This is a genomic window from Streptomyces sp. AA4, from assembly GCF_000158875.1.
Classification (GTDB): domain Bacteria; phylum Actinomycetota; class Actinomycetes; order Mycobacteriales; family Pseudonocardiaceae; genus Amycolatopsis.
The window spans coordinates 5,223,213-5,264,184 of the sequence record NZ_GG657746.1 but is presented as its reverse complement, the minus strand read 5'-3'; the positions used below and the strand labels follow the sequence as shown (position 1 = coordinate 5,264,184).

Here is a 40,972-nt window from a genome sequence, read left to right as displayed (position 1 = left end):
TCGGTCGATCGGTTCCAGGAGCAGGTCGGCCGCCGTTCCTACGCCGCCGCCCAGGACGATGAGTTCTGGGTCGATTACTGCGGCTACCGAGGCGACTGTGTAGGCGAGGCGGTCTGCTTCCGCGGATACTGCGCGCTGAGCCAACTCGTCACCCTCGCGGGCCAGGCGGAAGACTTCGCGGGCGGATCGGGCTGTGCCCAGGCCCAGTTCGCGGGCGCCGCGGACTACCGACTGGGCGGCGGTCGCCTCTTCCAGGTGGCCGCGTGCGGGGGGCTCGCTGGGCTCGTCGCCGACCCGGGTGCGGCCGTAGGGCAGGTAGCCGATTTCGCCTGCTGCGCCGGTGGCGCCGCGGAAGACTCGGCCGTCGACCATGAGTCCCATGCCGACGCCGGTGCCGATCGTGATGCAGCCGACTACCGACGCTCCGCGGGCGGCGCCGCTTTCCCATTCGCCGACCGCGGTGAGGTTCGCGTCGTTTTCCACGACCAGTTCCGGACCGAGGACCTGTTCCAGGTCGTCGAGCAGGCCGGGGCGGCCCCAGCCGGGCAGGTTCGGCGCGTGCCGGAAACAGCGTTTCACCGGATCCGCGACGCCGGGGGAGCCCAGCACGCGGACCACGATGTCGTCGTTTGTCAGGCCCGCCTCGGCGACGATGTCCGTCGCCAGCTTGCCCAGCGCGGAGATCAGCGCGCTGCCGGAGCGGGCTGTGTTGCGCACGTCTCGCCGGGCGACTGTGGTGCGGCCCAGATCGGCGACCGCGACCCGGATGTGTTCGCGGCCGATGTCCAGGCCCAGCACGTACCCGGCGGTGGGGTCCGCCTCGTAGAGCACCGCCGAACGGCCGGTTCCGGTGGACGTGTGCCCGGTCGCGCGGGCGAGCCCGGCGGCCTCCAGCGCCAGCAGCGCCTGGCTCACCGTCGGCTTCGACAGCCCGGTGTCCTTCGCCACCTGCGGCCGCGTCGCGGGCCCGCCGCGGCGCAGGAGATCGAGCACCGCCCGCTGGTTGATCATGCGCATCCCGGCCGGGGTGCCGACCGGAGGTGTACCCGACCCTGCCACCTGCTGAGTTTCCTTCCCGTTCGGACTTCCGTCCTGCCACGGTAACCGGATTCGCCCCGCTTTGGCAGGAAAGTTTCTTTTCTTCCGGCTCGCGCGGGCAGGCGGGAGGTCTTGGCCCGACGATACGGGCTCGGCGGGCGGAACCCGGGGAGGGCACGCAGAGTTTGCCGTCCGCTAGTCGACCCGATCAGGCGTCGGGCAGCCAGTTGCCGTGGAACCCGGCGGGCACGCGGCCGGGCAGATGGACAATCGCGACCGGATCCGCTTCGAGGTCCTGCGCGTCGAGCACCACCAGATCGCTGCGGTCGTTCGGTCCGTCGTAGACATACGCCAGCAGCCAGCCCGCGCCGTCCGGACGGTCGTCCGCCGGAACGAAAACCGCTTCGCCCGGGAGGTGTCCTTTCGGGAACAGGTGCTCGCGTGAGGTATCCGTGTGCAGGTCGTAGCGGCGCAGCAGGTGCGGGCCCTCCGGGCCGTGCCGTCCGGTGACGTGGCCGAAACGGGCGTCGAGCCCGGCGAGCCGGTCGTCGATGCGGGGGAACTCGCCGTCTCGGTCGTCGAGCAGATCCTCGGTGACCGTGCCCGTTCGCGGATCGATCGTCCACCGCCACAGCACGCCCTGCGGATCCGGGACGCCCGGCTTGGAGAGATGTTCGTACCGCACGACGTGCATCACGATCCGGCCGTCGGCGGTGTCGTGCGCGTTGAGGGTGTGGAAGACGTAACACGGGTCGATCTCGAACCAGCGCACGCCGTTTTCCGGCTGGTCGCGGCTGAGCAGCCCGAGGCGCGCGCCGTACGTGTCGCTCCAACGGTACGGGATTCCGCCGTCGGAACCGTGGTCGAACACCACCGGCAGGTCGAAGAACACCACCTGCTGCCGGGTGAGCGCGAAATCGTGCATCATCGTGAGCCCGGGCACGTCGATCGGCTGCTGCCGCACCAGGTTCCCGGCCGCGTCGGCGCGGTAGTAGCTCACGTGCGGGGCGGTGAGGCTGCCGTAGCCGAAGAAATGCAGTTCGCCGGTCTCCGGGCAGATTTTGGGATGCGCGGTCATCGCGTCGGCGAGCTTGCCGTCGAAATCGTAGACGCCGACGGTGTCGAGCTCTGTGGTGATTTCGTACGGCAGCGAGGATTCCACGAGTGCGAGCGTGCGGCCCGCGTGGTTGACGACGTGCGTATTGGCGACGCTCCACCGGAGATTGCGGGTTCCGTCGGCGTTGTAGAGCGGCGAATTCGGAAGATCGAAGCTCTCGGTGCGCACCCAGCGGTTGCGATACCAAGCGGCACGGCCGTTTTCGAGCCGTACGCCGTGCACCATTCCGTCGCCGGTGAACCAATGCGCGCTGTCCTGGCGCGGGTTCGGCCCGTTGCGCAGGTACCAGCCGTTGAGTTCCGGCGGCAGCGCGCCGGTGACCGGCAGGTCGAAAGCGGTGAGTTCGTCGTGGACCGGGGCGTAATGGCCTTGGAGGTGGAAATCGGTGGTGGCCATGGAATCACGCGGCCTTCTGGGCGCGGGCCCGGACGATGCGCGGATAGCGAATGGTGAACGCGATCGGGATCGCGAAACCGAGCACCTTGATGATGACCAAGCCGATGGTGTCGTGCGGCGCGTAATGCAGCAGCACGGCTTCGGCGATTCCGGCGATCGTGAAGCTGGCCGCCCACACCGCGGTGATGACGACGTTGACCCGGCGGAACACCGCTGTCGCCGCGATTTCCGCCGGGACCATGGTTTTCGCGATGCCCAGCGTGAACGGCCGTTTCGCGGCGATCGAACCCCAGGCCGTGACCGCCAGCCACAGATCGGTGAGCGCGCCGACGTAGTTCCGGAGCGGCGAGGCGGGGTCGCTGAAGGACCAGACCGAAAGCGCCGCGAAGAACACGACCGCGGAGACCTCGATGAACAACGTGTCCCAGCCCTTGCCGCGCCGGCGTTCGAGCAGGAGCAGCCCGCCCGCGAGCACCAGCCCGGTCAGCCCGGACCACCGCCAGTCGGCCTGCGTGGAGACGACCGCGAAGGCGATCCACGGAAGGAAACTCTTCAGGTAGTTCATCGGTACCCCCATGTTCCTGTTGTGACATGTCAAAGCTAGAACGTCCGGCGTGCACATGTCAATAGTGGAAGGTAGGCTGGGCGCATGACCTTGCGACACGCGGTGCTCGGGTTGCTCGCCGGCGCCCCCGGAAGCGGCTACGACCTGCTGAAACGCTTCGAAACGGCGATGGCGAGCGTCTGGACGGCCACGCAGAGCCAGCTGTACGGAGAGCTGGGCAAGCTGGAGGGCGCGGACTTGATCGAGGTCTCCGCGGCGGGCCCGCGGGGCCGCAAGGAGTACGCGATCACCGACGCCGGGCGCGCGGAACTGCGCAAGTGGCTGCTGGAGGAGCGGCCGCCGCAAGCCCGGCGCAACGAGATGCTGCTGCGGGTGTACTTCCTGGGTGAGGTCAGCCCGGAGGAGGCGCGGGGATTCCTGTCCCGGCACGGCGCTTTCGCCGAGGGGCTGGGCGAGGAACTGGCGGCCTTGGAGGCGTCGATCGACTGGGACGACAGCGATCCGTCGCTGTACGGCCGCCTCGCGCTGGAATGGGGCAAGCGGTACGCGGCGATGGAACGCGAATGGGCGGCGTGGGCGGCGGAGACGATCCGCGCGGCCCGCGGCTGATCATGACTGACCGTCAAGCCCGCCACTGCGGCGACGAAGCGGGGTTCGCGCGCGATCTCCGGGACGAGGGCGAGCCGGAGGCCGAGTTCAATCCCGGCATCGCGGCCCGGTTTCCGCGCAAGAACACGGCGGCGGGAGTGCTGGCCCGCGACGAATCCGGCCGGATCCTGTTCGTCTGCCCGACCTACAAGCCGTTCCTGGAAATCCCGGGCGGCTTGGTCGAAGACGACGAATCACCGCTGGCGGCGTGCCGTCGAGAGGTCCGCGAAGAACTCGGCATCGACGTCACGGTGGGACGCCTGCTCGTGGTCGATTGGCTGCCGACACACGGCGTTTGGCGGGACAGCGTGCAGTTCGTCTTCGACGGCGGGGTGCTGAGCCGCGACCAGATCGGGGCCATCCGCTTGGCCTCGGACGAGCTGAGCCGGTTCGAGTTCCTTGCCCTCGAGAGCGCGCAATCGCAATTGCGGCCGTCCAAAGCGCGGCGAATCGCCCTGGCGCACCAAGCGGTTTCGGCCGGCGAGACGGTCTACGGCGAGTTCGGCCGGAGGCTCGGGTAGTCCTCGCCTCCGGCCGTGCCGAGTCAGCCGTCCGAAGACCGCTTCCAGATGTTGATGCCTTCTTCGGTGGCGTGCTGGTCGATTTCGGCCAGCTCCTCCGCGGTGAACGACAGGTTGTCCAGCGCGGCCACGTTGTCTTCCAGCTGCTTCACGCTGCTGGCCCCGATCACCAGCGACGTCATCCGCGGATCCCGCAGCGCCCACGCCAGCGCCAGCTGCGCCAGTGTCTGCCCCCGTCGCGCCGCGATCTCGCCCAGCGCCCGGATCTTGCCGAGCTTCTCCTCGGTGATCGTGTCCGGGTTCAGCGATTTCCCTTGCGCCGCGCGCGAATCCGAGGGCACCCCGGCGAGGTACTTGTCCGTCAGCAATCCCTGCGCCAGCGGCGAGAACGCGATGCAGCCCGCGCCGACCTGCTCCAGTGTCCCGAGCAGGTCGTCGGCCTCGGTCCAGCGGTTGAACATCGAGTACGACGGCTGGTGGATCAGCAGCGGCGTGCCCAGTTCGCGCAGCAGCTGCGCGGCTTCCGCGGTCCGCGCGGAGTTGTAGGACGAGATCCCGACGTACAACGCCTTGCCGGACCGGACCGCGCGGTCGAGCGCGCCGACGGTCTCCTCCAGCGGCGTCTCCGGGTCGAACCGGTGCGAGTAGAAGATGTCGACGTAGTCGAGCCCCATCCGGCCGAGCGACTGGTCGAGGCTCGCCAGCAGGTACTTCCGCGAACCCCATTCGCCGTACGGCCCGGGCCACATGTCGTAGCCCGCCTTGGTCGAGACGACGAGCTCGTCGCGGTACGGCTTGAGGTCGCTCGCCAGCAGCCTGCCGAAGTTCTCCTCGGCGCTGCCGTAGGGCGGGCCGTAGTTGTTGGCCAGGTCGAAATGCGTGATGCCGAGGTCGAAGGCGCGCCGGACGATGTCGCGCTGGACGGTGAGCGGGCGGTCGTTCCCGAAGTTGTGCCAGAGCCCGAGCGAGATCGCGGGCAGCTTCAGGCCGCTGCGCCCGCAGCGGCGGTAGGGCATCGAATCGTAACGGGCGTCAGCGGCAGCGTAAGTCACGCCGCGATGCTAGCCCGCGCGGCGCGGCACGGGTGGCGACCTCCTGGCCGGCGGGGAAAAGCCGGTTTTGCGCGCGGCATCCCGCGGCGGTGCACATCTGGTACCTCGATCGATCAGCGGGCAACGAAGGGTCCTGCCCGGTCGCGAAACGATTGGTGGACCAGGCCATTCCGAGCCTGCCGTGACGACCTCTCCGGTGCTCGGCATACATCGGAGGAATCGGGGGTTTTCACCGGTGCGTCCGGGTTGTGAACCTGCTTAGATCCGATGTCTGGCCGTCGGGCCGCCTTTCGCGGCGACCGCCCAGTACAGTGCAGGTGAGCGATCGCTTAGGAGGCCACGTGGGCACCGGGTTTTTCTCGTCCGTCGACGACGTGTCGGCGCAGCTGGCCGAGGCCGGGTACCTCGCGTCGACCGCGGTCGCGACCACGGTGTTCCTCGCCGACCGGCTGGGGAAGCCGCTGCTCGTCGAGGGTCCGGCCGGGGTCGGCAAGACCGCGCTGGCCACGGCGGTCGCCGAGGTCACCGGCTCGCGGCTGGTGCGGCTGCAGTGCTACGAGGGCATCGACGAGGCCCGCGCGCTGTACGAGTGGAACCACGCGAAGCAGCTGCTGCGGATCACCGCGGGCCGCGACGAGACGTGGGACGAGGCGCGCACCGACATTTTCGGCGAGGAGTTCCTGCTGCGCCGCCCGCTGCTCACCGCGATTTCCGGCACCGAGCCGACCGTGCTGCTGATCGACGAGACGGACAAGGCCGACGTCGAGATCGAGGGCCTGCTGCTGGAGGTGCTCGGCGATTTCCAGGTGACCGTGCCCGAACTCGGCACGATCACCGCGACGCAGCAGCCGTTCGTGGTGCTGACGTCGAACGCGACGCGCGAGCTGTCCGAGGCGCTGCGGCGGCGGTGCCTGTTCCTGCACATCGATTTCCCGGACGAGGACCTGGAACGCGAGATCGTCCGGCTGAAGGTGCCCGGCATCGAGGCCGCGCTGGCGGATTCGGTGGTGCGGGTGATCGCCGCGCTGCGGGCGATGGACCTGCGGAAACTGCCGTCGGTGGCGGAGACCGTCGACTGGGCGCGCACGCTGCTGGAGCTGGGCGCGGGCGCGCTCGACGAGCGGGTGGTGCGCGAAAGCCTCGGCGTCGTGCTGAAGCACCAGGACGACATCGCGAAGGCCGGGGCCGGACTGCGTCTCGACCAGGTGCTGGACGCGTCGTGACCGCCGCGCCGGGCCTGACCGGACGGCTCGCCGAGTTCGTGCGGGCCTTGCGGGCGCAAGGCATCCCGGCCGGTCCGGGCGAGACGGCCGACGCGGCGGCCGCGCTGGAAGTGCTCGGCCTGGACGACCGCGAGCTGGTCCGCGAAGGGCTCGCCGCCGCGCTGGTCCGCCGGGGCGGGCAGCGGACGGTGTTCGACGCCGCGTTCGACCTGTACTTCCCGGCCGGCGTCGGCGCGCCGGAACTGGCGCGCGAGAACCCGCCGCGGGACCGCGAGGAACTGCGCGAAGCCCTCGCCGCCGCCTTGGCCGAAGGCGACGACCAGGCGCTCGACCAGCTCGCCGGACTCGCCGTGGACCTGCTGGGCCAGTACGGCGTCGGAACCGGCCCCGGCGGCGGATACTCCGCGCACCAAACGCTGGACCGGCTGCAGCCGCAGACGCTCATCGCGCAGGTGCTCGCCGCGGTGCGCGGCTCCGGCGCCTCCGACGAGTTCACCGACCGGCTCACCCGCGACGAAATCCGCCGCCGCGTCGAAGGTTTCCGCGGCCGGGTGCGGACCGAAGCGCGCCGCCGAGCCGCCGAACTGCGCGGCCGCGAACGGATCGCCAAACACGCCATCGCCCCCGCCGCCGACCGCGTCGACTTCCTTCTGGCCAGCCGCACGCAATTGGCCGAGCTTCGGCGCACGATCCAGCCGCTGTCGCGGAAACTCGCCACCAGACTCGCCGCGCGCCGCAAACGCACCACACGCGGCCAGATCGACTTGCGCCGAACGCTGCGTCGTTCACTTTCCACTGGCGGCGTGCCCTTGCGGCCAGCCTACCGGCACCGGCGCCCCGGCCGCCCGGAAATCATCCTCCTGTGCGATCTTTCCGGTTCGGTGGCGGGTTTCGCGAACTTCACCATGCTGCTGGTGCAAGCTTTGCGGGACCAGTTCAGCAAAATCCGCGTTTTCGGTTTCGTCGACAGCACCGACGAGGTGACGCACCTCGTGGACACTGGCGCCGCCGATCCCGAACAGCTGGGCGCACGGATGCTCAGCGAAGCCGCGGTCGTCCGCTGGGACGGACACAGCGATTACGGCCGCGCGCTAGGACAATTCACTTCGCACTGGCTGGACGCCGTCGGCCCGCGCACGTCCGTCCTCATCCTCGGCGACGCCCGCACGAACGGCGGCGACCCGAACCTCGACGCCGTCCGCGCGATCCGGTCCCGCGCCCGGCACGTCCACTGGCTGAACCCCGAACGCCGGGCGCTGTGGGGGACCGGCGATTCGGCCGCGCCCGACTACGCGGAGCTGGTGGAGATGCACGAATGCCGGAACGCGCAGCAGCTGGGCGTGCTCGTCACGCGCCTGCTGCCGACGTGAGCCAGCTGTCGATCTCCTTGCGCAGCACCGCTTTGGTCTCCTCCGGAGCGAACGATGCCTCCACCGCGTTGCCGGCCAGCTGGGCTAGTTGCGCGTCGGCGTAACCGAAAACTTCCCTCGCCCGAGTGAATTCGTCGGTGATCGTGGTGCCGGTGACGTCCGGGACATCAGTGTTGAGCGTGACCTTGAGCCCCGCCTCGACCAGCCGGGGGAGCGGGTGCTCCGGGAGCGTCGGAACCAGCCCGAGCGCGACGTTCGACGCCGGGCACACCTCAAGCGCGAGCCCGCTTTCCGCCACCTGTTCGGTCAACGCCGGGTCCTGCAGGATGCGGATCCCGTGGCCGATCCGCTCCGCGCCCCCGATTTCGATCGCCTCACGGACGCTGTCCGGCCCGGCGTCCTCGCCCGCGTGGTGCACGAGATGCAGCCCCGCCTCGCGCGCCCGGACGAGCACCTCCCGGAACGGAGCCAGCGAGTGCCTTTCCTCGCCGGCCATCCCGATCGCGATGACCTCTTCGTGCCGCTGAGCCAGTTCCAAGGTCTTCATCGCTCGCTCGACCGACCTCCGCCGTGAGTGGTCAAGGATGAGCTTCCAGTGCAGCCCGTGCGCTTTCCCGCCCTCCGACAGTCCTTTGAGGACCGCGTGGAGCGGAAGTTCGAGGTCACCGACCCGTTCCCCGTGCGAGGCAGCGGTGAAGGTGACCTCGACGTACCTCGTCCCTTGAGCGGCTTCGTCCGCGCAGAACTCGCGCGCGATCCGCTCGAAATCCCCGGCTTCGCGCAAACACGACCGCGTGAGACTGTTGCGATCGGCGAACGCCCGAAACCCGTCGAACGCCGCGGGCTTGTCCGGCACATGGACCCCGTGGACGTCCGCGAGCTCCTTGAGCGTGCCAGGACGGATGGTGCTCTCGAGGTGGACGTGGAGATGCACCTTGGGAAGGGCCGAAAGATCGCGCACGCGTCGGATGATGCCTGCCGCGGGCACCTCCTGTCACCCAAGTTTCGGCGGGAACCCGGGGCGGGCACCCGGCGTTGGGGTAGGTGACGGAGGTTTCCGCAGGGGAAGGGACTGTGTGCGATGGCTTTGATGAAGAAACTCACCATGCTGGCGGGCGCCGCGGGCGCGGTGTCGTATGTGCGGAAGAACCCGGAAAAGGTGAACGAGGCTGTGGGCAAGGCAGCGCGCTTCGTGGACGAGAAGACGAACGGTCGGTATCACTCGCAGATCGCGGGAGCTGTCCGGAAGGTCTCGGACACGACTCGCGCCCGGGCGGCTGAGTGAGCCTGCGCCTGGATCGCACGACCGAATTCGCGGTCCCAGGTCCCGGGCAGATCAGCTGACCCGGTACGCGGCGGCGCCGTTGTGCAGGAAGCGGGCGCGGCCGTGCCCGTCGGAGCCGATCAGCGACAGGACCTGATGGCCGGTGAACGTCGGTTCGACGGTGATGATCGCGCGGTCGTTCAGGCGGACGACCTCGACGCGTTTTCCGGCGGTCTCGCCGCGTGGGTGGTAGGTGAGGAACGCTCGGTTGTTTTCGACGGTCAGTGCGATGTCGTGCAAGGTGGTGCGGTAAGTGCCGCACATCCGGTCCGCGTCGAGGGGAGCGGGGTTCGCCGGCGGCACCGGAAGCGGTGCCGTCTCGACGCCGGCGAGGTCCCGGAGCACTGTGCTGAAGAGTTCGTGGGCCAGCGGTTCGGCGTTCGCGCTGTTGGTCAGCACGGCCATCGCCACGCCGGCTGAGGGGACGACACGCAGAAAAGCCTTCTGGCCTTTGGAGACGCCGGTGTGTCCTGCGACGCCGTCCTGGTACAGCATCCAGCCGAGCCCCCAGCCGAGGACTCCGCCGCCGAAGTCCGGGACGGATTCGAGCTGGGGTTCGCGCAGTTCCGCGAGCGTGTGGTCGGTGAGGTGCAGCCGGACGAATTCCAGAAGGTCGCGGGCGCTCATCGCGAGATGCGAGCCGCTGGGCGTGGAGAAATAGCGGACTGCCCAGCTCTTCGTCGGCGCGAGTCCTCCTTCGGCTTCGACATGGCCGACCGCGGCGCGGTGCAGGATCGCTTCGTAGGGGTCGACGGCGACGGTCGAAAGCCCCAGCGGGGTCGCCAGCCGTTCGCGGAGCGCGTCGTGGAAGGTCTTGCCGCGCAGGACTTCCACCAGTCTGCCGAGGACCGCATATCCGCTGTTGGAGTAGGAGAAAACCTTGCCCGGGGGAAAGAGATGACCCGCGTCGGCGAGGGTGGCGACGAACTTCTCGATCGCGTCGTCGTCGCGGCCGGTGTCGACGAAGTGATTGCTGTCGAGGCCGCCAGTGTGGGTGAGCAGGTGGCGGGCGGTCAGGGAGTCGGCGGCGGCCGGGTCGCCCAGCCGCGGAAACCGGGCAGGTAGTCGCGGACGGGACGGTCGAGATCCAGCAGGTCGTCGCAGACCAGCTGCTGGATCAGCGTGGCCGTCCAGATCTTGGTGATCGAACCGATCTTGAAGACCGAGTCGGTCGTGGTCTCGACTCGCGTGCGGAGGCTCAAGACGCCTGCGGCCTCGTCCAGGATCTCGTCGCCAGCCAGTACCGCGACCTGCGCGCCCGGTACGTCGTACTTCGCGATGAGCTCGCTCGGGCCCCACCCCATCCCCGCAACCTACTGCCTCAGCGAGTGCTGCGATGAGGCGGAGACGCGGTTGGTCGAGCCGGAGTTATGCCGGGCAGAAAGCACGACCAGTTGGGCTGGCAAGCCCTCGTAGCGGCCGGTTCTCCCGATGCCTCCGAGGGCACCAGGCAGCGTGATGAGGGCACGCGGCTATGCGACGTGTCCCTAGCCGATCGCTGGTGCGACGATTAGTTCAAGCGGCACCTGTCCTCACTCCTCGGCCAGTGTCGCGAGCACGCTCTCCCCGTATTTGGCCAGCTTGCTCTCGCCGACGCCGCTCACCGTGCCCAGCACGTCGAGCGTCGTCGGCCTCATCGCGGCGATCTGGCGCAGCGTGGCGTCGTGGAAGATCACGTACGCCGGGACACCCTGTTCCTTCGCCGTAGCCGCCCGCCAAGCGCGCAGGCGCTCGAACAACGGTTCCGCTTCCGCGGGCATGTCGATCGGAGCGGCCGGCGTGCGGCGGGACGTTCGCGGGGCACGCGCCGGGCGCTCGGGTTCGCGGCGCAGCTGTACTTCCAGGGACCCGTTCAGCACCGCCGCCGAACCTTCGGTCAGCACCAGCGACCCGTAATCCCCTTCCACCGCAAGCAGGTTGCGCGCCAGCAGCTGCCGCACCACCGCGCGCCACTCTTGTTCGCGCAGTTCGGTGCCGATGCCGAAGACCTTCAGCGTGTCGTGCTGGAACTGGGTGACCTTCGGCGTCGTCTTGCCCAGCAGGATGTCGATGATCTGGCCGGCGCCGAATTTCTGCCGCCGTTCGTTGCGCAGACGGACCACTGTGGACAGCAGCTTCTGTGCGGCGATGGTGCCGTCCCAGCTCTCCGGCGGGTTCAGGCAGGTGTCGCAGTTCCCGCACGGCTGCCCGGATTGGCCGAAGTACGCGAGGATCTGCGTCCGCCGGCAGTCGACCGTCTCGCACAGCGCCAGCATCGCGTGCAGGTGCTGGGCCTGCAGGCGGCGATGCCGCTCGTCGCCTTCGGAGTTGTCGATCATTTTGCGTTGCTGCACCACGTCTTGCAGCCCGTACGCGAGCCAGGCGGTCGACGGCAGGCCATCGCGGCCCGCTCGGCCGGTTTCCTGGTAATAGCCTTCCACGGACTTCGGCAGGTCCAGGTGTGCGACAAACCGCACGTCGGGCTTGTCGATGCCCATGCCGAACGCGATCGTGGCGACCACGACGAGCCCCTCCTCGCGCAGGAACCTCGACTGGTTCGCCGCGCGGGTCCCCTTGTCGAGCCCGGCGTGATAGGGCAGCGCCGGAATTCCGTTCTGCACCAGGAAATCCGCCGTTTTCTCCACCGACGCGCGCGACAGGCAGTAGACGATTCCGGCGTCGCCCTGGTGCTCGGTGCGCAGGAGTTCGAGCAGCTGCTTCTGCGGCGAGTTCTTCGGCACGATCCGGTACTGGATGTTCGGCCGGTCGAAGCTCGCGACGAAATGCTTCGCCTCGTCCAGGCCGAGCCGCTGCGAGATTTCCTTGTGCGTGGCCTCGGTCGCGGTGGCCGTGAGCGCGATCCGGGGCACGTCCGGCCAGCGTTCGTGCAGCGAGGACAGCATCAGGTAGTCGGGCCGGAAATCGTGGCCCCACTGGGAGACGCAGTGCGCCTCGTCGATCGCGAACAGGGCGATCTTGCCGCGGTCGAGCAGCCGCACGGTGGATTCGACCGACAGCCGTTCGGGCGCGAGGTAGAGCAGGTCCAGTTCGCCCGCGACGAAGGCCGCCTCGACCTCCTGCCGCTGCGCGAAATCCTGCGTGGAGTTGAGGAATCCGGCGCGCACGCCGACGTTGCGCAGCGCGTCGACCTGGTCCTGCATCAGCGCGATGAGCGGCGAGATCACCACGCCGACGCCCGGCCGCACCAGCGCCGGGATCTGGTAGCACAGCGATTTCCCGCCGCCGGTGGGCATGAGCACCAGCGCGTCGCCGCCGGAGATCACGTGCTCGACGATCTCCGCCTGGTCGCCGCGGAACGCGTCGTAGCCGAAGACGCGCTGCAGGGTTTCGAGAGCGGGGGAGCGGGTGGCCTGCTCGGCCAGGTCGGGGTGCGCCACGCGGCCGATTCTAGGGCGGCGGACCGTCCGGGCGAGCCTGCCCCGCCGCGCACGGCGCGAAAGTCCCCATCGCACCGGCCGTTTTCGGCCGCTGCGGCGGCCCTGGTCGCAGAGGGTGAACGGCATGGCTCCTGGTGGTCTCGGGGATGACGGGACCCTTCATGCCACCCTCGTGACAGACGGTGTCGGTATGGCGGTCCCAGTGCCGTTCGCGTCGGGTCCGGAGGCGCACAATGGGATCCGTGGGTTTTCCGATCAATGACCTGACCGGGTACTTCTCCGGCGAATGGCAGCTCGCGCGCGAAATCGTCGACGTCGACGGGGCGGCGATGGGCGAGGCGAGCGGCCGCGCGACGTTCACCTCGGACGACGGCGTGCTCGTCTACCACGAATCGGGAGAACTGCAGCTCGGAGCGCATCGCGGACCGTTCGTCCGGACGCTGCATTACCGGCCCGCCGGCGGCTCGCGCGCCGCCGTGCACTTCGACCACGGCGGGTTCTTCCACGATCTCGACCTGGCGACCGGGGAGTGGACGGCCGATCATCCGTGCGCGGCCGACTGGTACCGAGGCGCGTACCGCGTGCTCGACCATCGCCGGTGGGAACAGGAATGGGTGGTGACCGGTCCGGCCAAGGATCACGTGATCACCAGCCGGTTCACCCGGGTCGACAAGCGGTCTTCCTGATTCCGCACTGCCGCGCGCGGAATCCGGCGGATACCGGCGTGACTACTTGCGCCGATTGCGCACGATCACCAGCAGGACCACTATCGCCGAAACCGCGCAGGCAGCGGTGATCACCATGCCCGCCCACGCGGGAATCGCGATGCCGGCGATGTTGTCGAAGCCGGGCAGGACGCGGGGCGCGGTGATCGCCACAAGGTCCTCCGTTCGCGCCGTCGGCGGGTAGATCGCTCTCGCGCCGGATTCTACCCGACGGCCGTCAGCGCTGCTCGATCCGAAGTGGACAGTCGCAGTCACCCTTGGTAGTCAACGGATTTTCCCGTGCGGAGCCGGTTTGACCGGTGCGAATGGACCCCTCGCGCCGCTCGAGTCACAGTGCTGGGCAGAGCCGGATCTTCCAGGCATGATCGAGGCAAGCGCACGACGACGGAAGAGGAGCGCGAGATGAATGTGGCCGATCTGCTCGCAGACGGATTCGGCCGGGTGCGGGAAGTGGTGCACCAGGCAGTAGACGGGCTGACCGCGGAGCAACTGGCGGCGCGCCCCGGCCCGGACGCCAACTCGATCGGCTGGCTGGTCTGGCATTTGGCGAGGGTGCAAGACGACCATGTCGCGGACGTAGCGGGCACCGACCAGCTCTGGACGGCACAGGACTGGCGCGAGAAATTCGACCTGCCGTTCCCGGCCGGCGACATCGGCTACGGGCACAGCAGCGAGGACGTGGCCAAGGTGCAGCCGCAGTCGCCGGATCTGCTCACCGGCTACTACGACGCCGTGCACGAGCACACGGTGTCCTGGGTGGCCACCCTCGACGAGGCGGCGCTGGACCGCGTGGTCGACAAAGCCTGGAACCCGCCGGTGACGCTGGGAGTCCGGCTGGTCAGCGTGCTGTCCGACGACCTCCAGCACGCGGGACAGGCCGCCTACGTGAGGGGGTTGCTGCTGGACTGAACCTAGCCGGAACGACTGCCGCACCCTGGCGAGTGACCGATCCTGCCCGGAACGCGACAGTCAGCTGCGGACAGCGGCCGGATGGCGCCGTGGGTTGCCGTCGTTAGTCCATGTGCGGTGCCTATTGGCGGCGCGCGCGGTGGGTTGCGGGCGGAAACGCTGGCGTTCTGGTTGCTCGTTGCTGTGCCGGGGCGCGTGAAGAGCAGGCCGGGTGCGTTGGCTTGTCGGTGGTGCTGGCGCTCTGGCAGCTTGCCGCGCACTCAGCCGAGGCGAGACGGGGGAGTCAGGCTGAGTGCGGCTGACCGTCGACGCCCGGCAGCGCCCGGTCTCCGCGCGGCGAGAACCGGCCTGGAGGCGCGGGCAACGCGACCGGCCTCACTCGTAGCCCGTTCCCCGGTGGTCCGGCAGCCGTCGCGGGCCGGGGCCGTCTTGGCCCAGTTGGTCGTTCGGGTTGGCCAGGCGGCATTTGGCCAGGGACATGCAGCCGCAGCCGATGCAGTCGTTCAGCTGGTCCCGGAGCTGTTCCAGCTGGCGGATGCGCTGGTCCAGGTCGGAGCGCCAGCAGGACGAGATGCGGGTCCAGTCGGCGCGGGTCGGGGTGCGGTCGTCCGGCAGGAGGGCCAGCACCTCGCGGATCTGCGCCAGCGGCATGCCGACGCGCTGCGACATGCGGATGAACGTGACCCTCCGCAGGGTGTCGCGGCGGTAGCGGCGCTGGTTGCCCGCGGTGCGCCTGCTGCGGATCAGGTCCTCGTCCTCGTAGAACCGCAGGGCCGACGCCGGTACGCCGCTGCGGAGGGAGAGTTCGCCCACGGTCAGTTCGGGCAGCTCCGTTTTCGCCATGCGCTCAGCATAGCTTGACTTAAAGGGAGCTTGAAGTTCGAGACTCCTCTCCGGAGGCGGAAACCTGTTCCGCCCCGGGGAAAAGGAGAATAACGTGTCGAAAGCTCCCGTCCGGCTTGCTGTGCTCGTCGGCAGCGCCAGGGAAGGGCGGTTCGCCCCGACGGTCGTGCGCTGGTTCGCCCGCCAGGCCGACCGGCACGGCGGATTCGAGATCGACGTCCTCGACGTCGCCGAGATCTCGCTGCCCCTCACGATGAACGGCGAGGGGGCCGCACCCGTCGCCGCCCGGCTCGAGGCGGCCGACGCGTTCGTCGTGGTCACGCCGGAGTACAACCACAGCTACCCGGCCGCGCTCAAGAACGTCCTCGACTGGTTCCGCGGCGAATGGCACGCGAAGCCGGTCGCTTTCGTGTCCTACGGCGGGATTTCCGGCGGACTGCGCGCGGTCGAACACCTCCGGCCGGTCTTCGCGGAACTGCACGCGGTCACCATCCGCGAAACCGTCAGCTTCCACGGGGTGTACGGCCGCTTCGGGGAGGACGGCGAGCCGGTCGACCCGGAAGCGGAGACCGCGGCGAAGGCGTTGCTCGACCAGCTCGAATGGTGGGCCCGCGCTCTGCAGGAGGCCCGGTCGGTGCGGGCTTATCCGGCGTAACTGTCGCGGGGCCGAACCCGCCGCAGGGGGCCGGGCGTTCGAGGCACGGTTGGGCATGGCTGTCAGGCGGCGGGGAGGACCGGCCCAGCAGGAGAGCCCGGGCGTTGCAGGGGGCCGGTTGGTGCGGGCTTGTCCGTCAGGGCTGTGGTGGGGCGAGCAGGACCGACCCTGCGGGAGGCAGGGATTCGGGTGTTGCGGTGAAGGCAGGGCCCTGCCGATGAACCATGCCCGGCCCGGCGTTTCGTTGTGGGGCAGCATCGGCTCGGGCATCCGTCGAGCCGATGCTGCCGTCCACAGCCGGGCACCCGGGGCTGGTCTGGCCCCTGGCTAACGGTGCGGATGCCTACGCCAAGCCGGGCACCGGCAAGCGGAGGAGATCGCCAAACCGGGTGTTGGGTAGCTGCGGGGATCGCTAAGCCGGGCACTGTGGAGTGGTGCGGATTGCCGGGCTGCGGTGTTGTGGAGTGGTGCGGATCGAAGGGCTGCGGGCACTGTGAAGCGGTCTGGATCGCCGAGCAGCGGTGCTGTGGAGCGGTGCGTATAGCCAGGCCGCGGCACTGTGGCGCGGTGAAGATAGGCAGGCCGCGGCACCGTGGCGCGGTGAAGACAGGCAGGCCGCGGTGCCTTGGCGCGCGGTGAAGATAGGCAGGCCGCAGCACCGTGAAGCGGTGAAGATAAGCAGCCCGGCCACCGTGAAGCGGCGAAGATTCGCACCCCCGCGAGCCCGGGGTGGTGCCGCAGAACCCGTCCGGCGCCACCCCGGGCAAAGCGTCATCCGGCGTAACTGTCCACACTGGACCGCCGGGCGAACGCCGGTGCGTGCTCTGGCCGCAGACCAACGCCGCCCAAATAAGCAGTCACCCCGGAAAGCGCCGGGAATCGTCGCACCATCCGCATCGGGGCGGGCAATCTGTCCAGGGTTCCGGCGAGGGCGGGGCGCAGCAGCATCTCGTGCTCGCCTCGCTGGCTCGACTGCACCGCGACAGTCGGCAGCAGACGGCGGCGGCGCACCGCGGCCAGGCGGGACACCGGGACTTCCCCGCGTCGCAACGGTTCTGCGAGGAGGCGGGCGGTCGCGACGGCGTCCTGCACGGCGAGGTTCACCCCGACGCCGCCCACGGGGGACATCGGGTGGGCGGCATCGCCGATGCACAACGCGCCGGGGGCGTGCCAGCGCGGCAGCAGGCCCATGGTCACTTCCAGCAGCTTCACGTCGTCCCACGAACCGACGGCGGACACTTGCCCGGGCGTCCAGCCGAACAAGTCCGCCAGCCGCGTGCGGAAGTCTTCGATGGGGCCGGAGCGGAGTCGGGCGTCTTGGCCGCGCGGGATGAGGTACGAGGTCTGGTAGTAGTCGCCGCGGTCCATGGTCACGGAGGCGTAGCCGGGGCCGAACCGGGCGAACACCCCCCGTTCGCCCGGTCCGGCTTTCGGCACCCGCACCTGCCAGACGTCCATCGGGACCTCCGACTCCCGCAGGGCCAGGCCGAGTTCGCGGCGCACGGTCGACCAGCGTCCGTCGCAGCCGACGGTGAGCGGGGCTTCGATCGCGGAAACCGCGCCGGTCTCGTCGCGGTAGTTCACGCCGGTCACGCGTCCGCCCGCGCGGCGCAGGGAAACGACGGAAGCGCCCATCCGCAGGGAGAATTTCGGTTCGGCCGCACCGGCTTCAGCCAGCAGGCCCAGGAATTCGGCTTGCGGCACCATCGCGATGTGCTTGTGCGGGCCGCGCAGCCTGCTGAAGTCGGCGGCGATCACCGTTTCCGCGCCGATCTCCATTTTCATCCGTTCCAGCACCGACCGGGACAGGGCGGCGAACCGGGCGCCCAGGCCCAGTTCGTCCAGCAGGCGCAGCGTCGACGGGTGCACGGTGTCGCCGCGGAAATCCCGCAGGAAGTCGCGGTGCTTCTCCAGCACCACCACCTCGACCCCGGCCCGCGCCAGCAGCAGGCCCAGCATCACGCCGGCCGGACCGCCCCCGGCGACCACGCATCCGGTCCGTTCCATCGGGACCTCCAATCTTAGAGACACTCTAAGTTTAGAGTAACGCTAAGATTCACGCCATGACCGGGTTGCGGGAAGAGAAGAAGCGGCGGACCCGCCAGGCGCTGATCGAGGCCGCGCTCACGCTGTTCGACGAGCAGGGCTACGACGGCACGACCGTCGCCGAGATCGCCGCGCGGGCGAAGGTGTCCCCGGCGACGTACTTCAACTACTTCGCCACCAAAGAGGACGTCGTCTTCGCTGACCAGCATCTTTACGACGAGGTGGTGGACGAGGTCTTCGCCGCGGCGGAGCCGGGCGCGCCGGTGGCGGAGATGGTGACCCGGACCGTCCACGCGCTGGCGACGGCGGACGCGTGGAGTTTTCCGTTGGACCATCCGCTCACCGTGGTCCGGACCCGGCTGCTGGCTGGCGTGCCCGCGTTGCGCGCGGGCTATCTGCTGCGCAACGCCGCGGTCGGCGATCGGTGGGCGGAGAAGCTCTACGAGACGTGTGCGCCGCAGCTGGATCGGGTCGAGGCGGCGGCATTGACCGGGGCGGTGCTGGGCGCGTTGGAGGCGGCGTTGCGGCAGGTGCCGGAAGGACAGAGCGCGACGGAAGTGGTCCTGGGCATCGTCGAGCGGGTCGTGTACGGTTTTTGCCTGCCCAGCAAGGCTAATTGCAGTACAGCGCTTCGAGTTTGGTGTCCGACGCCACCACGGTGATCCCCTTGTCGGCCGACTGCCCGGACGAGACCAGCGACGCCGTCACCGTGCAGACCACCTGCTGCAGACCGATCGGATACAGCACTTTCATCGATTCGGCGACGGTCACGGTCACCGGCTGCGTCGAAGCGTCGACGGTGACGTGCTGGCCAGGGCGGAGCATCGAGTAGAACCCCTCTTGTTCTTCGGCGCGCGTCGGGCCGCCGAACAGTTCCGTCAGCACCGCCGTGGGGGTCGCGTCCCTTGCCCAGGCTCGTTGCACGGGGCTGAGCTGCCCCGCGTAAAGGAAGTACAGCGTGATCGCCGGACGCGGCGCGCCCTGCTGAAAGCCGCCGGGTGCGTCTCCGGCGGGGATCACTCCGGTCGGCTGGATGCCGCATCCGGCGAGGGCCGCAACCGAAAGCAGGGCAACGAAGAGCCGCGGGAGTTTCATCGCTCCTCCTGCGCGGTGCGGGGCAGCCGGAGCGTGAACCGCGCGCCGTCGCCGGTGTTCGCGGCTTCGATGTCGCCGCCGTGCAGCCGCGCGTTTTCCAGCGCGATCGACAACCCGAGGCCGCTGCCGTCGGACCGGGCGCGCGAGGTGTCGGCCTTCGCGAAGCGGTCGAACACCTTCGGCAGCACCTCCTCGGGGATTCCCGGGCCGTGGTCGGTGACGGTCAGGAAGGCGGTCGTGTCGTCGGTGCTCAGCCGGACTTCGACCGGTGGCGCGCCGTGGTGCAGGGCGTTGCCCACGAGATTCGCGATGACCAGGTCGAGCCGTCGCGGGTCGGCGGGCACGGGGACGCTCGGCAGGTCGGCCGCCACGGAGTCGGTCCAGCCGCGGGCGGCGAGGCTGTTCGTCACCGCCTCGGCGAGGTCGACCTCCTCGACGCGCAGCTCGGCCCGTCCGGCGTCGAACCGGGAGATCTCGACCAGGTCCTGCACGAGCCGGGTCAGCCGCCGCGTTTCGGCCGACACCAGCCGCGCCGCCACGGCGGTGTCCGAGGGCAGCTGGTCGGCGTCCTCGTCGAGCACGTCGGTGACCACGTTCATCGCGGCCAGCGGGGTGCGCAGCTCGTGCGAGACGTCGGCGACGAACCGGCGCGCGTCGGCCTCCATCTCGCGCAGCGAGCCGACAGTGCGTTCCAGCTCGGCGGCGGTGTGGTTGAACGTCGTGACCAGCTGGGCCAGTTCGTCGGAACCCTTGGCGGGCAACCGCACATCGAGCTGTCCGTCGCCGAGCTTGCGCGCCGCGGAGTTCAGCGCGCGCACCGGTTGCAGCACCTGTCGCGCGGCCAACAGCGCCAGCGCGACCGCGATCGGCAGGGCCAGCGCGGTCATCTGCCACGCGCGGGTCGCCAGCTGTTCGATCGCGGCCTGCTGCGTGGCGAGCGGGACCGTTTTGTAGACCTCGATGCCGGTGTGTTCCCCTCTCGACGCGCCGTACCGCAGCAGCGGCATCCCGATGTAAAGCACCGGACGCCCGCCCTCGATGACCCGCTGGAACTGGACACTGGTCCCGCCTGCGACCGCGGCGCGCAGCCCGGCGGGGATCTCGTCCGGATTCAGCCCGACGCGCGAACGCAGCGCCCCGAACACCACGGTCGTGGCGCCCTTGAGCGAACTCGCCATGTTGTCGAGCTGCCGCTGGTCGGGCGGCAGGGTCAGCTGCGGCAGGTACGCCTTGACCTCGTCGCGCAGCTGCACCATCGCCGGGTCCTGCACGCCGGCCAGGATCGTGTTGCGCGCGGTCACGTAGCTCGCGCCCGCCGCCGCGCCCGCGCCGACCAGCGTCATCGCCGCGAACGCCAGGACCAGCCGCAGGCGCAGCCCGGACGCCCACGACCGGAGCCGCTTCACGATCCGGCCCGCCTCACGAGCGGCCGAACCGGTAGCCGAAACCGCGGACCGTCTGCACGTGGTCCGGCCGGGCCGGGACGTCCTCGATCTTCGCCCGCAGCCGCTGCACGCAGGCGTCGACCAGGCGGGAATCGCCGAGATAGTCGTGTCCCCACACGGACGCGAGCAGCTGGCTGCGGCTGTGCACCTGGCCGGGCGTGCGCGAGATCTCCAGCAGCAGCTTCAGTTCGGTCGGCGTGAGCGGGACCTGCTCGCCGTGTTTGTGCACCAGCATCCCGGCCCGGTCGATCACCAGGTCGCCGTGCTGTTCGGGGCCGGCGGCGCCGGGTTCGGCGGCGGTGCGGCGCAGCACCGCGCGGATCCGGGCATCGAGCACGCGCGGTTCGATCGGCTTCACGACGTAGTCGTCCGCGCCCGCTTCGAGCCCGGCGACGACGTCGAAATCGTCGCTGCGCGCGGTGAGCATGATGATCGGCACCTGGCCGAGCGCGCGGATCCGGCGGCAGGTCTCGAAGCCGTCGATGCCGGGCAGCATGAGGTCGAGCACCACGAGGTCGGGCGCGCGTTCGCGCAGCTTCGCCACGCCGTCCTCGCCGGTCGCCGCGGTGTGCACCGTGTGTCCTTGCCGGCGCAGCGCCAGTTCCATGCCCTCGCGGACGGACGCGTCGTCCTCGATCACCAACACCACAGCCACAGGGGCCATTATTCGGACTGCCCGCGGATTCGCGCGAGCCGGGCGGATCTTGTAGCGAAACCATGACACTGCCCTGACGAGATCTCGAAATCCGGAGGCCAGGCTCGAAGGCATGGCAGTGCTGACTCCTGAAACGCCGACCGTGCCCCTGTCCTCGCCCCGGCACGCCCTCGTCCCTCCGCGGCGGTCGCGGACCGCCGTGCTGGTCGCGGCCGCGATCGGGTTCGCCGTCGCGTTCGTCGTCGCCTACCTGCTGTTCGTGCGGACCGAGGCCGGGCAGCGCGCGGAGGACGGGGTCGTCCGGTTCGCGCAGCACCTTCCGCGGTCCACTGTGGACTGGGCACGCCCGCTGGCCGGGATCGACGGGGTCGAGGTGTTCGGCGCGGCCGGGATCGTCATCGTGGCGCTCGCGGTGCTGCGCAAGCGGTTCGCGCTCGGGGTGACCGCGCTGGTGCTGTATTTGCTGCCGCTGGCCGCCGCGCAGCTGCTCAAGATCTACCTGCTCGACCGGCCGGACGTCGGTTCGAGCGGGGCGCCGCACCACAACAGCTTTCCGAGCGGGCACGTGAGCGCGGCCACCGCCGTGCTGCTGGCACTGGCCGTGGTGCTGCCCGCGCGGTTCCGGACCTGGGTGCTCGCCGTGGGTGCGCCCGGGGTCGCCTGGGTGGCCGCGGCGACCGTCGCGCTCAGCTGGCACCGCCTTTCGGACACCGTGGGCGCCTGCCTGCTGGTGGCCGCGGTCGTGACGGCGGGCGCGGCGGTCGTCTCGGCGCGGCGTCCGGACGGCGGCCGGATTCCGCCGGTGCTGACCGCGGTCGCGCTGCTCGGGCCGGTCGCGGTGGTGCTGGGCGGGTACGCGGTGCTGGCGTCGGCGACGTCGGTGCCCGCCCGGTCCGTGGCGGCGCTGGTGCTGGCGGCGTTGAGCGCGGTGGCGGTGGTGCTGCTGGCGGCCGGACCGCTCCGCCGGGTGAATTTCGACCCGTCCGGGGCACGGAACCGGTTGCACGACGCGGAGTCCCGCTGAGGGGTCGCCGGCGCCGGTTCTCCCCGGCGTTGCCGCTTACGAGGGATTCCGGCGCGGTTTGATCCGCACGGCGGGCAGCGGGGGAGCGGGCAGCCGCGCCGGGCCGCCGGGGTACGGCTCGATCTCGCCGAACTGGTCGGAGTGCGCCTCCCACGCCGCGCGGTATTCGGCGATCTCGTCGTGGCTGCGGCCGACGAAGTTCCACCACATCAGGATTTCCTCGCCGAACGGCGGCCCGCCGAGCACGATCGCCCGCGCCGCCTCTGGGCCGGGGTTGTGCAGGTCGAGCTTGGCCGCGCCGATGCCGAGGTAGCCGAGCTGGGCCCGCTGCAGCGGGGTGCCGCCGAAGGTGAGTTCTCCGGTGTCGAGCAGGACGCCGTGCTCGAAGGACGGGTCCGCGTCGAGGCTGAGACGCGCACCGGGGTCGAGGACGATTTCCGCGCCCAGCAAGGGAGTGAAGGTCTGCACCGGCGAGGTTTGCCCGGCCAGCGTGCCGAGGAAGACGCGCGCGGTGGCACCGTCGAGGTCGACGGCCGGCGGGGCGTAATGCTGGAAGTCGCGAGCGGTGTGCCGGTGCTCGTCCGGCAGCGCGACCCACAGCTGGACTCCGTGCAGCGTCGTGGTTTCCGGCGTCGACACCTCTTCGTGGCAGATGCCGTGCCCGCCGGTCATCAGGTTCAGCTCGCCGGGCCGGACCATCGCGTGCGAACCGAGGCTGTCGCGGTGCTCGATCTCGCCGGTGAACAGCCAGCTCACCGTCTGCAGCCCGGTGTGCGGATGCGGGCCGACGGACATGCCGCCGCTGACGGAGGTGTCGTCCGGGCCGTAGTGGTCGGCGAAGCACCACGCGCCGATCAGCGACCGCTGCCGCTGCGGCAGGGTGCGGCGGACCGGCATCGCCCGCGGGCCGCCGAGCGGGACGGAACGGGAGTCGAGGATCTCGACCTTGCCGGGGTCGACGGGGTCTCCGCCGCAGGCCAGTTCGGCGGGGTCGGTCTCGACGTTGCTCATGCCTGACACGATAACCGGCCGCGCGCGAGATCCTGCTCGGCTGTCCGTGCGGGGAGCCCCGAGTCCGTGAAGGGGCCCTTGAGGGAATCAGATTCCCTCAAGGAGCCCTTCACGGACAGTCGGCGCGGGTCAGCGGCCGAGGCGGTTGCGCAGCCAGTCGAGCGCGGTCGGGAGCGCGTTCAGCACCGAGATGTGCCCGTCGCGCGGACGGAGCCACAGCTCGGCGTCCGGGAGGTTCCGCAGGAGCCATTCGCTGTGGCTGACCGGGACGACCCGATCGGCCTGGCCGTGCACCAGCAGCACCGGAACCCGGACGTCGGCGGCGGAGAAACCCCACGGCGTCACGTACGCGAGGTCGTCGTCGGCTTCCGCGGCCACGTCACCGGAAGCACCGGCGTCCTGGCCCAGCGGGCCCCACTCGCCGCGCAATGCCGCCCAGTCCGCGTCGGTGAAGCTCGTCGGGTCGAATTCTTGCGTTTCTCCGTGCTGCAAGCGGGTTTCCCGACCCTTGCGGGCGGCGCGCAACGAGCTGTCGTCGACCATTCCGCCGTACCAGTCGTACTCCTCGGAGTACGGAGCCAACCCGGCGAGCGATACCGCCGCCGGCACCCGATCCGGCAGCAGCGCCGCGCAAGCCAACGCGTGCGGTCCGCCCCCGGACGCGCCCAGCACCGCGAACTGAGGCAAGGCCAGTGCGTCTGCCAGGTGCCGGACGTCCTCGGCCGCCGAACCCACCGTCCGCCCGACGTCCGAAGTGGACCCGCCGTACCCGGGCCGGCCGTAGGAAACGACCCGGAAACCCCGCGCGGCGGCAGCCTCCACCATGGGCGGAAGCAACCGGCCGGACTGCGGGGTTCCGTGGTGCCACACCAGCGGGAAACCGTCGCCGCCGGTGTCGTGCACCCGAAGATTCCGGCCGTCCGGCAGCGATAGATCAGTCGTCCCCATGCCGGGGGACTCTAGCCGCTCCGGCGCGCCCGGTCGGCGAAATTGTCCCAGGCCTGCCGGACCAGCGCGGGATGCGCGAGAAGGTCCGACGCCGTGCGGGCCAGCGCGGACGCCGTCGCGAGCAGCACCGTCCGGGCCCGCGGCGACGCCGTCGCCTCGGCGAACGCCCGGCTGCCGACCGCGCGCACCGGATCGTGGAGCGCGACCGACGGATGGATCGTCGGCATCCGCACGCTCAGGTCGCCCACCTCGGCCCGGCCGGGGATCGCCGCGGCGCCCGACGGGGCCGCGTGGATCCCGCACGCCGCGAGATGCCGGGCGAAATGCCCGGACAGCACCGGATTGTCCTGGAACCGCGCGTGAATCGGGCCGAATCGTTCGACGTTCGCCTTCGTTCCGGTCGCCATCGCGGCGCCTTCGGCGGCGGTGGTCACCTCGGTGACGACTCGGCCGAGCGTTTCGGAATCCGGCGCGCGCAATCCGAAGCGGGCCTCGGCGAAATCGGGCACCACGTCGGTGGATTCCCCGCCGTGCGTCACGATTCCTTGCACGGCCGCACCAGCGGGCAGCCGGGCGCGCAGCGCGGCGATCGCGGTGAAAACCTGCACCAGCCCGGCGACCGCGTCGGTGCTGTCTTCGGGCGCCGGTCCGGAATTCCCGTGCACGGTCACCCGCAGTTCGGTCCGCGCGGCCAGCGGCGCGGCGGCCCAGGTGTGCACGCCGGGCTGGAACGTCAGCACCGCGTCGATCCCGTCGGCGGGGCGGTCGGTGACGACGACGGAACCGGATTCCAGCGTCCGGACGGTGGCGAGCGCGGCGCCGAGCACCGCCGCCGCGACGAGGTTGTGGCCGAATTCCCGGAGCCGGTCCGACGGAAGCAGCAGGGCGACGCACGGACGTCCGGCGCCGTACCGGGCAGTGCGCCCGGTGATTTCGAAACCGGCCTGCGCGAGCGGGGAGAGATCCGGCGCCTCGTCGCCCGCCGGTTCGCGGGACCAGGCCCAGAGCCGCTCGGCGAGCAGCTCGATCTCGTGGTCGGTCCGGTCGTGCCGGTCCTCGTCGGGCTCCATGCCGCCCAGGTACCCATCCGGCGGGCATTCGATCCCTGCCGAAAGTGGGTAATTCGGCCGTGGGCGCGGCCGCGCCGGTGCGCGAGGGTCACCGGTATGACAGCGGGAAGCTACCGGGTGCTGCCGGCCGAGGTGTCGGCGATCGTGAAGAACGTGGAAGGCCTCGGCGCCGCGGCGTTCTCGGCCGTCCGCGACCTCGAGACGCTCGTGATCGACGCCTTGTCGTTCGCGGGCATCGGCAGCGGGGTCGCCGCGGCGAACACCTTGCTGCAGTCCAAGCTCGTGTCCTCGCTCGGCGATTTCGTGAAGCTGATCGAGCAGGTCAACGGCAAGGTGGCGCACGCGGCGCAGAACTACGCCGACGCCGACGCCGCGGTCGCCGAAGGCTACGGCGGCGGGCGAGCCGGGTCCGGCGGGGGCGGTGCGGCTGCTGGGGGTGCCGCACCGCAGCAGCTGGACGACCGGGTCGTCGATTCGATCATGCGGTCCGAGGGCGCGACCGGCGAGCAGGGCGGCGTGCGCGAGGCGTACGGGTTCCGCCAGAGCATGCACAACGGCTACGACCAGATCATGGCCGCCCGTCAGCAGTACGGCCTCGGCAGCCCCGAGGAACGCGCGGTGGTCGCGCAGCTGATGACCGCCAACGCGCGCCGCGCCGGGGCGCTGGAGTTTTCCGACCCGGGCACGCAGGCGGCGATCATGTCCGGCGCGCACATGCGCGGCGCGGGCGGCGTCCGGGCGATCCTGAACCACATGGGCGGCGCGGACATCGTGCAGAGCGCGCGCACCCTCGACCCGGCCGCCGTGCAGCATCTGCAGGGCCTGTCGCCGGAGGAATTCCAGCAGCAGTTCCGCGACGCGCGGATCGAATACGACCGCGAGGTCTACGGCGACACGACCACCCGCCAGAACGGGCACACGCAGAACTGGTGGGACCGCTACGGAAACGGCCTGACCCAGCGCTACGACCGCGAGCAGCGGGAGTTCCTGCGGCTGTCGCGGTGATCCCGTTCAGTCCATTTCGGACAGCCGGGCCGTCAGGTCCTCGACCAGCCGGGTCAGCAGCCGGTCGAGGACCTGGCGGTCTTCCGCTGTCCAGTCGCTGAGCGCGTCCGCGAACCAGCCTTCGATCACCTCGACGTAGCGTTCGCTCGCGGCTTTTCCTTCCGGCGTCAGCTCGATCAGCCGGGCCCGCTGGTCGTCCGGATCGGCCACGCGCCGCACCAGCCCCCGGCTCTCCAGCCCCTGCACCTGCCGGGTCACGTGCGGGCCGACGACGTTCATCCGGTTCGCGATCTCGCCGACCCGCAGCGGCCCGCCCTCGACGTGCAGGATGCCGAGCACGCTCATCGCCGGCCGCTCCAGCGGCAGCCCGGTGGCCGCGACCGCGCGCTCGAAGAGCTTGCCCCGGCGCAGCGTCCCGCTCAGCTCGTTCAGCCGGGGGAGCAGGTCCCGGAGCAGGGAAGGGACGGCGGACATCGCGGGCTCCTTGAATAGATACCTAACTTAGGTATACGGTTGGCCGGTCGGGAAAATGATACCTAAGGTAGGCATCTATCGCCTGCCGGGGGACAAGGGGAGAACCATGAGCAGGAGTGTGCTGATCTCGGGGGCGAGCATCGCGGGCCCGGCGCTGGCGTACTGGCTGAACCGGTATGGCTTCGCGGTCACTGTCGTGGAGAAGGCGGCGGCGGTGCGCGGCGGCGGGTACCCGATCGACATGCGCGGCCCGGCGGTCGAGGTGCTGCGGCGGATGGGGCTGGAGGAGAAGGCGCGCGAGCGGCACGTCGGCACCCGGCGGCTTTCGTTTCTCGACGCGGAGGGGGTCGTGTTGAACAGCGTTGCCCCAACGGCGATCACCGGGGACGAGACCGGGTACGACATCGAACTGGCCCGCGGCGACCTGACCGGCCTGCTGTACGACGCGGTTCGCGACGACGTCGAGTTCCGCTTCTCGGAGTCGATCGCCGCGCTGGACGACCGCGGCGACCGGGTCGACGTGACCTTCGCCAGCGGCCGGAGCCAGACGTTCGACCTGGTCATCGGTGCGGACGGACTGCACTCGAAGACCCGTTCGCTGGCCCTCGGGCCGGAGGAGCGCTTCCACCGCTACCTCGGCTGCTGCTTCGCCGGATTCACCCTGCCGAACCATCTCGGCCTCTCGCACGAGGGAATGGCGTGGGCGGCCGCGGGCCGGTCGGCGGCGCTCTACGCGGCGGGCGACCGCGACGCCGGCCAGGTGCACGGGTTCCTGATTTTCACCCATCCCGAGCCGCCGTTCTCCGCGTTCGCCGACCCGGCCGCGCAGCGTGCTCTCGTCGCGAGCCGTTTCGAGGGCTTCGGGTGGGAGGTGCCGCGGATGGTCGAGGCGATGCGTTCGGCGGACGACCTGTTCTTCGACGTGGTCAGCCAGATCCATCTGCCGGTCTGGTCGAAGGGCCGCGTCGCGCTGGCCGGGGACGCCGCGCACGCGACGTCGTTCCTGTCCGGGCAGGGTTCGAGTCTCGCGATGATCGGCGCGTACCTGCTGGCGTACGAGCTGGCCGACGCTCCGCACGACGTTGCCTTCGCGGCGTATGAGCAGCGGTCGCGGGAGTTCGTGGAGGCCAACCAGGCGCTCGCGACCGGCGGGTCGGCGGTGATGTCGCCGCGCACCGAGGCGGAGGTGGCGGCGCGGAACGCGGCGTTGCGGGAGTTGGACGGGTTGCCGGGGGAGTCGAGTTCTGAGGTGCACAACCTGCTGGTGTTGCCGCCGGAGCGGGCGACCGTCTGAGTTTCGGTTGGCGAGTCGCGGCCGGGCTTGCGAGTAGCGGTTGCGGGTGTACAACGTGCTGACGCTGCCGCCGGTGCGCGCGATCGGCTGAACCGCGGCTGGCGAGTCGGGGCCCGGTCCGTCGCGGCGGCGTGCGAGGCTACCCGGCGGCATTGCGCGGTGACGGAACGGGGCGGGATGAACGCGATTGCGCGCGGCGGCGGGATGCTCGCGGCGATTCTGGTGGTCGTCGGCGGCACGGCCGGGCTCGGGGTGGCGCTCGGGCTCGGCGCGACGGCGATGCTGGCCGGGCTGACCGCGTTGTTCTGCTTCATCGCCGCGACCGGCGGGCCGTTGCGGCCGGATCTGCGGCTGCTCGCCGCGTTCGCTCCGGCGGTGGTGCTGGGCGGGGCCGGGCCGCGGCTGCTGGGCGAGGTGTCGCCGGCCGCGTCGATCGCGCTGCTCGTGCTGGTGGTGTTCGCGGCGGCGCTGGTGCCCGCGCTCGGGTCGCGGTACGTGACGGTCGGGCTCGGGCTCGGCATGGCTTCGGTGTTCGGCTACGGCTTCCAGTTGAGCGGGACGGCGAGCCCGGTGCAGATCATCTGCGCACCGGCGCTGGCCGTCGGGGTCGTGTTCGTGCTGCGGCTGCTGATGGGGCTGAGCGATCCGGGCAAGCCGACCCGTACCGCCCTTGCCGACGCACTCGCCGGGCCGGATCGCGCGAGTGCGGAGCGGGCGGTGCGGCTGTGGGTGACTGACCGGCCGCGGGCGTGGCAGGCGCGAGTACTCGCCGGTGGCGCGCGGTACCACGGCACGGCCGCGTTGCTGCGGGATCGCCTGCGCGCGTTCGACGAGGAGCAGGCGGCGGAGGTTTCCCGCGTGCTCGACGCCGCGGACGAACAGGTCGCGGCGCTGGCCGAAGCAGTGCGGGCCAAGACCGTTTCGGAGCCGCCGGAGATCGAACGCGTAGACCCGGACGTCGCGTTGCCTGGCGACACCGCGGCGCTGCTCGAGGAAGCCTGGGCCGGGTTGTTCGCGATCCGGGAAGCCGTGCTGAATCGCGACGAGTCCATTGTGGACTTCCCGAAGCATCTCGTCCGGGAAGCCTTGCGGCGTGAGGCGACCGGGGTGTTCTCGTGGCGGTCCGCGCAGTTGCGGCACGCGGTCCGGGCCGCGCTCGGGATGCTGGTCGCCGCGGTGATCGCGACGTTCCGTCCGGGCGACCCGCTCACGGTGTCGTTCCTGATGACGACGTTCGCCCTGATGCAGCCGGAATGGCGGGACACGCTGGCGAAGGCGTGGCAGCGCGCCGCCGGTGCGGTGGCCGGGGCCGTGGTGCTGGCGGTCGCGTTGTGGCTGCTGCCGCCGGGCGCGTTGCTGCCGCTGGGGATTGTCGCGCTGCTCGTCGGATTCCCGTTCATGCAGGTGCAGCCCATGGTGTTCAACGGCTGCATGGTGCTGATGAGCGTCGGGATGAACGCGACGACGCGGCATCTCGACGCGGGTTCGGTGCTCGTGGAGTACCTGCTGCTGGTCGCGCTGGCAGTGGTGATCGGCCTGCTGTTCGGCTTCGCCGCGGTGCCCGGCGTGCCGAAACCTTCGGTGGCACAACGGTTTTCCGACGCCGTCTCCGAGACTGGCGAGCTGCTCGCGTCAGTGGCCGAGCGGTTGCGCGGCGGAGGCGGCCGGCGCGAGGTCGCGCTGCGGTTCCGCGCGGCGGCCCGGACGCACCAAGACCTGTTGAGCCCCGAGCCCGGCAGCCGGGAGCCTTCGCCGGAGCAGCGCGAAGCTTTGGAAGAGGCCGGACAGGGCTTGCGCGGCCTCGCGGCTTCGGCGGGCGCGCTGCTGCAGCGAGACGGTCAGTCGCCCGCGATGGCGTCCTTCGCCGAGGCTGCGGCGGGTGCGCTGGCGGGGAGCGGGGAACTGCCGCCGCGCCCGGCGGAGGCGGACGAGGAGGAGCGGCTGCTGGCCGACCTCGTCCGGGCTGACCTGCTGCGCGTGCACCGCGGCGCGGAGGTCCTCGCGGGCTGACCGGTCGCCCGCCTGCGACTACGCCGGCTCGGGGTGCCCCACGCAACACAATTCCCCCGGGCACCCCGCCGAAATCCGGGTAATAGTAAGCAGCATGGACTCCGCGCTCCCGCTGGACGGAATCACCGTCGTCTCGATCGAACAGGCGGTCGCCGCCCCGCTCGCCACCCGCACGCTGGCCGACCTCGGCGCTCGCGTCATCAAGGTGGAACGAGCGGACGGCGGCGACTTCGCCCGCGAATACGACCACGTCGTGCACGGCACCGGCGCCCATTTCGTCTGGCTCAACCGAGGCAAGGAGTCACTGGCCGTAGACCTCAAAACCGAGGAAGGCCGCGACGTCGTCCGGCGGCTCGTCGCCCGCGCGGATGTCTTCGTCCAGAACCTGGCCCCCGGTGCGGCCGCTCGCCTGGGGTTCAGCGCGGCCGAGCTGCGGGCCGAGCACCCGGAGCTGGTGGCGGTCGACCTCTCCGGCTACGGCACCGGCGGTCCGCGGGAACAGCGCAAGGCCTACGACATGCTGGTCCAGGCCGAAGCGGGCCTGATCGGCATCACCGGCACGCCGGACACGCCGGTCAAGACCGGCATCCCGACCTCCGACATCGCCTCCGGAATGTACTGCGCCCAAGCAGTGCTGGCCGCCCTCCTGCGCCGGTGGCGGACGGGGCAGGGCGCGACGGTTGAGGTCACGATGCTGGAGGCGACCGTCGAATGGATGGGCTACGCGATGTACAGCCAGATGTACTCCGGACGCCAGCCCGCGCGGATGGGGTTGAGCCACGCCTCGATCGCCCCCTACGACGCGTACCCGACGAAAGACGGGCAGATGCTGATCGGGGTCCAGAACGACAGCGGCTGGCGGACCCTGGTCACCTCGGTGCTCGAAGCCCCGCACCTGGCCGACGACCCGCGGTTCACCACGAATGTCCTGCGCGTGGAACACCGCGCGGAATGCGACGCCGCGGTCGCCGCCGAGACCGTCCGATGGTCCACAGTGGAATTGGACGACCGGCTCGCGAAAGCGGGAATCCCTGCGGCACAAGTGAAACAGGTCGCCGATGTGGTAGCCGACCCGCAGCTGCGCGCCCGGGACCGCTGGCGCAAGATCGGCACCGAACACGCGACGGTCGACGCGCTGCTGCCGCCGGTGACGTTCGCGGACGTCGAGGCGCGGATGGGCGACGTCCCGGCCTTCGGGGCGCATACCCGTGCGCTGCTTGAAGAAGCCGGGGCGGACGCGGACGACCTGCTGCGCCGGGGGATCGCCGCCGAGCCGCGTTGACAGTTGTATGGTGCATCTCTAGCATGCGGGGACATGCCGGGAGAAGACCGCGACGGCGATGCCCTGGACGCTATCCACCGCGCGATGATCCTGTTTTCCCGCGGCTCGCGGGTGCGTTCGAACGAGCTGTACGAGGGGCTCGGGTTCGTGCAGTACACGATGCTGTCCTCGATCGACCTCGCCGACTGCGCGCACGCGGCGGATCTCGCCCAGGAGTACGGGCTCGACCCCTCGACGGTGAGCAGGCAGCTGGCGGAACTGGAGAACGCGGGGCTGGTGGTGCGCGGCCCGGATCCGCGGCATTCGCGTCGGCAGCGGCTGGAGTTGACCGAGACTGGGCACCGCGCGCTGGCGGTCACGCGTGCGGCGCAGCGGAAACGGCTCGAGGACCGGTTGCGGGACTGGCCGCGGCGGGACGTGGCGGAGTTCGGGAGGTTGCTGTCCCGGTTCGTCGAGTCGTAGCTGTCCACTGTGGACTGAACTCCGGCGCTGGCGGTCAGCCTCGGCGGATCGGGCCCAGTTTCGCGGAAAGGTCTTCCGCGAGGTCGGCCGGACGGGGCGGCCCGGCGGCGCGGTCGGCGGCCCAGGCCAGCGCGAGGCGGCTCGGTTCCCAGCCGTCCTCGTCGATGCGGACCAGCTTGAACTCCGGCGGCGAGAACATCCGGCCGATGAACGACGCCGGCGCGTAGGACACGAGCGCGACCAGGCGCCGGTTGAACACCTGCGCGGCCATTTCGAGTTCGCCGCCGCGCCCGCTGACCGCGCGCACGATGTTCCGGACGCCGCGTTTCGCGAGCAGCCGGGTCAGCGCGGCGAGGATGACCGGGTTCGGCCGGGCGAAGTCGATGACCACCTCGCGGTCGCGCAGTTCCTCGATGTGCACGAGGTCGCGGCAGGCGAGCGGATCGTCCGCGCGGACCGCGATCGCGCCCTGGTACTCGGCGACGGTCCGGGCGCGCAGCCGCGGATCCTCGACGGCGAGGTGGATCAGCCCGAGTTCCAGATGCCCGGACACGAGTTTCGCGGTGACCTCGGCCGCCGACCCGGCCACCTCGAACGTCGCCGGGGAGGCCAGCCCGCCGACCGCGGTTTCCAGGTCTTCGAGCAGATCCGACGGCGCGTACGCGGTGGCCCCGACCCGGATCGGCGTGCCGTCTTCGAGGACTCCGGCCGCGATCTCCTTCAGACCGTCGACCTGGCGCAGGATCGCCCGCGCCGGACCGAGCAGCGCCTGGCCGAGCGGCGTGAGCCGGACCTCGTGGTAGTGCCGTTCGAACAGCGGCCCGCCGAGTTCGCGTTCGAGCTGCTTGATCTGCTTGCTGAGCGGCGGAGGGGTGATCCGCAGCCGGTCCGCCGCGCGCTTGAAGTGCAGTTCGTCGGCGACAACCCTGGATCTCCTAGTGCACTCTAAACAGCCCCCTGAACTGGTCAAATGTGCTGGCGGCCGACACGAACATTTGGAGGAGCCGACCGCGTTCGGCTGACCGACGGCCATCCACCCAACGGCGACACCGGCTATGGGCCACGACAGACTCATGCAGCGGCCACTTCTTACGGCGCGACGAGCAACCAGTCGACGACGAGAACGGCCGAATAGATCACCAGACCAGCAGCAAGGCAGGCCCATCGTGTCCAGGGGCGTCGGCCGAGTTTCGCTGCGCAGATCCATGTGACTGCTACCGAGGCAGCCCATCCGACGAGCGGCAGCCACCATGCGACGCTTTGCCCGGTGCCGGTGCACACGAACGCCGTCGCGCCGACCCTGCACGGGTCACTGCTCATTGTCCCGGCCGTGGCAAACACAAACGCAATCACGCCGGAGGTGCTAGCCGACGCCCAGCAGGCTGCCGCGAACAGCAGCCGAGAAAGGCGACCGCTCGCGCCCGTCGGACTCGAAAGAAAGCGACCATTTGGTTGATTGCGTTTCATCTGACAGGAAGGGATGTAATTGAAACTACTTTTTCATGAGGTGGCATCCCGTAATTAAGGAAATTACGGTGTTCTTGCCGGAGCCGACGGAGATCTGCGCGCCAAACTTGTCTGTAAGGGTGAGTTCGGCGTCGCCAGCCTGGTTCGTGTCGAGGGTGACCGTCGTGAACCCGTAGCCGCCCGCTACTTCGCGCGCTACCTGCTTTGCCTGCTCCCAGCGAGCCAGTAGAGATGTCGGTGAATACCACCGGGACAGGAACTTCTTGGCAGCCTCTTTCTCGGTCAATTCCGCAAATTGTGGAGCGCATCCGCTGTATTCGGCGGTTCCTGGCTCTTCGGTCCATTGTTCGACCTTGAAATCAGCGGTCATGCGTGCCCGGAGCGTGGCGAGAAGCTGTTCGTAGCGGGCGGCAGCTTCATCCAGGGTCGGACGGGTCGCCAGTTGCGCGTGCTGTTGCTGCTTAGACATCGAGGGTCCTGTGGGTTGTGGGTCAAGGTACTCGTGACCGTCGCTGCATCCGCCAAGCAGCAACGCGCAGGCCAGCGCTGTGCTGATGGGCCACACTCGTGCGGACAAGTGATCGACTTCCTACTGGGCGGGGACCGTCAACTGCGGCTTGTCGGCCACGATTGCGGCGATGTTGTGCTTGCTGGTGCTGTCCACGCCGTCCGGCGTGGTCATCGTGTACTGGCTGTGCCCGTGGGACGCGGCGAGGGGGCCATCGGGTCCCATGGCGGCGTCGGCAGAGAGCTGGTTCATGCCCTCCATCGCGTAGGGCGCAGCCCCGTAACGCCAGGTCTCTGGTGCCCACTTTGCGATGTCGTCACCGTCCGCTTTGATGTTGTAAGCATGCCCGTCGGGCACCTTTAGATCATGTGCCGTGTTGTCGATGCCGAAGTGATTGGCGACGCCGGGCGAGCCGAAGACCACCGCGTCGTCCACTCCGGTACCGGCATGAGTGAGGCTGATCCCAGTCACGATCGACCCTTGGGAGTGGCCGAGGGCGGTCATGTGAGGGTCGGTGGGCCGTGAGGCGTTAATGCCTTGATCAAACCGTGCAAGTTTGTCTCCGCCGAAATCGACGTTGTCGGCCGTCACCAGTCCGACAAGCGAGGATGGGTCGTCGAAGGACGATGGTTCGTAGCCGAGCCACGTGACTGTGGCGACGCTCGACATGTCACCTGCTCGGCGGAGCATGTCCTCTGCGCTCCTGCGGACACCCTGCATGTCGTTGACGTACCCGTTCATGTTGCCGTCGACTGTCGAGTTCATGCCGGGGGTGAATACCGCCACGTGCTGTGCGGTGTCGACGTCGCCGTTGGCGATGGCTGCCTTCGGGTGGTCGCCGGTCAGGTCAAGCGACATGAGCTGCCGACTGGCGTTAAGCGTGCCGTCTGGGTTGTGCATCATGCCGTCGATAGCGGTGATGGCTTTCAGTCGTTCTTCGATGCGGGCGATTTCGTCGGAGTCGCCGTCTTCTCGTTTGAGGCGGTCGAGGTCGGCGGTGAAACGCTGCCGTTCCTGGTCCATGAGTTTGAGGTTGGCTTTGCTGCGGTCGGCGGCTTTCACGCCGTCGCGGTTGCCGACCATGTCCGGGTGATCCCTGATCATCGCCTCGCGCTGGTTAGGCGAGAGCGCTGCCCACCAGGCGGCGTTCATCGAGGGGGAAGCGTCGACCGGGGGCGGAGCGAGGACCGAGAGCGCGCCCATCGCCGCGCCGGAGTTGCCTGCGGCAGCAAGGCTGGTGGTCTCGTTGTTGTTGCCGGTGGCGTCGATGGTGTGCCCCGACAGGACGCGGTCGAGCACGGCGCAGAAGTCGTTGTCGATGTCCTCGGCCTGCCGGATGACCTCTTCCACCCGGTCCCGGATCTCCGTCGAAATCCGCTGCCGTTCCTCGGCGACGGCGTCCTTCTGGTCTTCCGGGGTGTCCGGGGGCGGGCCGTTGTCGACGACCGAGCCATCGCCGCCGATGCTGAAATTGTTCGCCTTCGCGAGGCCGTCCGCTTCCTTGACGCCGTTCTGTACCCCGGTGATGGCGTCGCTGACATCTGCGGCGGCGCGCCGGACGGACGCGACCTCGGCGGCGTATTCCTCCAGGCCGTCAATGATGTCGTTGACGTTCTTCGCCGCTGCGGTGGCGGCAGCACCGTGCCAGCCGTTGGGCGTGTTGATGTCGCGCAGGTCGTCGGAACAGGCCACGACCTTGTTGTAGGCGGCGTTGAGCGCGCCGACCGCTTCTTGTAACGGCCCGGGGTTCCAGCGGGTGACGTCTGCCCAAGCGACCATCAGATCGGCCTTGCCATGCCCGTGGGCTTCGGCGCGCCGAGGTCCGCCACAGCGGCGGATTCCTGACGGCTGTAGCGATCGGCCGCGCTGGACATGTTCGCCGCGTGCTCGTCCAGCTTGCCCCCGTAGCCGCGTTCGCGATCCTGCCACGCCTGCTTCACCGACGCGAGCTTGCCGACCGCACGCGCACCAGGGACGCCCGCGTCACCGCCGGGAGCCGCCGCCGAGCACGCCGCGCCCCGCAGGCCGGCCGCGACCCGCCCCGCTGCCTGCCCGCTATGTCTGATCTTGTCGATCACGACCTGGTACCCCGTCACATGTCCTCCCTCGTAGCCTGCCGGTCACACACCGCGACACTACGGCAGCAGTAGAGCCCTGTTCAACAAGCCACACCCGTTGAACAGGGCTTAAAGGGCAGGTCAGGGGCAGCTACCTAGGTGCAGTGAGTAGAACTACTCAGGCTCGGGTCCGCTCCCCTCGGTGCCGGGTAGGGGCAGCCGTGCGATGAGCCCGTCCACACGCGCCGCGAGCGACGCCGCGCAGCCCGGTGGAACCTCACCCGCGTCCGCTGCCCGCCGCAGCTTCTCGGCTGCCGTCTTCAGCGTCTCCCGCAGGTCAGCCGCCTGTTCCTCCGGATTCTCCAGCGCCATATGCCGCCATCCTCATTTCGTTCATGCGTCCAGGGTTCTGGGCGATTCGCAGCGCGGTCGCCTGGCCGCACTTCGCCGCCCCGCCCTCGCCGCTGCGTTCGCGCCGGACGAGCAGCGCCAGCGCGGCCAGCGCGCCGATCCGGGCGCACACGTGGTCGGGATAGACCGTGACGGCGTCGCTGAACGTGCCCGGTTCGCCCGGGTAGATCCACTCGCTGGTGAGTCCGGTCGCGGCGCGCACGAGCGGGCCGTAGCCGAGCCGTTTCGCCCACGGGCCAGTCGGGCCGAACGCGGAGCTGTCCACGACGACGATGCCCGGGTTCACCTCGGCCAGCGCGGCCCGGTCGAGCCCGAGCGAGGCGATGACGCCGGGTTTGAAGTTGGTCAGCACGACGTCCGACTGCGCGACGAGCCGCCGCACCAGCGCCTGGCCTTCGGGATCGCGCAGGTTGACGCCGATGGCGCGTTTGTTGCGGTGCCCGGCGGCGAAACCGTGCGACATCAGGCCGGGCAGCGCGGCGCGGGAACCGTCCGGGAACGCCGAGTTCTCGATCTTGAGCACGTCCGCGCCGAGGTCGCCGAAGAGCCGTCCGGTGTCGCCGCCGACCACGATCACGCCGAGGTCCAGGACCCGGATTCCCTCCAGCGGACGTCCTTCGCCGCGTCGGGGGCGTGCGGCCAGGATCGGCGCGCCGGTGACTCGCGCGCCGGTGTCCGGACCGGCGACGGCGCGGTGTCCGTCGATCTCGGTGATTCCGGCCGGGACCGGCGCGACGAGACCGGGCGACAGTTCGGTGTCGCGGAAGAAGCCGCGCGCGGCGAGTTGGTCGGTGTGCAGGGCTTCGGCGAGGGTGAGCACCGCAGCGGTCGGCACGCCGTGGCGCTGGCCCTCGCATTCCAACGACGCACGGGTGCGGCCGGCGAAGAAGCGGCCGATCGCGGGCAGCAGGTCCGGCGACGCGTAACGCTCGCGCACCTGGTCGTACTTCGGGTCGGCGAATTCGGCCGGGCTGCCCATCCATTCGAACATCCCGCGCCACTGCCGCCGCGACAGCAGGCAGATCCGGATGTACCCGTCCTGGCAAGGGAAAATCGGGTACCGGTGGCGTTCTTCGGTGCGTCCGCGCGGCAGCTCGCTCAGCGGCACCCCGGCGGCGGCGCTGCCGACCATGCCGAACGCCGGGTCCAGCGCCTGCATCGCCCCGTCGAGGACGGAGAAGTCGATGCGGTCGCCGCGTCCGGTGCGCAGCCGGTCGAGGTACAGGCTCACCGCCTGGAACGCGGCTTGCGCGGCGGCGACGTGGTACGGCAGTTCGCCGGGCGGCAGCAGCGGCGCGCGGCCGGGGATGCCGGACCGGGAGAGTTCGCCGGTCAGCGCGTGGAACACCGGGGTGGTGGCCTGCCAGCGCCGCCGGGTGGTGACGCGGCCGAAGTCGCTGATCGACAGGACGACCAGCGCGGGATGCCGGGTGCGCAGGCCGGGGACGTCGAGCAGCTCTTCGGCGGGCGAACCCGGCGGAGTGGTCTCGATCAGCAGGTCCGCGTCGGCCAGCAGCTGTTCCCAGCCGTGCGAGCCGGGTTCGGCGGTGGCGTGGGCGAAGCCGTGCCGGTCGATCGCGGTGCCGATCGCGACGCCGTCGACGACCGGTCCGGTGGTGCGTTCGCCGGTGACGCCGGGCAGGACGACCCGGGTGACGCAGGCGCCGAGGTCGGCCAGCAGCCGTGCGGTCGCGGTCATCGGGCCGGAGGACAGATCGAGCACGCGGACCCCGGACAGCGGCGGGTCGTAGGTGTCGGACAAGGGAACCAGCCTCCTCGACGGCTCAGCTGCGGCGGACGGCGCGGAAGGGCAGGTCGCGGTCGATCTCGGGTTCCTTGGGCAGGCCGAGGACGCGTTCGGCGATGATCGTGCGCTGGATCTGGTCGGTGCCGCCGCCGATGGAGGTGAAGAACGCGTTGAGCGCCAGGAAGTTCACGTCGTCGGCGACCGGGTTCGCGTCCCCGGCGAGCAGGGTTTCCGGACCGGCGATGTCGGTGCGCAGGCGGGCTTCGGCGTGCAGGATGCCGGACATCGCGAGCTTTCCCAGCGACATCACCGAACTCGACGTGCCTTGTTCGGCGGCGGCTTTCGCCCGGGCGTTGTTCAGCGCGTTCAGTTCGCGCAGCGCGAGCACGGTGGCCAGGTTGTCGCGGATGACCGGGTCGGCGAGGCGGCCGCGTTCCCGGGCGAGCGCGACGAGGTCGTCGGCGATCGATCCGTGCCGCGACGCGCGTGCGCCGTCGCCCATGATCGAGCGTTCGTACGCCAGCGCGGTCTGCAGCACGCGCCAGCCCTTGCCCTCGTCGCCGACCAGGTAGTCAGCCAGGATTTCGACGTCGGTCAGGAAGACCTCGTTGAAGTGCGATTCGCCGGTGATCTGCACCAGCGGGCGGATGTCGACGCCGGGCTGGTGCATCGGCACGACGAAGTAGCTGAGGCCCTTGTGCTTCGGGACGTCCCAGTCGGTGCGCGCGATCAACAGCGCGTAGTCCGCGGTTTTCGCGCCGGACGTCCAGACTTTCTGGCCGTTGACGATCCAGCGGTCGCCGTCGCGGACCGCGGTCGTGCGCACGGCGGCGAGGTCCGAGCCCGCGCCGGGTTCGCTGTAGAACAGGCAGGTCCGGGACCGTTCGGTGAGGACGTCGCGCAGCAGGTCGTGCTTGAGTTTCTCGGTGCCGAACGCGAGGACCGTGTTGGCCGGGATGCTGTATTTGTCCTGACGGGCCCCGGGCGCGCCGGCCGACTCGAACTCGGCCGCGATCACGTCGGCGAGTTCGGCCGGCCAGGCGCGGCCGAACCACTCGACCGGCCAGGTCGGCACGGCGTACCCGGCGGCGACGACCTTTTCCAGCCAGGCAATGCGTTCCGGGGTGGTGCTCCAGCGGTCGGGAGCCGGCGCGAGCCCGGTCCATTCCGCGGCGAGCCACGCGCGGACTTCTTCGCGGAGCTGGTCGGCGCTGGTCATGTCAGGCTCCCTTCGAGACGAGGTAGCGCTCCCGGTGCAGGCGCGAGTTGCCGAACAGCTGCGCGCCGGAGCGGGCGCGGCGCAGGTACAGGTGCGCCGGGTGTTCCCAGGTGAAGCCGATTCCGCCGTGCATCTGGATCGCGGACAGGGCAACGGTTTCGTACGCTTCCGCGCAGGCGAATCCGGCGAGCGCGATCGCGCCCGGGCCGCCGTCGGCCGCGGCGTGGCGGGCGGCGGAGGTCGCGGATTCGACGTCCAGGAGGCGGTCCGCGGCGAGGTGCTTCATCGCCTGGAAACTGCCGATCGCGCGGCCGAACTGCACGCGGGTGTTGAGATATTCGACGGTTTTCTCAAAGATCTTACGGGCACCGCCCGCCTGTTCCCCGGCGAGCGCGACAGTGCTGAGGTCCAAGGCCTTTTGCACAGCCTCCCACCCCGCAGTGCCAACTCGCCGCGCTGGGGTATCAGCGAAGGTGAATTGGGATAGCCGTACGGTCGGGTCGAATACCTCCGCCGCGGTGCGGAGGAAACCGGGCGCCGCAGGGGCGACCTCGAAGACACCGAAACCGTCGTCAGTGCGCGCTACCACGAGAATGACGTCGGCGAGCTGGCCGAAGGTGACGTACGAAGCGGTCCCGGTGAGGGTTCCGTTCGCTTGCACAGCAACACCTTCGGGCGTCCAGCTTCCGGCAGGCCCGGTCACGGCGACGGTTCCGATGGAAGATCCGTCGGCTAGTCCGGGCAGCAGGCGGCGTTTGTCCTCTTCGGACCCAGCCGCGTCGATCAGGGTCGCGGTCAGCACCGAACTGGACAGGAACGGCGACGGCACCAGCGCCGCGCCGATTTCCTCCGAAACCGCTTCGAGTTCCTCCGCGCCCAGGCCGACTCCGCCGTGCTCCGTGGCGATCAGCAGACCGGGCAACCCCAGGTCGGCCAGTTGTTTCCACAGCTCCGGGTCGTAGCCGGAGTCCGTCGCCATCACGCGGCGCACGTCGGTCTCGGTGCAGCGGTCCGCGAGCAGGTCGCGCACCGCCTCCCGCAGCTGTTCGGTTTCCGCGGCGCTGATCGCCATCGCCGGACCGCCTTTCCCGTCGTCGGGTCCCGATTCCCATGCTGGGTGCGGAAAACCGCGATGTACATCACGGATTCCGACACCGGCAGGTTTCCGGAAGGGACATCAGGGCACGTGTCGCGGCCGCTCATCTGCCGGTGTCCCGACCGGTCGTTTACGCCGCGTCAGCGGGATGCGAACGTGGAGGGGCGACCACCGGTCGGGAACGGAGTGCGAAGATGACGAGCAGGCGGGAGACCCCGGCGCGGCGGAGGGCGGCGATCGCCGGTCTCGGGCTCACTGAGCTGGGGAAAGTCTACGGTCCGAGCGCGCGGCAGTTCGCCGCGCAGGCCGTCCGGCGGGCCGCCGCGGACGCCGGGATCGGGCTGTCGGACATCGACGGGCTGCTGGTGTCCGCCGGCACGACGCCCGGAGTCGACCTGAGCCTGCAAGTCGACTTGGGACTGCGAGACCTGCGGCTTTTCACCCAGATGCAGGCGTTCGGCTCGACGGCGGGCGCGATGGTGCAGTACGCCGCGATGGCCGTCGAAGCGGGCATGGCCGACACCGTGGCCTGCGTGTTCGCGGACGCGCCGCTGCAGCAGGGCAAGGCGACCGGCGCGGCCTACGGCGGCCGGCGCACGACCCCGACCGGCTGGGGAAGCCTGCTGGGCTCCAGCGGTTTCGCCGGACCGAACTCGTTCTACGCGCTCGCCGCGCGACGGCATATGAAGACTTACGGCACCACGAGCGAACAACTCGGCGCGATCGCGGTCGCGCAGCGCGCGTGGGCGGCGAAGAACCCGCTGGCACAGCTGCGCGACCCGATCACGCTGGCCGACCACCAAGCGTCGCGGTTCATCGCGGAACCGTTCCACCTGCTGGACTGCTGCCTGGTGTCGAACGGCGGCGCCGCGGTGATCGTGAC

At 70.1% G+C, this 40,972-nt stretch carries 41 protein-coding genes (1 of these 41 running past the window's edge); 16 read left to right on the top strand and 25 right to left on the bottom strand.

Annotated features, from left to right (window positions below; translation table 11 throughout):
* The 3 genes from SSMG_RS24120 to SSMG_RS24110 all read right to left on the bottom strand — a co-directional run.
* A partial coding sequence (locus SSMG_RS24120; RefSeq protein ID WP_009080315.1) for an ROK family protein occupies window positions 1–1,059 on the bottom strand: 1,059 nt, incomplete at its 3' end.
* Window positions 1,060–1,246: 187 nt separating this feature from the next.
* On the bottom strand, window positions 1,247–2,551 hold the full coding sequence (locus SSMG_RS24115) for a carotenoid oxygenase family protein (RefSeq protein WP_009080313.1): 1,305 nt from the start codon (window positions 2,549–2,551) through the stop codon (window positions 1,247–1,249).
* A 4-nt stretch (window positions 2,552–2,555) separates the two neighbouring features.
* Window positions 2,556–3,116 carry a hypothetical protein gene (locus SSMG_RS24110; RefSeq protein ID WP_009080311.1) on the bottom strand — a complete coding sequence of 187 codons (561 nt, stop codon included), beginning with the start codon at window positions 3,114–3,116 and terminating at the stop codon, window positions 2,556–2,558.
* Between the two features lie 84 nt (window positions 3,117–3,200).
* On the opposite strand from SSMG_RS24110, the gene SSMG_RS24105 reads away from it, so the two are divergent.
* Together SSMG_RS24105 and SSMG_RS24100 are read left to right on the top strand one after the other, a co-directional pair.
* Window positions 3,201–3,725, top strand: coding sequence for a PadR family transcriptional regulator (locus SSMG_RS24105; protein ID WP_009080309.1), 525 nt, complete (start codon window positions 3,201–3,203; stop codon window positions 3,723–3,725).
* Window positions 3,680–4,285, top strand: a complete 606-nt coding sequence (locus SSMG_RS24100; RefSeq protein WP_234392739.1) for an NUDIX hydrolase — start codon at window positions 3,680–3,682, stop codon at window positions 4,283–4,285. The genes SSMG_RS24105 and SSMG_RS24100 overlap by 46 nt, the downstream gene beginning before the upstream one ends.
* A 23-nt stretch (window positions 4,286–4,308) precedes the next feature.
* Here SSMG_RS24100 and mgrA read toward each other — a convergent pair whose 3' ends face one another.
* Window positions 4,309–5,337 carry an L-glyceraldehyde 3-phosphate reductase gene (mgrA, locus tag SSMG_RS24095; protein ID WP_009080305.1) on the bottom strand — a complete coding sequence of 343 codons (1,029 nt, stop codon included), beginning with the start codon at window positions 5,335–5,337 and terminating at the stop codon, window positions 4,309–4,311.
* 341 nt (window positions 5,338–5,678) lie between these two features.
* Here mgrA and SSMG_RS24090 point away from each other — a divergent pair, with 341 nt between their 5' ends.
* Together SSMG_RS24090 and SSMG_RS24085 are read left to right on the top strand one after the other, a co-directional pair.
* The gene (locus SSMG_RS24090) at window positions 5,679–6,560 is read left to right on the top strand and encodes a MoxR family ATPase (RefSeq protein ID WP_009080300.1); all 882 of its coding nucleotides are present in this window, start codon (window positions 5,679–5,681) and stop codon (window positions 6,558–6,560) included.
* Window positions 6,557–7,930: a VWA domain-containing protein gene (locus tag SSMG_RS24085; protein WP_009080298.1), complete on the top strand. Its 1,374-nt coding sequence runs from the start codon at window positions 6,557–6,559 to the stop codon at window positions 7,928–7,930. Before SSMG_RS24090 ends, SSMG_RS24085 begins: the two co-directional genes overlap by 4 nt.
* On the opposite strand, the gene add is transcribed toward SSMG_RS24085, so the two are convergent.
* On the bottom strand, window positions 7,908–8,891 hold the full coding sequence (add, locus tag SSMG_RS24080; RefSeq protein ID WP_037714671.1) for an adenosine deaminase: 984 nt from the start codon (window positions 8,889–8,891) through the stop codon (window positions 7,908–7,910). The two genes, SSMG_RS24085 and add, sit on opposite strands and share 23 nt — an antisense overlap.
* 120 nt (window positions 8,892–9,011) lie before the next feature.
* Between add and SSMG_RS24075 the strand changes: the two genes are divergently transcribed.
* Complete coding sequence (locus tag SSMG_RS24075; RefSeq protein ID WP_009080295.1) at window positions 9,012–9,215, top strand: antitoxin; 204 nt, start codon at window positions 9,012–9,014, stop codon at window positions 9,213–9,215.
* A 51-nt stretch (window positions 9,216–9,266) separates the two neighbouring features.
* Here SSMG_RS24075 and SSMG_RS46345 read toward each other — a convergent pair whose 3' ends face one another.
* The 3 genes from SSMG_RS46345 to recQ form a co-directional block, all read right to left on the bottom strand.
* A complete protein-coding gene (locus SSMG_RS46345) occupies window positions 9,267–10,256 on the bottom strand; it encodes a serine hydrolase (protein ID WP_255409888.1) in 990 nt (329 codons plus the stop codon).
* 11 nt (window positions 10,257–10,267) lie between these two features.
* On the bottom strand, window positions 10,268–10,558 hold the full coding sequence (locus tag SSMG_RS46340) for a serine hydrolase domain-containing protein (protein WP_199785968.1): 291 nt from the start codon (window positions 10,556–10,558) through the stop codon (window positions 10,268–10,270).
* A 228-nt stretch (window positions 10,559–10,786) separates the two neighbouring features.
* A complete protein-coding gene (gene recQ, locus SSMG_RS24065) occupies window positions 10,787–12,631 on the bottom strand; it encodes a DNA helicase RecQ (RefSeq protein WP_037714669.1) in 1,845 nt (614 codons plus the stop codon).
* A gap of 242 nt (window positions 12,632–12,873) precedes the next feature.
* On the opposite strand from recQ, the gene SSMG_RS24060 reads away from it, so the two are divergent.
* Complete coding sequence (locus SSMG_RS24060) at window positions 12,874–13,317, top strand: DUF6314 family protein (protein WP_199785966.1); 444 nt, start codon at window positions 12,874–12,876, stop codon at window positions 13,315–13,317.
* Window positions 13,318–13,359: 42 nt separating this feature from the next.
* On the opposite strand, the gene SSMG_RS45545 is transcribed toward SSMG_RS24060, so the two are convergent.
* Window positions 13,360–13,509 (bottom strand): hypothetical protein, encoded by a 150-nt coding sequence (locus tag SSMG_RS45545; RefSeq protein ID WP_158688075.1) that lies wholly within the window; start codon window positions 13,507–13,509, stop codon window positions 13,360–13,362.
* 249 nt (window positions 13,510–13,758) lie between these two features.
* Between SSMG_RS45545 and SSMG_RS24055 the strand changes: the two genes are divergently transcribed.
* The gene (locus SSMG_RS24055; protein WP_009080283.1) at window positions 13,759–14,265 is read left to right on the top strand and encodes a DUF664 domain-containing protein; all 507 of its coding nucleotides are present in this window, start codon (window positions 13,759–13,761) and stop codon (window positions 14,263–14,265) included.
* A gap of 375 nt (window positions 14,266–14,640) precedes the next feature.
* Here SSMG_RS24055 and soxR read toward each other — a convergent pair whose 3' ends face one another.
* Entirely contained in the window at window positions 14,641–15,108 is a 468-nt protein-coding gene (gene soxR / locus SSMG_RS24050; RefSeq protein WP_009080280.1) for a redox-sensitive transcriptional activator SoxR, read from the bottom strand.
* A 94-nt stretch (window positions 15,109–15,202) separates the two neighbouring features.
* On the opposite strand from soxR, the gene SSMG_RS24045 reads away from it, so the two are divergent.
* Window positions 15,203–15,763 carry an NADPH-dependent FMN reductase gene (locus SSMG_RS24045; RefSeq protein ID WP_037714664.1) on the top strand — a complete coding sequence of 187 codons (561 nt, stop codon included), beginning with the start codon at window positions 15,203–15,205 and terminating at the stop codon, window positions 15,761–15,763.
* A gap of 771 nt (window positions 15,764–16,534) precedes the next feature.
* Here SSMG_RS24045 and SSMG_RS24040 read toward each other — a convergent pair.
* A complete protein-coding gene (locus tag SSMG_RS24040; protein ID WP_037714662.1) occupies window positions 16,535–17,770 on the bottom strand; it encodes an FAD-dependent oxidoreductase in 1,236 nt (411 codons plus the stop codon).
* Between the two features lie 56 nt (window positions 17,771–17,826).
* Between SSMG_RS24040 and SSMG_RS24035 the strand changes: the two genes are divergently transcribed.
* Window positions 17,827–18,471: a TetR/AcrR family transcriptional regulator gene (locus SSMG_RS24035; protein WP_009080275.1), complete on the top strand. Its 645-nt coding sequence runs from the start codon at window positions 17,827–17,829 to the stop codon at window positions 18,469–18,471.
* On the opposite strand, the gene SSMG_RS24030 is transcribed toward SSMG_RS24035, so the two are convergent.
* From SSMG_RS24030 to SSMG_RS24020, 3 genes are read right to left on the bottom strand one after another with little or no spacing between them, the layout of a single operon-like run.
* The gene (locus tag SSMG_RS24030) at window positions 18,422–18,904 is read right to left on the bottom strand and encodes a hypothetical protein (RefSeq protein WP_009080274.1); all 483 of its coding nucleotides are present in this window, start codon (window positions 18,902–18,904) and stop codon (window positions 18,422–18,424) included. The genes SSMG_RS24035 and SSMG_RS24030 overlap by 50 nt on opposite strands.
* On the bottom strand, window positions 18,901–20,310 hold the full coding sequence (locus SSMG_RS24025) for a HAMP domain-containing sensor histidine kinase (protein ID WP_009080273.1): 1,410 nt from the start codon (window positions 20,308–20,310) through the stop codon (window positions 18,901–18,903). The genes SSMG_RS24030 and SSMG_RS24025 overlap by 4 nt, the downstream gene beginning before the upstream one ends.
* A gap of 13 nt (window positions 20,311–20,323) precedes the next feature.
* A complete protein-coding gene (locus SSMG_RS24020; RefSeq protein ID WP_199785965.1) occupies window positions 20,324–21,013 on the bottom strand; it encodes a response regulator transcription factor in 690 nt (229 codons plus the stop codon).
* Between the two features lie 103 nt (window positions 21,014–21,116).
* Here SSMG_RS24020 and SSMG_RS24015 point away from each other — a divergent pair, with 103 nt between their 5' ends.
* Window positions 21,117–22,028, top strand: coding sequence for a phosphatase PAP2 family protein (locus SSMG_RS24015; protein WP_009080267.1), 912 nt, complete (start codon window positions 21,117–21,119; stop codon window positions 22,026–22,028).
* 36 nt (window positions 22,029–22,064) lie between these two features.
* Here SSMG_RS24015 and SSMG_RS24010 read toward each other — a convergent pair whose 3' ends face one another.
* From SSMG_RS24010 to SSMG_RS24000, 3 genes are all read right to left on the bottom strand, one after another.
* Window positions 22,065–23,039: a pirin family protein gene (locus SSMG_RS24010; protein ID WP_009080258.1), complete on the bottom strand. Its 975-nt coding sequence runs from the start codon at window positions 23,037–23,039 to the stop codon at window positions 22,065–22,067.
* Between the two features lie 129 nt (window positions 23,040–23,168).
* Window positions 23,169–23,987: an alpha/beta fold hydrolase gene (locus SSMG_RS24005; protein WP_009080257.1), complete on the bottom strand. Its 819-nt coding sequence runs from the start codon at window positions 23,985–23,987 to the stop codon at window positions 23,169–23,171.
* Between the two features lie 11 nt (window positions 23,988–23,998).
* Window positions 23,999–25,057, bottom strand: coding sequence for a peptidase dimerization domain-containing protein (locus SSMG_RS24000; RefSeq protein WP_009080256.1), 1,059 nt, complete (start codon window positions 25,055–25,057; stop codon window positions 23,999–24,001).
* Between the two features lie 96 nt (window positions 25,058–25,153).
* On the opposite strand from SSMG_RS24000, the gene SSMG_RS23995 reads away from it, so the two are divergent.
* Window positions 25,154–26,062: a hypothetical protein gene (locus tag SSMG_RS23995; protein WP_009080254.1), complete on the top strand. Its 909-nt coding sequence runs from the start codon at window positions 25,154–25,156 to the stop codon at window positions 26,060–26,062.
* A 6-nt stretch (window positions 26,063–26,068) separates the two neighbouring features.
* Here SSMG_RS23995 and SSMG_RS23990 read toward each other — a convergent pair whose 3' ends face one another.
* A complete protein-coding gene (locus SSMG_RS23990) occupies window positions 26,069–26,536 on the bottom strand; it encodes a MarR family winged helix-turn-helix transcriptional regulator (RefSeq protein ID WP_009080251.1) in 468 nt (155 codons plus the stop codon).
* Between the two features lie 106 nt (window positions 26,537–26,642).
* Between SSMG_RS23990 and SSMG_RS23985 the strand changes: the two genes are divergently transcribed.
* The 4 genes from SSMG_RS23985 (at window position 26,643) to SSMG_RS23970 (ending at window position 31,584) form a co-directional block, all read left to right on the top strand.
* Entirely contained in the window at window positions 26,643–27,830 is a 1,188-nt protein-coding gene (locus SSMG_RS23985; RefSeq protein ID WP_037714655.1) for an FAD-dependent monooxygenase, read from the top strand.
* Window positions 27,831–28,007: 177 nt separating this feature from the next.
* Window positions 28,008–29,840 (top strand): FUSC family protein, encoded by a 1,833-nt coding sequence (locus SSMG_RS23980; RefSeq protein WP_009080247.1) that lies wholly within the window; start codon window positions 28,008–28,010, stop codon window positions 29,838–29,840.
* A gap of 94 nt (window positions 29,841–29,934) precedes the next feature.
* The gene (locus SSMG_RS23975; RefSeq protein ID WP_009080246.1) at window positions 29,935–31,122 is read left to right on the top strand and encodes a CaiB/BaiF CoA-transferase family protein; all 1,188 of its coding nucleotides are present in this window, start codon (window positions 29,935–29,937) and stop codon (window positions 31,120–31,122) included.
* Between the two features lie 33 nt (window positions 31,123–31,155).
* Window positions 31,156–31,584, top strand: a complete 429-nt coding sequence (locus SSMG_RS23970) for a MarR family winged helix-turn-helix transcriptional regulator (protein WP_009080244.1) — start codon at window positions 31,156–31,158, stop codon at window positions 31,582–31,584.
* Window positions 31,585–31,618: 34 nt separating this feature from the next.
* Here SSMG_RS23970 and SSMG_RS23965 read toward each other — a convergent pair whose 3' ends face one another.
* The 7 genes from SSMG_RS23965 to SSMG_RS23930 form a co-directional block, all read right to left on the bottom strand.
* Window positions 31,619–32,554, bottom strand: coding sequence for a LysR family transcriptional regulator (locus SSMG_RS23965; protein WP_234392738.1), 936 nt, complete (start codon window positions 32,552–32,554; stop codon window positions 31,619–31,621).
* 522 nt (window positions 32,555–33,076) lie between these two features.
* On the bottom strand, window positions 33,077–33,520 hold the full coding sequence (locus SSMG_RS23960; RefSeq protein ID WP_009080238.1) for an LppA family lipoprotein: 444 nt from the start codon (window positions 33,518–33,520) through the stop codon (window positions 33,077–33,079).
* A gap of 120 nt (window positions 33,521–33,640) precedes the next feature.
* A complete protein-coding gene (locus tag SSMG_RS23955) occupies window positions 33,641–35,338 on the bottom strand; it encodes an alpha/beta hydrolase (RefSeq protein ID WP_009080237.1) in 1,698 nt (565 codons plus the stop codon).
* Window positions 35,338–35,655, bottom strand: a complete 318-nt coding sequence (locus SSMG_RS23950; protein ID WP_009080236.1) for a hypothetical protein — start codon at window positions 35,653–35,655, stop codon at window positions 35,338–35,340. Before SSMG_RS23950 ends, SSMG_RS23955 begins: the two co-directional genes overlap by 1 nt.
* A gap of 298 nt (window positions 35,656–35,953) precedes the next feature.
* The gene (locus SSMG_RS23940) at window positions 35,954–37,789 is read right to left on the bottom strand and encodes a CoA transferase (RefSeq protein WP_009080235.1); all 1,836 of its coding nucleotides are present in this window, start codon (window positions 37,787–37,789) and stop codon (window positions 35,954–35,956) included.
* Window positions 37,790–37,811: 22 nt separating this feature from the next.
* Window positions 37,812–38,993: an acyl-CoA dehydrogenase family protein gene (locus tag SSMG_RS23935; protein ID WP_009080234.1), complete on the bottom strand. Its 1,182-nt coding sequence runs from the start codon at window positions 38,991–38,993 to the stop codon at window positions 37,812–37,814.
* Window position 38,994: 1 nt separating this feature from the next.
* Window positions 38,995–40,065, bottom strand: coding sequence for an acyl-CoA dehydrogenase family protein (locus tag SSMG_RS23930; protein WP_009080231.1), 1,071 nt, complete (start codon window positions 40,063–40,065; stop codon window positions 38,995–38,997).
* Window positions 40,066–40,283: 218 nt separating this feature from the next.
* Here SSMG_RS23930 and SSMG_RS23925 point away from each other — a divergent pair, with 218 nt between their 5' ends.
* A protein-coding gene (locus SSMG_RS23925; RefSeq protein WP_009080229.1) for a thiolase family protein crosses the window boundary here: on the top strand, window positions 40,284–40,972 show its 5' portion. Its footprint extends 496 nt past the window's final position; only the first 689 of its 1,185 coding nucleotides appear in the window; it begins with the start codon at window positions 40,284–40,286; its stop codon lies beyond the right edge, outside the window.

Bases quoted from the DNA above. Each gene is read 5' to 3' on its own strand.
- SSMG_RS24000 (WP_009080256.1), bottom strand. From the start codon at position 25,057: ATGGAGCCCGACGAGGACCGGCACGACCGGACCGACCACGAGATCGAG.
- SSMG_RS23960 (WP_009080238.1), bottom strand. From the start codon at position 33,520: ATGTCTAAGCAGCAACAGCACGCGCAACTGGCGACCCGTCCGACCCTG.
- SSMG_RS24020 (WP_199785965.1), bottom strand. From the start codon at position 21,013: ATGGCCCCTGTGGCTGTGGTGTTGGTGATCGAGGACGACGCGTCCGTC.
- SSMG_RS23930 (WP_009080231.1), bottom strand. From the start codon at position 40,065: ATGGCGATCAGCGCCGCGGAAACCGAACAGCTGCGGGAGGCGGTGCGC.
- SSMG_RS23935 (WP_009080234.1), bottom strand. From the start codon at position 38,993: ATGACCAGCGCCGACCAGCTCCGCGAAGAAGTCCGCGCGTGGCTCGCC.
- SSMG_RS23995 (WP_009080254.1), top strand. From the start codon at position 25,154: ATGACAGCGGGAAGCTACCGGGTGCTGCCGGCCGAGGTGTCGGCGATC.
- soxR (WP_009080280.1), bottom strand. From the start codon at position 15,108: ATGGCGAAAACGGAGCTGCCCGAACTGACCGTGGGCGAACTCTCCCTC.
- SSMG_RS24015 (WP_009080267.1), top strand. From the start codon at position 21,117: ATGGCAGTGCTGACTCCTGAAACGCCGACCGTGCCCCTGTCCTCGCCC.
- SSMG_RS24075 (WP_009080295.1), top strand. From the start codon at position 9,012: ATGGCTTTGATGAAGAAACTCACCATGCTGGCGGGCGCCGCGGGCGCG.
- SSMG_RS23990 (WP_009080251.1), bottom strand. From the start codon at position 26,536: ATGTCCGCCGTCCCTTCCCTGCTCCGGGACCTGCTCCCCCGGCTGAAC.
- SSMG_RS24100 (WP_234392739.1), top strand. From the start codon at position 3,680: ATGGGCGGCGTGGGCGGCGGAGACGATCCGCGCGGCCCGCGGCTGATC.
- SSMG_RS23980 (WP_009080247.1), top strand. From the start codon at position 28,008: ATGAACGCGATTGCGCGCGGCGGCGGGATGCTCGCGGCGATTCTGGTG.
- SSMG_RS24105 (WP_009080309.1), top strand. From the start codon at position 3,201: ATGACCTTGCGACACGCGGTGCTCGGGTTGCTCGCCGGCGCCCCCGGA.
- SSMG_RS24010 (WP_009080258.1), bottom strand. From the start codon at position 23,039: ATGAGCAACGTCGAGACCGACCCCGCCGAACTGGCCTGCGGCGGAGAC.
- SSMG_RS23975 (WP_009080246.1), top strand. From the start codon at position 29,935: ATGGACTCCGCGCTCCCGCTGGACGGAATCACCGTCGTCTCGATCGAA.
- SSMG_RS24110 (WP_009080311.1), bottom strand. From the start codon at position 3,116: ATGAACTACCTGAAGAGTTTCCTTCCGTGGATCGCCTTCGCGGTCGTC.
- SSMG_RS46340 (WP_199785968.1), bottom strand. From the start codon at position 10,558: ATGGGGTGGGGCCCGAGCGAGCTCATCGCGAAGTACGACGTACCGGGC.
- SSMG_RS23970 (WP_009080244.1), top strand. From the start codon at position 31,156: ATGCCGGGAGAAGACCGCGACGGCGATGCCCTGGACGCTATCCACCGC.
- SSMG_RS24030 (WP_009080274.1), bottom strand. From the start codon at position 18,904: ATGAAACTCCCGCGGCTCTTCGTTGCCCTGCTTTCGGTTGCGGCCCTC.
- SSMG_RS23985 (WP_037714655.1), top strand. From the start codon at position 26,643: ATGAGCAGGAGTGTGCTGATCTCGGGGGCGAGCATCGCGGGCCCGGCG.
- SSMG_RS24055 (WP_009080283.1), top strand. From the start codon at position 13,759: ATGAATGTGGCCGATCTGCTCGCAGACGGATTCGGCCGGGTGCGGGAA.
- SSMG_RS24115 (WP_009080313.1), bottom strand. From the start codon at position 2,551: ATGGCCACCACCGATTTCCACCTCCAAGGCCATTACGCCCCGGTCCAC.
- SSMG_RS24005 (WP_009080257.1), bottom strand. From the start codon at position 23,987: ATGGGGACGACTGATCTATCGCTGCCGGACGGCCGGAATCTTCGGGTG.
- SSMG_RS24040 (WP_037714662.1), bottom strand. From the start codon at position 17,770: ATGGAACGGACCGGATGCGTGGTCGCCGGGGGCGGTCCGGCCGGCGTG.
- SSMG_RS23955 (WP_009080237.1), bottom strand. From the start codon at position 35,338: ATGGTCGCTTGGGCAGACGTCACCCGCTGGAACCCCGGGCCGTTACAA.
- SSMG_RS24035 (WP_009080275.1), top strand. From the start codon at position 17,827: ATGACCGGGTTGCGGGAAGAGAAGAAGCGGCGGACCCGCCAGGCGCTG.